The organism is Streptomyces sp. NPDC048506, assembly GCF_040651315.1.
Taxonomy (GTDB): domain Bacteria; phylum Actinomycetota; class Actinomycetes; order Streptomycetales; family Streptomycetaceae; genus Streptomyces.
The window spans coordinates 112,576-169,703 of record NZ_JBEZIX010000009.1 but is presented as its reverse complement, the minus strand read 5'-3'; the positions used below and the strand labels follow the sequence as shown (position 1 = coordinate 169,703).

General features: G+C 67.0%; 55 protein-coding genes and 1 tRNA gene (2 of these 56 only partly in view). 42 read left to right on the top strand and 14 right to left on the bottom strand.

Annotated features, from left to right (window positions below; all coding sequences use genetic code 11):
- On the bottom strand, nucleotides 1–443 hold the 5' portion of the coding sequence (locus AB0C96_RS09925; RefSeq protein WP_362915530.1) for a hypothetical protein. It extends 4 nt beyond the left edge of the window; 443 of the gene's 447 nt are visible here — the first part of the coding sequence; the start codon lies at nucleotides 441–443; the stop codon falls past the left edge of the window.
- Between the two features lie 149 nt (nucleotides 444–592).
- On the opposite strand from AB0C96_RS09925, the gene AB0C96_RS09920 reads away from it, so the two are divergent.
- Nucleotides 593–841, top strand: coding sequence for an SCO4226 family nickel-binding protein (locus AB0C96_RS09920; RefSeq protein WP_362915528.1), 249 nt, complete (start codon nucleotides 593–595; stop codon nucleotides 839–841).
- 503 nt (nucleotides 842–1,344) lie between these two features.
- On the opposite strand, the gene phoU is transcribed toward AB0C96_RS09920, so the two are convergent.
- Nucleotides 1,345–2,022 carry a phosphate signaling complex protein PhoU gene (phoU, locus tag AB0C96_RS09915; RefSeq protein WP_362915526.1) on the bottom strand — a complete coding sequence of 226 codons (678 nt, stop codon included), beginning with the start codon at nucleotides 2,020–2,022 and terminating at the stop codon, nucleotides 1,345–1,347.
- Nucleotides 2,023–2,497: 475 nt separating this feature from the next.
- Between phoU and AB0C96_RS09910 the strand changes: the two genes are divergently transcribed.
- Together AB0C96_RS09910 and AB0C96_RS09905 are read left to right on the top strand one after the other, a co-directional pair.
- The gene (locus AB0C96_RS09910) at nucleotides 2,498–3,766 is read left to right on the top strand and encodes an ATP-binding protein (RefSeq protein ID WP_362915524.1); all 1,269 of its coding nucleotides are present in this window, start codon (nucleotides 2,498–2,500) and stop codon (nucleotides 3,764–3,766) included.
- Entirely contained in the window at nucleotides 3,763–4,443 is a 681-nt protein-coding gene (locus AB0C96_RS09905; protein WP_030063828.1) for a response regulator transcription factor, read from the top strand. Before AB0C96_RS09910 ends, AB0C96_RS09905 begins: the two co-directional genes overlap by 4 nt.
- Before the next feature lie 235 nt (nucleotides 4,444–4,678).
- On the opposite strand, the gene AB0C96_RS09900 is transcribed toward AB0C96_RS09905, so the two are convergent.
- Nucleotides 4,679–5,335, bottom strand: coding sequence for a DUF461 domain-containing protein (locus tag AB0C96_RS09900; RefSeq protein WP_362915522.1), 657 nt, complete (start codon nucleotides 5,333–5,335; stop codon nucleotides 4,679–4,681).
- A gap of 888 nt (nucleotides 5,336–6,223) precedes the next feature.
- Here AB0C96_RS09900 and AB0C96_RS09895 point away from each other — a divergent pair.
- The 7 genes from AB0C96_RS09895 (at nucleotide 6,224) to AB0C96_RS09865 (ending at nucleotide 13,430) form a co-directional block, all read left to right on the top strand.
- Nucleotides 6,224–6,706: a CarD family transcriptional regulator gene (locus tag AB0C96_RS09895; protein ID WP_003953493.1), complete on the top strand. Its 483-nt coding sequence runs from the start codon at nucleotides 6,224–6,226 to the stop codon at nucleotides 6,704–6,706.
- Nucleotides 6,707–7,092: 386 nt separating this feature from the next.
- Complete coding sequence (gene ispD, locus AB0C96_RS09890) at nucleotides 7,093–7,839, top strand: 2-C-methyl-D-erythritol 4-phosphate cytidylyltransferase (RefSeq protein WP_362915520.1); 747 nt, start codon at nucleotides 7,093–7,095, stop codon at nucleotides 7,837–7,839.
- Nucleotides 7,832–8,353: a 2-C-methyl-D-erythritol 2,4-cyclodiphosphate synthase gene (ispF, locus tag AB0C96_RS09885; protein ID WP_362915602.1), complete on the top strand. Its 522-nt coding sequence runs from the start codon at nucleotides 7,832–7,834 to the stop codon at nucleotides 8,351–8,353. The genes ispD and ispF overlap by 8 nt, the downstream gene beginning before the upstream one ends.
- A gap of 180 nt (nucleotides 8,354–8,533) precedes the next feature.
- The gene (locus AB0C96_RS09880; RefSeq protein WP_362915518.1) at nucleotides 8,534–8,938 is read left to right on the top strand and encodes a PPOX class F420-dependent oxidoreductase; all 405 of its coding nucleotides are present in this window, start codon (nucleotides 8,534–8,536) and stop codon (nucleotides 8,936–8,938) included.
- Nucleotides 8,939–9,134: 196 nt separating this feature from the next.
- Nucleotides 9,135–10,526, top strand: a complete 1,392-nt coding sequence (gene cysS / locus AB0C96_RS09875) for a cysteine--tRNA ligase (protein ID WP_362915516.1) — start codon at nucleotides 9,135–9,137, stop codon at nucleotides 10,524–10,526.
- A gap of 140 nt (nucleotides 10,527–10,666) precedes the next feature.
- Nucleotides 10,667–11,620: a 23S rRNA (guanosine(2251)-2'-O)-methyltransferase RlmB gene (gene rlmB, locus AB0C96_RS09870; RefSeq protein WP_362915514.1), complete on the top strand. Its 954-nt coding sequence runs from the start codon at nucleotides 10,667–10,669 to the stop codon at nucleotides 11,618–11,620.
- 187 nt (nucleotides 11,621–11,807) lie between these two features.
- Nucleotides 11,808–13,430, top strand: coding sequence for a DoxX family membrane protein (locus tag AB0C96_RS09865; protein ID WP_362915512.1), 1,623 nt, complete (start codon nucleotides 11,808–11,810; stop codon nucleotides 13,428–13,430).
- Nucleotides 13,431–13,909: 479 nt separating this feature from the next.
- Here the strand turns inward: AB0C96_RS09865 and AB0C96_RS09860 are convergent, their stop codons facing one another.
- From AB0C96_RS09860 to ugpC, 3 genes are all read right to left on the bottom strand, one after another.
- Nucleotides 13,910–14,638, bottom strand: coding sequence for a nucleotidyltransferase family protein (locus tag AB0C96_RS09860; protein ID WP_362915510.1), 729 nt, complete (start codon nucleotides 14,636–14,638; stop codon nucleotides 13,910–13,912).
- Between the two features lie 59 nt (nucleotides 14,639–14,697).
- Nucleotides 14,698–15,120 carry a hypothetical protein gene (locus AB0C96_RS09855; RefSeq protein WP_362915508.1) on the bottom strand — a complete coding sequence of 141 codons (423 nt, stop codon included), beginning with the start codon at nucleotides 15,118–15,120 and terminating at the stop codon, nucleotides 14,698–14,700.
- A gap of 276 nt (nucleotides 15,121–15,396) precedes the next feature.
- Entirely contained in the window at nucleotides 15,397–16,533 is a 1,137-nt protein-coding gene (ugpC, locus tag AB0C96_RS09850) for a sn-glycerol-3-phosphate ABC transporter ATP-binding protein UgpC (protein ID WP_362915507.1), read from the bottom strand.
- 178 nt (nucleotides 16,534–16,711) lie between these two features.
- On the opposite strand from ugpC, the gene AB0C96_RS09845 reads away from it, so the two are divergent.
- Nucleotides 16,712–16,785 (top strand) — tRNA-Thr (locus AB0C96_RS09845).
- A 96-nt stretch (nucleotides 16,786–16,881) separates the two neighbouring features.
- Here the strand turns inward: AB0C96_RS09845 and AB0C96_RS09840 are convergent.
- Entirely contained in the window at nucleotides 16,882–18,537 is a 1,656-nt protein-coding gene (locus AB0C96_RS09840) for a tyrosine-type recombinase/integrase (RefSeq protein ID WP_362915505.1), read from the bottom strand.
- Nucleotides 18,538–18,674: 137 nt separating this feature from the next.
- Here AB0C96_RS09840 and AB0C96_RS09835 point away from each other — a divergent pair, with 137 nt between their 5' ends.
- From AB0C96_RS09835 to AB0C96_RS09825, 3 genes are all read left to right on the top strand, one after another.
- Nucleotides 18,675–18,908 (top strand): DNA-binding protein, encoded by a 234-nt coding sequence (locus AB0C96_RS09835; RefSeq protein WP_362915503.1) that lies wholly within the window; start codon nucleotides 18,675–18,677, stop codon nucleotides 18,906–18,908.
- 307 nt (nucleotides 18,909–19,215) lie between these two features.
- A complete protein-coding gene (locus tag AB0C96_RS09830; protein ID WP_362915501.1) occupies nucleotides 19,216–20,139 on the top strand; it encodes a recombinase zinc beta ribbon domain-containing protein in 924 nt (307 codons plus the stop codon).
- Nucleotides 20,140–20,182: 43 nt separating this feature from the next.
- Entirely contained in the window at nucleotides 20,183–21,910 is a 1,728-nt protein-coding gene (locus tag AB0C96_RS09825) for an immunity 49 family protein (protein ID WP_362915500.1), read from the top strand.
- A 429-nt stretch (nucleotides 21,911–22,339) separates the two neighbouring features.
- Here AB0C96_RS09825 and AB0C96_RS09820 read toward each other — a convergent pair whose 3' ends face one another.
- A complete protein-coding gene (locus AB0C96_RS09820; protein ID WP_362915498.1) occupies nucleotides 22,340–23,152 on the bottom strand; it encodes a helix-turn-helix domain-containing protein in 813 nt (270 codons plus the stop codon).
- A 358-nt stretch (nucleotides 23,153–23,510) separates the two neighbouring features.
- Here AB0C96_RS09820 and fabG point away from each other — a divergent pair, with 358 nt between their 5' ends.
- The 15 genes from fabG to AB0C96_RS09745 all read left to right on the top strand — a co-directional run bounded on the left by fabG (nucleotide 23,511) and on the right by AB0C96_RS09745 (nucleotide 30,901).
- Nucleotides 23,511–24,215 carry a 3-oxoacyl-ACP reductase FabG gene (gene fabG, locus AB0C96_RS09815; protein WP_362915496.1) on the top strand — a complete coding sequence of 235 codons (705 nt, stop codon included), beginning with the start codon at nucleotides 23,511–23,513 and terminating at the stop codon, nucleotides 24,213–24,215.
- A gap of 148 nt (nucleotides 24,216–24,363) precedes the next feature.
- Nucleotides 24,364–24,708, top strand: coding sequence for a hypothetical protein (locus tag AB0C96_RS09810; protein WP_362915494.1), 345 nt, complete (start codon nucleotides 24,364–24,366; stop codon nucleotides 24,706–24,708).
- A gap of 182 nt (nucleotides 24,709–24,890) precedes the next feature.
- The gene (locus tag AB0C96_RS09805; RefSeq protein ID WP_362915492.1) at nucleotides 24,891–25,865 is read left to right on the top strand and encodes a ParB/RepB/Spo0J family partition protein; all 975 of its coding nucleotides are present in this window, start codon (nucleotides 24,891–24,893) and stop codon (nucleotides 25,863–25,865) included.
- A gap of 118 nt (nucleotides 25,866–25,983) precedes the next feature.
- Nucleotides 25,984–26,310, top strand: a complete 327-nt coding sequence (locus AB0C96_RS09800) for a hypothetical protein (RefSeq protein WP_362915490.1) — start codon at nucleotides 25,984–25,986, stop codon at nucleotides 26,308–26,310.
- Nucleotides 26,307–26,531, top strand: a complete 225-nt coding sequence (locus AB0C96_RS09795) for a hypothetical protein (protein ID WP_362915488.1) — start codon at nucleotides 26,307–26,309, stop codon at nucleotides 26,529–26,531. The genes AB0C96_RS09800 and AB0C96_RS09795 overlap by 4 nt, the downstream gene beginning before the upstream one ends.
- A gap of 30 nt (nucleotides 26,532–26,561) precedes the next feature.
- A complete protein-coding gene (locus AB0C96_RS09790; RefSeq protein ID WP_362915486.1) occupies nucleotides 26,562–26,939 on the top strand; it encodes a hypothetical protein in 378 nt (125 codons plus the stop codon).
- Nucleotides 26,940–26,969: 30 nt separating this feature from the next.
- Entirely contained in the window at nucleotides 26,970–27,848 is an 879-nt protein-coding gene (locus tag AB0C96_RS09785) for a hypothetical protein (protein ID WP_362915484.1), read from the top strand.
- Nucleotides 27,849–28,080: 232 nt separating this feature from the next.
- Nucleotides 28,081–28,593, top strand: coding sequence for a hypothetical protein (locus AB0C96_RS09780; RefSeq protein ID WP_362915482.1), 513 nt, complete (start codon nucleotides 28,081–28,083; stop codon nucleotides 28,591–28,593).
- Nucleotides 28,594–28,712: 119 nt separating this feature from the next.
- Nucleotides 28,713–28,955, top strand: coding sequence for a hypothetical protein (locus AB0C96_RS09775; RefSeq protein WP_362915480.1), 243 nt, complete (start codon nucleotides 28,713–28,715; stop codon nucleotides 28,953–28,955).
- A 34-nt stretch (nucleotides 28,956–28,989) separates the two neighbouring features.
- Nucleotides 28,990–29,256 (top strand): hypothetical protein, encoded by a 267-nt coding sequence (locus tag AB0C96_RS09770; protein WP_362915478.1) that lies wholly within the window; start codon nucleotides 28,990–28,992, stop codon nucleotides 29,254–29,256.
- A gap of 19 nt (nucleotides 29,257–29,275) precedes the next feature.
- A complete protein-coding gene (locus tag AB0C96_RS09765; protein WP_362915476.1) occupies nucleotides 29,276–29,464 on the top strand; it encodes a hypothetical protein in 189 nt (62 codons plus the stop codon).
- Nucleotides 29,465–29,678: 214 nt separating this feature from the next.
- Nucleotides 29,679–29,939, top strand: coding sequence for a hypothetical protein (locus AB0C96_RS09760; RefSeq protein WP_362915475.1), 261 nt, complete (start codon nucleotides 29,679–29,681; stop codon nucleotides 29,937–29,939).
- The gene (locus tag AB0C96_RS09755) at nucleotides 29,936–30,256 is read left to right on the top strand and encodes a VRR-NUC domain-containing protein (protein ID WP_362915473.1); all 321 of its coding nucleotides are present in this window, start codon (nucleotides 29,936–29,938) and stop codon (nucleotides 30,254–30,256) included. The genes AB0C96_RS09760 and AB0C96_RS09755 overlap by 4 nt, the downstream gene beginning before the upstream one ends.
- 157 nt (nucleotides 30,257–30,413) lie before the next feature.
- Nucleotides 30,414–30,641 (top strand): hypothetical protein, encoded by a 228-nt coding sequence (locus AB0C96_RS09750; protein ID WP_362915471.1) that lies wholly within the window; start codon nucleotides 30,414–30,416, stop codon nucleotides 30,639–30,641.
- Complete coding sequence (locus AB0C96_RS09745) at nucleotides 30,641–30,901, top strand: hypothetical protein (RefSeq protein WP_362915469.1); 261 nt, start codon at nucleotides 30,641–30,643, stop codon at nucleotides 30,899–30,901. The genes AB0C96_RS09750 and AB0C96_RS09745 overlap by 1 nt, the downstream gene beginning before the upstream one ends.
- Before the next feature lie 97 nt (nucleotides 30,902–30,998).
- Here AB0C96_RS09745 and AB0C96_RS09740 read toward each other — a convergent pair whose 3' ends face one another.
- Nucleotides 30,999–31,631: a ComF family protein gene (locus AB0C96_RS09740; RefSeq protein ID WP_362915467.1), complete on the bottom strand. Its 633-nt coding sequence runs from the start codon at nucleotides 31,629–31,631 to the stop codon at nucleotides 30,999–31,001.
- Between the two features lie 116 nt (nucleotides 31,632–31,747).
- Nucleotides 31,748–32,707 carry a DNA-processing protein DprA gene (locus AB0C96_RS09735; RefSeq protein WP_362915465.1) on the bottom strand — a complete coding sequence of 320 codons (960 nt, stop codon included), beginning with the start codon at nucleotides 32,705–32,707 and terminating at the stop codon, nucleotides 31,748–31,750.
- Between the two features lie 258 nt (nucleotides 32,708–32,965).
- Between AB0C96_RS09735 and AB0C96_RS09730 the strand changes: the two genes are divergently transcribed.
- The 4 genes from AB0C96_RS09730 (at nucleotide 32,966) to AB0C96_RS09715 (ending at nucleotide 36,006) form a co-directional block, all read left to right on the top strand.
- Nucleotides 32,966–33,214, top strand: coding sequence for a hypothetical protein (locus tag AB0C96_RS09730; protein WP_362915463.1), 249 nt, complete (start codon nucleotides 32,966–32,968; stop codon nucleotides 33,212–33,214).
- A 203-nt stretch (nucleotides 33,215–33,417) separates the two neighbouring features.
- A complete protein-coding gene (locus tag AB0C96_RS09725) occupies nucleotides 33,418–34,044 on the top strand; it encodes a ParB/RepB/Spo0J family partition protein (RefSeq protein ID WP_362915461.1) in 627 nt (208 codons plus the stop codon).
- The gene (locus AB0C96_RS09720) at nucleotides 34,041–35,480 is read left to right on the top strand and encodes a ParB N-terminal domain-containing protein (protein ID WP_362915459.1); all 1,440 of its coding nucleotides are present in this window, start codon (nucleotides 34,041–34,043) and stop codon (nucleotides 35,478–35,480) included. Before AB0C96_RS09725 ends, AB0C96_RS09720 begins: the two co-directional genes overlap by 4 nt.
- Nucleotides 35,481–35,484: 4 nt before the next feature.
- Complete coding sequence (locus AB0C96_RS09715) at nucleotides 35,485–36,006, top strand: hypothetical protein (RefSeq protein WP_362915457.1); 522 nt, start codon at nucleotides 35,485–35,487, stop codon at nucleotides 36,004–36,006.
- A gap of 66 nt (nucleotides 36,007–36,072) precedes the next feature.
- Here AB0C96_RS09715 and AB0C96_RS09710 read toward each other — a convergent pair whose 3' ends face one another.
- Nucleotides 36,073–37,719, bottom strand: a complete 1,647-nt coding sequence (locus AB0C96_RS09710) for a recombinase family protein (RefSeq protein ID WP_362915600.1) — start codon at nucleotides 37,717–37,719, stop codon at nucleotides 36,073–36,075.
- A gap of 771 nt (nucleotides 37,720–38,490) precedes the next feature.
- Between AB0C96_RS09710 and AB0C96_RS09705 the strand changes: the two genes are divergently transcribed.
- Nucleotides 38,491–39,033, top strand: coding sequence for a hypothetical protein (locus AB0C96_RS09705; protein ID WP_362915456.1), 543 nt, complete (start codon nucleotides 38,491–38,493; stop codon nucleotides 39,031–39,033).
- Complete coding sequence (locus AB0C96_RS09700; protein WP_362915454.1) at nucleotides 39,020–40,558, top strand: terminase family protein; 1,539 nt, start codon at nucleotides 39,020–39,022, stop codon at nucleotides 40,556–40,558. Before AB0C96_RS09705 ends, AB0C96_RS09700 begins: the two co-directional genes overlap by 14 nt.
- Before the next feature lie 121 nt (nucleotides 40,559–40,679).
- Here the strand turns inward: AB0C96_RS09700 and AB0C96_RS09695 are convergent, their stop codons facing one another.
- Nucleotides 40,680–40,826 carry a hypothetical protein gene (locus AB0C96_RS09695; protein ID WP_362915452.1) on the bottom strand — a complete coding sequence of 49 codons (147 nt, stop codon included), beginning with the start codon at nucleotides 40,824–40,826 and terminating at the stop codon, nucleotides 40,680–40,682.
- Between the two features lie 514 nt (nucleotides 40,827–41,340).
- Between AB0C96_RS09695 and AB0C96_RS09690 the strand changes: the two genes are divergently transcribed.
- Nucleotides 41,341–43,047 carry a hypothetical protein gene (locus AB0C96_RS09690; RefSeq protein WP_362915450.1) on the top strand — a complete coding sequence of 569 codons (1,707 nt, stop codon included), beginning with the start codon at nucleotides 41,341–41,343 and terminating at the stop codon, nucleotides 43,045–43,047.
- Between the two features lie 11 nt (nucleotides 43,048–43,058).
- Here AB0C96_RS09690 and AB0C96_RS09685 read toward each other — a convergent pair whose 3' ends face one another.
- Both AB0C96_RS09685 and AB0C96_RS09680 read right to left on the bottom strand, forming a co-directional pair.
- A complete protein-coding gene (locus AB0C96_RS09685) occupies nucleotides 43,059–43,619 on the bottom strand; it encodes a hypothetical protein (protein ID WP_362915448.1) in 561 nt (186 codons plus the stop codon).
- Between the two features lie 83 nt (nucleotides 43,620–43,702).
- On the bottom strand, nucleotides 43,703–44,311 hold the full coding sequence (locus AB0C96_RS09680; protein ID WP_362915446.1) for a VUT family protein: 609 nt from the start codon (nucleotides 44,309–44,311) through the stop codon (nucleotides 43,703–43,705).
- A gap of 358 nt (nucleotides 44,312–44,669) precedes the next feature.
- On the opposite strand from AB0C96_RS09680, the gene dpdE reads away from it, so the two are divergent.
- The 6 genes in view from dpdE to dpdJ are tightly spaced (each overlapping or abutting the next) and all read left to right on the top strand, a layout consistent with a single transcriptional unit that may run on beyond the window.
- Nucleotides 44,670–47,951, top strand: a complete 3,282-nt coding sequence (dpdE, locus tag AB0C96_RS09675; RefSeq protein ID WP_362915598.1) for a protein DpdE — start codon at nucleotides 44,670–44,672, stop codon at nucleotides 47,949–47,951.
- Nucleotides 47,941–50,541, top strand: coding sequence for a protein DpdF (gene dpdF / locus AB0C96_RS09670; RefSeq protein WP_362915444.1), 2,601 nt, complete (start codon nucleotides 47,941–47,943; stop codon nucleotides 50,539–50,541). Before dpdE ends, dpdF begins: the two co-directional genes overlap by 11 nt.
- Nucleotides 50,541–51,473: a protein DpdG gene (gene dpdG / locus AB0C96_RS09665; protein ID WP_362915442.1), complete on the top strand. Its 933-nt coding sequence runs from the start codon at nucleotides 50,541–50,543 to the stop codon at nucleotides 51,471–51,473. The genes dpdF and dpdG overlap by 1 nt, the downstream gene beginning before the upstream one ends.
- Nucleotides 51,466–54,567: a protein DpdH gene (dpdH, locus tag AB0C96_RS09660; protein ID WP_362915440.1), complete on the top strand. Its 3,102-nt coding sequence runs from the start codon at nucleotides 51,466–51,468 to the stop codon at nucleotides 54,565–54,567. The genes dpdG and dpdH overlap by 8 nt, the downstream gene beginning before the upstream one ends.
- A complete protein-coding gene (locus AB0C96_RS09655) occupies nucleotides 54,564–55,250 on the top strand; it encodes a hypothetical protein (protein WP_362915439.1) in 687 nt (228 codons plus the stop codon). Before dpdH ends, AB0C96_RS09655 begins: the two co-directional genes overlap by 4 nt.
- Nucleotides 55,247–57,128 carry the 5' portion of a protein DpdJ gene (gene dpdJ / locus AB0C96_RS09650; RefSeq protein ID WP_362915437.1) on the top strand. 2,621 nt of this gene lie beyond the right edge of the window, so the window shows 1,882 of its 4,503 coding nt (coding positions 1–1,882); it begins with the start codon at nucleotides 55,247–55,249; its stop codon lies off the right edge, out of view. Before AB0C96_RS09655 ends, dpdJ begins: the two co-directional genes overlap by 4 nt.

The following is a 57,128-nucleotide window of genomic DNA, read 5'->3' as shown; positions in this document are numbered from 1 at the left end:
ACGCGCTCGCCCGGTACGTGGCGGGGGACGGCTACCAGCCCGTAGATGACGAGCAGGGACATGGCCATGACGATGATCGACCAGTACGGGAAGGTCGACAGGAACATCAGCTGGCCGACCAGGCAGACGGAGGCCAGCACGATGCCGGTGATCCGCGCGGCCCGCGCCCCCAGGAAGACGCCCAGGCTCGCCAGGATCTGCGCGATGCCGATGACGATCCATACCCAGCCCCAGAAGGCGAAGTCGAAGACCAGCAGGCGGTTGCCGTGGTTGGCGGTCGTGGAGTAGTACCCGTGGTCGAGCAGGGCGACGAAGCCGTTGATGATGTCGAACAGCCCGCTCAACATCAGCAGGATCCCGGCGAACGCCACCCAGTGGGATCGCTCGGCGGGCGGTACGGGACGGCTCTCCGGTGTGGCCGGTGTGGGCTGACTCGGCTGCATGTGTCCCATCTCGCCGGGTGCTGGGCGGTGCCGCAACCGGTGGCGAGCCGTTGGGGCGAGGACCTGGCCGCGCGGGGGCAGCATGGAAGGGGGAGGGGGAAGCGGTGGGGGGAGGGCGGTGTTCATCCGTAATGGGAAGGATGAGAGAGATGCCCAAGTTCATGGATATCCATCACGGAATGAAGGACCTCACGGCCGAGGAGCTCAACGCGGCGCACCAGGCCGACCTCGCCATCCAGAGCGAGGAGGGCGTGACCTTCGAACACGCCTGGGCCGACACCGAGTCGGGCGATGTGTTCTGTCTGTCGGAGGCGCCCTCGGCGGGGGCCGTCCAGCGCATCCACGAGCGCGCCGGCCACCGGGCCGACGAGATCCATCCGCTGACGATCAGCGTGTGAGGCCGGTCGGGGCGGCAGTCCAGGCCAGGCCCGGCTCGGCGCGACACGGCAGCGGCGCGACACGGCAACGGCCCGACACGGCAGCGGCCCCGGCCGGCAGAACTGCCGGCCGGGGCCGCGGTGGCGCTGTGCCGTAGGTCGCCGGCGTCGCTAGCAGCTCCCACCGCACTGGCACGGCCCGCCCGACTGGCAGCCGCAGCTGCAGCCGGGGCCGCAGCCGCAGGCGCCGAGCAGGGGGAGCCGAGGGCGGTCGACGGCCGTCACGTCGTCCTTGGCCGCGGGGTTGGGAGAGTCCGCTACGGGTGCCATGCACTGCCTCCTAGGGGTCGCCGGGTGCCCAAGGGGTCACTTGCTGCCCATTGCAAGCCAGGGCGCCACGGCGCGTCAACGGCGCGTGGAGGCACACGTCAACGGCGCACGGTCGCGCGAGGTGCGGACTCCCGCCCCTCGCGCGCGTCCGCCGTCACGGGCCCTCGGCCGCCGTCACGGGCCCTCGACCACCGTCACGCGCCCTCGACCGCCGTCGGCGGGGCGATCTCGTCGGCGTGCTCGCCGGTCACCAGGTAGACGACCCGCTTGGCGACGGAGACCGCGTGGTCCGCGAAGCGCTCGTAGTAGCGGCCCAGCAGGGTCACGTCCACCGCCGTCTCGATGCCGTGCTTCCAGCGGTCGTCCATCAGGTGCTGGAAGAGGGTGCGGTGCAGCATGTCCATCGCGTCGTCGTCCTGCTCCAGCTGGAGCGCAAGATCGACGTCCTTGGTGATGATGACCTCGGCGGCCTTGGCCATCAGGCGCTGCGCCAGCTGCCCCATCTCCAGGATGGTGGCGTGCAGGTCGCGCGGCACGGCCGTCGACGGGAAGCGCAGCCGGGCCAGCTTGGCCACGTGCTGGGCCAGGTCGCCCGAGCGCTCCAGGTCGGCGCTCATCCGCAGCGAGGTGACGACGATCCGCAGGTCGGTGGCGACCGGCTGCTGCCGCGCCAGCAGGGCGATGGCCCGGGCCTCCAGGTCGCGCTGGAGGTCGTCGACCTTCTCGTCGGCGGCGATGACGTGCTCGGCCAGCTTGAGGTCCGCGTCGAGGATCGCCGTGGTGGCGCGCCCGATCGCGGAGCCGACGAGCCGGGCCATCTCGACCAGGCCCTCGCCGATCGAATCCAGCTCCTCGTGGTACGCGTCCCGCATCTGTGACCTTCTCTCGCGTGAGTGGGTGTGTGGAGTGGGGTGGTGGGGAGGTGGAGCGGGTGCCAGGAAAACCTGTGCCCACGCTCTCACGGTCCGTGCCCCCGGCGGCGGCCCGGCCGGCAGATCCTCGCTCCGAGGGGCGTCGAGAGGAACCGATCCGTCACCCGCACCCTCACCATGCGGCCGAATCGCGTCCTCCGGTGCCACCCGGGGTGAACCGGTGCCGACACGAAGGTGAACTCTGGGCGACGTGGTCACGGCCCCGGGGTCGTCCGGCCGGTTCACCCGGCCACGCCCCGCACGGGCCGGGCGCCCCCGCCGGTTTCCCAAGGGGCATCTGGCGGGCGGCCGCGCGCCCCCTGCCGGCCTCCGGAGTGAACCCCCACGGACGCCACGGTGAACTCTGGGCGACGGCTGCTCGTGCAGCGGCTCGCGAGGCTGGGGCGGCGTCCGACCCGGCACATACTCTGGAGTCATGAACGTGGACGCGGCCGTCGCCGCAGTGGCAGCGATCGCCGGGTTGTGTACCGGCGTCTTCGCCATGCTGGCGTTCCGCTGGAGCGAGCGCGACCAGGCCAAGCCCACCCGTACGTCGCTGCACACCGACGCCGTGCTGCCGCCCGGTGTGGACACCGTGCTCTCCGTGCTCCGTTCCTCCGCCGTGGTCCTCGACGAGGCCGACGCCGTGGTCAAGGCCAGCTCGGCGGCGTACGCGCTCGGCCTGGTCCGGGGCGGCAAGCTCGCCGTCGAGCCGATGATGCAGATGGCCCGCGACACCCGCAGGGACGGCGAGATACGCCAGGTCGAGCTGGACCTTCCGCGCCGGGGCACCGGCCGCGGCGAGGCGCTGGCGGTCTCCGCCAGAGTCGCCCCGCTCGGCTCCCGGCTGGTCCTGCTGCTGGTCGAGGACCTCACGGAGGCCCGCCGCATAGAAGCCGTCCGCCGCGACTTCGTCGCCAACGTCAGCCATGAGCTCAAGACGCCGGTCGGCGCGCTCTCGCTGCTGTCCGAGGCCGTGATGGACGCCAGCGACGACCCGGAGGCCGTCACCCGCTTCGCCGGCCGGATGCAGAACGAGGCCACCCGGCTGACCAACCTGGTCCAGGAGCTGATCGACCTCTCCCGGGTCCAGAACGACGACCCGCTGGAGGACGCCGAGCCGGTCCCGGTCGACGAGCTGGTCGCCGAGGCGGTGGACCGCTGCCGCCAGCAGGCCGGCGCGAAGCAGATCACCATGGCCGCCGGAGGCACCGCCGACCTGAGTGTCTGGGGCAACCGCGGCCAGCTCGCCGCCGCCCTGGGCAACCTCGTCGAGAACGCCGTCAACTACTCCCCGGCCCGCACCCGGGTAGGGATCGCCGGACGCCGGGTCCCCGCCCCCGGCGGCGACCTGATCGAGATCGCGGTGACGGACCAGGGCATCGGGATATCCGAAAAGGACCGGGACCGCATCTTCGAGCGGTTCTACCGCGTCGACCCGGCGCGTTCGCGCGCCACCGGCGGGACCGGCCTCGGCCTCGCCATCGTCAAGCACGTGGCCGCCTCGCACGGCGGGGAGGTCACGGTGTGGAGCGCTGAGGGACAGGGCTCCACCTTCACCCTGCGTCTCCCGGAAGCCGGAGCCGTCCGCGACCGCGAACGACCGGCCGACCTCTCCGCGGAGGGCCTCGACGATGAGGACCGCCCGTACGAGACCTTCAACGATCCGCTCCCTGCTCACCCAGCCCCGGAGGTCCTTCCGTGACCCGAGTGCTTGTCGTCGAGGACGAGGAATCGTTCAGCGACGCGCTGTCGTACATGCTCCGCAAGGAGGGTTTCGAGGTCGCCATCGCGGCAACGGGCCCTGACGGTCTGGACGAGTTCGAGCGCAACGGCGCCGACCTCGTCCTGCTGGACCTGATGCTGCCGGGCCTGCCCGGTACGGAGGTCTGCCGCCAGTTGCGCGGCCGCTCCAACGTCCCGGTCATCATGGTGACCGCCAAGGACAGCGAGATCGACAAGGTCGTCGGCCTGGAGATAGGAGCCGACGACTACGTCACCAAGCCCTTCTCGTCCCGCGAACTGGTCGCGCGGATCCGCGCGGTGCTGCGCCGCCGCGGCGAGCCGGAGGAGGTCGCGCCGCAGGCCCTGGAGGCGGGCCCGGTGCGGATGGACGTGGACCGCCACGTCGTCACGGTCTCCGGCGGCAAGGTCGATCTGCCCCTGAAGGAGTTCGACCTCCTGGAGATGCTGCTGCGCAACGCCGGCCGGGTGCTGACCCGTATGCAGCTCATCGACCGGGTCTGGGGAGCCGACTACGTGGGAGACACCAAGACCCTGGACGTGCACGTCAAGCGGCTGCGCGCCAAGATCGAGCCCGACCCGGGAGCGCCGCGCTACCTGGTCACGGTCCGCGGCCTGGGCTACAAGTTCGAGCCGTAAGCCGACCGATCCGTCTGATCCGTTCGATCTGACCGATCCGACCGATCCGTTCGATGGAGCCGTAGCAGCCGCTCGCTCGCGCCGGCGGCCGGTCGACCGTGCGGTGGGCCGGTCGGGAGACGGCTCGGCGGCGGTCCGGCAGCTCGGCAGTGTGCCGCCCCTGGTGGGCGGCGGTGGTACGCGTCAGGGGCGCCCGTCCGATCGGACCGGCGCCCCTGACGCGTGTACCGGGTGCTCAGTGCCCGCCGTGCGCCGACTCCGACGCCTTCGTGGACGGGGTGGCCGAGCCGGACGGGGTGCCCGACTCCGACGGCTTGCCCGACTCCGAGGGCTTGGCGGAGCCGGACGGGGTGGCCGAGCCGGACGGCTGCGGGACCTGCGACGGTCCGTAGCCCTCGAAGTAGCTCTTCGCGGGGACGACGAAGGCGCCCAGCGCCACCTTGCCGGTGGAGCTGAAGTCGAAGGTCAGCGGCTGGAGGTTGCCGTCCTGGACGGCCTCCCGGCCGCTCGCCAGGACCGCCGAGGCGTTGCCCTCGCCACCGATCACGACGGAGCCGCCGGCCGGCACGACGATCGGGCGCGAGCCACCGCCGGCGGGCGAGAGCTTCGCCGACTGGCCGGTGCCGTTGACGGAGATCGCGGTCAGCTGCTGGTCCTTGGTGCTGCTGTTGAAGATCGTCGCGGTGACCACCGCGGGGCCCTTGGCGTTCAGGTCGGGCTGGGTGATGACGGACGCGTTCTGGATCTTGATGTCGCCGACGGAGGTCGCGGCGTTGTCCGGCTTGACCTGCAGCGTCTGGGCGTCGCTCCCGGCCCCGCACGCGGACAGCGTGGCGATCGAGAGCGAAAGGACGGTGGCGGCGAGGACGCCGCGTCGAAGGCTGCGGCTCACGGCGGCGGCATCTCCTTGACGAGCTACGGCGGCCGAACGTTCGTGCCCGGTCGCGGATGGACGGCTGGGGCGGCGCCGCGTGCGCGTCACGAGGATGCGCACGTAAAGCCGCCCTAAGGGTGTGTCAGCGCCGCTAGGTTACCGAGCCGTCCCCGCGCCGCCGCACCCGACCCGCCCCCAGGGCGATCACGCGCCCGTCACCGCTGCCCAGGGACGGTTTCCGGGCGACCCGGGCCCCGGCCGCACGGCCCTGACCTCGAGCCGACCCCGGTACGCGGTGCCCCGCCGTCCCACCGCTGCCCCACAGCCCGAGAAGGCGCCGGAAGAGGGCGCAGAAGGAAGGCGCGGAGAGAAGGGCGTGTGGGGAGACGGCACGGGGAGGCGGTGCGGGGAGAAGCGGCGGAGATCGGACCTCAAGAACGCTTCCGGAACACGGTCGGAACGGGCGGCATATTCACGGAGCGACCGTTCGGGTGGCACCCGCCCGTTTCTTCCGCCACGATTCCCCGTCGAAAAGAAGTATTCGCAGGGAATGTGAAGGCCTCGCGGAATTGATCACACTCTTCGGTCGACGGGTGTTGATCAATTCCGGATTCGGCCGTGAGGGGCGTGCGAGCAGCCGAACGGAGTAGCGGAAGTCGCTCATGCGGATCCGTGCAAAACGGGACGTTCAGCCTATCGATCATGGTCTTCCCGATGTGTGACCGTCGTGTTTCCGCTTGCCCGTGAAGCCCCTCCGACCTGCGAATACCCGCGTCCCGGGGGCCCTCGCAGCACGTTCCGGCTGCTGTTGTCAAGCCCCGAGATATGCCCTGACCTGCGAAAACGCCATTCAGAACGGCTCGTTCCCGTGTTAGCATGGATAGCCACGGAAGGGGTACCTGTCACATGACGTTCAAGGTTGGCGACACCGTGGTCTATCCCCATCACGGGGCCGCGCTGATCGAGGCCATCGAAACTCGCCAGATCAAAGGCGTGGACAAGACCTACTTGGTGCTGAAGGTCGCCCAGGGCGACTTGACTGTTCGTGTGCCAGCGGACAATGCGGAGTTCGTCGGCGTACGCGACGTGGTTGGTCAGGACGGGCTGGACCGGGTCTTCGAGGTGCTTCGTGCACCGTATGCCGAAGAGCCGACGAACTGGTCCCGTCGCTACAAGGCAAATCTGGAGAAGCTCGCTTCCGGCGATGTGATCAAGGTCGCCGAAGTAGTGCGCGACCTGTGGCGGCGCGAACGCGAACGCGGACTCTCCGCCGGTGAGAAGAGGATGCTCGCCAAGGCCCGCCAGATTCTGGTGAGCGAACTCGCCCTCGCGGAGAACACCAACGAGGACAAGGCCGAGGCCCTGCTCGACGAGGTCCTCGCGTCCTGACGACGACGCCGCTGCTCGTACCAGCGACGACGTAGTAATGCCGCGGTGCCCGAGTGACGACCGTCTCCGAAGCGGAGGGGTCTGTTGCCGGGCGCTGCGGCATATCTGCTGCGACATACCTACTGGGGTCATCTCCGCTGGTGAGGCGGCGATCTGTCGGGATCGGCGGGACGCCGGCTCATTGTGGATGCCAGCTCACTGTCGCGTGCCGGGCCCGGCCCGGGCAGCTGACTCGACCGATGTCACGGAAGGGTCCGGTCGAGACGTCGTACCCGGCACTCCCCGGCTCACGGAGCAGGGGTACCCCCCAGGCCATACCCACCTCGCCCGAGGAAACAAACCTGTCTGCGCCAATTCCGGGCTCGGCCCGGACTCCGGAGCCATCGATGTCAGAACCCTCCCGCCCGATCCGTACCGCCGCGGTGATCCCCGCCGCCGGCCGCGGTGTCCGGCTCGGTCCCGGCACCCCCAAGGCGCTGCGCGCGCTGGGCGGCACCCCCATGCTGGTGCACGCCGTCCGCGCGATGGCCGCCTCCCGTGCCGTCTCGCTCATCGTCGTCGTCGCCCCGCCGGACGGCGCCGCCGAGGTCGACCGCCTGTTGCACGAGTACCCGCTCGCCGACCGCACCGACCTCGTCGTCGTCCCCGGCGGTCGGACCCGCCAGGAGTCGGTCAGGCTCGGCCTGGCGTCGCTGCCGCCGGGCATCGACGTCGTGCTGGTCCATGACGCGGCCCGCCCGCTGGTCCCGGTGGACACCGTCGACGCGGTGGTCGCGGCGGTCCGCGCCGGTGCCCCCGCGGTCGTCCCGGCGCTGCCGCTCGCCGACACCGTCAAGCAGGTCGAGCCGCAGCCCCAGGGGACCCCCGAGCCGGTGGTCGGCACCCCGGAGCGGGCCCTGCTGCGCGCCGTCCAGACACCGCAGGGCTTCGACCCGGAGATCCTGCGCAAGGCGCACGACACCGCCGTCGAGGGCGAGGGCGCCACCGACGACGCCGGGCTGGTCGAACGGCTCGGCGCGCCGGTCGTGGTCGTCCCCGGCCACGAGGAGGCGTTCAAGGTGACCCGGCCGCTGGACCTGGTCCTGGCCGAGGCCGTACTCGCCCGGAGGAGGGCCACCGATGGCTATGTCTGACCCGACCCCGACCCCGACCCCGACCGCCGCCGTCCCGCTCGTCGGCATCGGCACCGACGTGCACGCCTTCGAGCAGGGCCGCGAGCTGTGGTGCGCGGGCCTGCTGTGGGGCGCCGAGGAGAGCGACGGCTACGGCCTGGCCGGCCACAGCGACGGCGACGTCGCCGCCCACGCCGCCTGCGACGCGCTGTTCTCGGCGGCCGGCGTGGGCGACCTGGGCGCCCACTTCGGTACCGGCCGCCCCGAGTGGTCCGGCGCCTCCGGCGTGACGCTGCTGGCCGAGGCCGCGCGGATCGTACGGGCCGAGGGCTTCACGATCGGCAACGTCGCGGTGCAGGTCATCGGCGTGCGCCCGAAGGTCGGCAAGCGGCGCGACGAGGCGCAGAAGGCGCTCTCGGAGGCCGTCGGGGCGCCGGTCTCGGTCTCCGGCACGACCTCGGACGGGCTCGGCCTGACGGGCCGCGCCGAGGGCCTGGCGGCGGTCGCGACCGCGATCGTCTTCCGCGCGGCCTGAGCGGATTCCGCCTGGCCGGAAACGGCACCCGGAGCTTGACACGCGGCGCCCGGCATTTTCCCGCACGGTGCGGGAATGCCGGGCGCCGCTTGGGCGTTGGGGGAAGAATCGGAGTGCTCGGGTCCAGTGGAACCGCCCCACCGGCCCCGTCCCATCGGAACGGCCACAGGAAGGACCCCAGTGACTGCCACCCTCTCCGACGACCTCAAGACGCTCCTCGACACCCCCGTTTTCATCACGGTGGCGACGATCCAGCCCGACGGAAGCCCCCAGCTCTCCCCGGTCTGGGTGAAGCGGGACGGTGAGGAGATCCTGTTCTCCACGACCGTCGGCCGGCGCAAGGAACGCAACCTCCGCCGCGACCCCCGCGTCTCCATCGTCGTCCAGCCCTTCGACGCCCCGTACAGCTACGCCGAGATCCGCGGTACGGCCACGCTCACCACCGAGGGCGGCCGGCAGCTCATCGACGAGCTGTCCCGGAAGTACACCGGCAAGGACTACGCCGACTTCAACCCGCAGGCGGTCGAGGACGACGAGCGGGTGGTGGTCCGGATCACACCGCGCAAGGTGGTGGGTCGTATCTGACCGACCCCGACAGGGCGCCCGTGTGCCCGCGTGCCCGACGACGACACCGGCCGGACGCCCAGCACCGATATCCGGCACTGACACCCGGCACTGACATCCGGCACTCACACCCGGCAAATCGGACCGATATCACGGATCTGTGCCCCTGTGGCCCATGCGTCACGGGGCACTGCCGGGTTCCGACTACCCTGGTTCCGTGACGATTCGCCTGTACGACACCAGCGCCCGGCAGATTCGCGACTTCACCCCGCTCACGCCGGGCTGCGTCTCGATCTACCTCTGTGGTGCGACCGTGCAGGCCGCTCCCCACATCGGGCACATCAGGTCGGGACTGAACTTCGACATCATGCGCCGCTGGTTCGAGTACCGCGGCTACGACGTGACGTTCGTACGCAACGTCACGGACATCGACGACAAGATCATTGCGAAGTCGGAGGAGCAGGGCCGCCCCTGGTGGGCGATCGGCTACGAGAACGAGGTCGCCTTCAACACGGGGTACGACGCCCTCGGCTGCCTGCGTCCGACCTACGAACCGCGCGCCACCGGCCACATCCCCGAGATGATCGAGATGATGCGCGGCCTGATCGAACGCGGCCACGCCTACGCCGCGGACGGCAACGTCTACTTCGACGTCAAGTCCTTCCCGGAGTATCTCCAGCTGTCCAACCAGGAGTTGGACAATCTCCTGCAACCGTCCGGCGAGGGCGAGACCGGCAAGCGCGACCCGCGCGACTTCGCCATGTGGAAGGCCGCGAAGGAGGGCGAGCCCAGCTGGGACACCCCCTGGGGCCGCGGCCGACCCGGCTGGCACCTGGAGTGCTCGGCGATGGCCCACAAGTACCTGGGCTCCGTCTTCGACATCCACGGCGGCGGCGTCGACCTGGTCTTCCCCCACCACGAGAACGAGATCGCCCAGGCCCAGGCCTTCGGCGACACCTTCGCCCGGTACTGGGCGCACAACGCCTGGGTGACCATGAGCGGCGAGAAGATGTCCAAGTCGCTGGGCAACTCGGTGCTCGTCTCGGAGATGGTCAAGCGCTGGCGCCCGATCGTGCTGCGCTACTACCTCGGCACCCCGCACTACCGCTCGATGATCGAGTACAGCGAGGACGCGCTGCGCGAGGCCGAGTCGGCGTTCGCGCGGATCGAGGGCTTCGTCCAGCGCGTGGTCGAGAAGGCCGGCGTCGTCGAGCCCGCGCCCGAGGTGCCGATGGCCTTCGCCGAGGCGATGGACGACGACCTCGGCGTCCCGCAGGCGCTGGCGATCGTGCACACCACGGTCCGCCAGGGCAACTCCGCGCTGACCGCCGACGACAAGGAAGCGGCGGTGGCCCGGCTGGCCGAGCTGCGCGCCATGCTCGGCGTGCTCGGCCTGGACCCCCTCGACGAGCGCTGGTCGGGCGGTACGGACCGCGGCGAGGACCTGCACGGGGTCGTGGACTCCCTGGTGCGCCTCGTCCTGGACCAGCGCCAGGCCGCCCGCTCCCGCAAGGACTACGCCACGGCCGACGCCATCCGCGACCAGCTCCAGCAGGCGGGGCTGTCGATCGAGGACACCCCGTCGGGCCCGCGCTGGTCGCTGTCCTGACCGCGTCCCCACCCGCTCGCTCTCCGTGAGCGCGGCACCCGGATTCGCCCTTCCGGGTGGCCGCGGGCGACACTCAATCCATACGTACGTACCCACTCCACGTCGCGAGACGTCGAGAGCAGTGAAGAAACAGGTGACCCATGGCCGGCAACAGCCAGCGCAGGAACCGCCGCACGTCCAACAAGAAGGGCGCCCAGGTCGGCAGTGGCGGTAAGCGGCGCCGGTCCCTGGAGGGCAAGGGCCCGACCCCGCCCGCGTCCGCGCGCAAGGGGCACGTCAAGAACCGCATCGCCAACGCCCAGGCGAAGCAGGCCGCGGCGCGCCGCCCGGCCCCGCGGCGCGGCGGCGCCAAGGGCACCGCGGAGCTGGTCGTCGGCCGCAACCCGGTCGTCGAGGCGCTGCGCGAGGGCGTGCCCGCCACCACGCTGTACGTCCAGCAGTTCATCGACAGCGACGAGCGGGTGCGCGAGGCGCTCCAGCTCGCCACCGAGCGCGGGATGAACCTCATGGAGGCGCCGCGCCCCGAGCTGGACCGCATGACCAACGGGCTCAACCACCAGGGCCTGGTCGCGCAGATCCCGCCGTACGACTACGCGCACCCCGAGGACCTGTCCGCGGCGGCCTTCGACGCCGGCGAGGACCCGCTGATCGTCGCGCTGGACGGCGTCACCGACCCGCGCAACCTGGGCGCCGTGGTCCGCTCCGTCTCCGCCTTCGGCGGCCACGGCGTGGTCGTGCCGGAGCGCCGCGCCGCCGGTATGACGGCCGGTGCCTGGAAGACCTCGGCGGGCACCGCGGCCCGTACGCCGGTCGCCCGCGCCACCAACCTGACCCGGGCCCTGGAGTCGTACCAGAAGGCCGGGCTGACGGTGGTCGGCCTGGCCGCGGACGGCGATGTGGAGCTCCAGGACCTCGACGTCCTGGACGGCCCGGTCGTCATCGTCGTCGGCAGCGAGGGCAAGGGTCTGTCGCGGCTCGTCGGCGAGACCTGCGACCTGCGCGTCCGGATCCCGATGCCGGGCGGCGCGGAGTCCCTGAACGCCGGTGTCGCGGCGGGTGTCGTCCTGTGGGAGGCGGCGCGGCGCCGCGGCTGAACCCCGACCCCGTGAGCCCCGGGGTGGCAGGTACGCGCGCGGCGCACGGCGGTGCGCCGACGCATGCCACACCTCGGGGCAAAGCCTGACCCTCCGTACGTCTTCCGGGTATCCTGTGATCTTTTGACGGGTCTCGGACAGATCGGCCCGGTCAAGGCAGTGTCTTATGCGCGAGTCACTCGGTTAGATGAGCGTGGACACCAGAACACCCCGCACGCCTACGGGGGGACGCTCGCCGGGCTTCGATGACGAGCCGGGCCTGAGCTCGGTCAAGGTGCCGTGCGATCCCGCGCAGGTCATCGTCAACCACGCCAGCTTCCGCGTACAGCTCGCCGCGTCGGCGGCCGGCGGGGCCACGGCCGAGACCGCCCGCATCCCCGCCGTCCGGGCCCCGGCCTCCGGCGCCAGACGCCGGGCTCCCGTGGTGTGGAGCGGCCGCACCGCACCGGGCGGCACCGCCGGCGCCACCACCCAACTCCTGCACGCGGTGCGCAACGCGAGCATCGGCCTCGACGACGGCCAGGGCGAGGACATCGGCACGACCCAGGTCCTGCCCCGGATCCGCCTCGACGAGACCGCCCCCGCCCAGACCGTGATCGGCCAGCGCGGCCCCATCGATGCGGACACCACCCTGCTGCGCGGTGCCCGCCCCGTGGGCAGCGCCTACGGCGACGACTACGGCGATCACACCGGTCGCTACGGCGCCCACCGCCAGGACGACGACGGCTACGAGGACGACGGCTTCGAGGCCGACGACCACTACGGGTCCGGGAACAGGCGACGCGGCGCCGACACCGTGCGCCACGCCTACTACCCCGGCCGCCGGATGAACCTCGGCGTGGTCCTCCTCCCGCTGCGCATCTTCCTCGGTCTGATCTCCGTCTACGCCGGCATGGGCAAGCTCTGCGACCCCGTCTACTTCGACGGCGGGGAGCGCGGCTCCATGGTCAAGTGGCTGTTGTCGCTCGACCCCTGGGCGCTGGCCGTGCCGCTGCGCGACTTCGCCGTCGCGCACCCCGTGGGCGCCGGACTGACCGTCGCCTTCCTCCAGGTCGTCGTCGGCGTACTGACCATCTGCGGACTGTGGCAGCGCCTCGCGGCGTCGATCGGCGCGCTGCTCTCCGCGGCCCTGCTGATGACCGTCAGCTGGCGCACGGTCCCCGCCTACGACGCCCCCGACATCATCTACCTCGCCGCCTGGAGCCCGCTGATCATCGCGGGCGCCCCGGTCTACTCCCTCGACGGCCGGCTGGCCGGCGAGGCCTGGCGGCGGCTCGGCCCCCGCGTCGAGGTCGGCGATCTGCGGCGCCGGGTGCTGCGCCGCGGCGCCATGATGACCACGGTGGTGGCCGGGCTGACCCTGCTGATCGGCTCGCTGCTGGGCGGCGCCGTACGGTCCGCGACGGTCGCGACCGTGCCGCGGCCCGGCGAGCCCGCGATCAACAACCTGCCCGGCTCGCCGCTGCCCCGCCCCGGCCAGAGCGCCACCCGGCCCGGCCAGCGGCACACCGGTGCCCCCCGCCCCGGTACGCCCTCCGCGGGCGCCTCCCGCAAGGCCCACAAGCCCCGGACCACGGCGACGCCGGGCACCGGCCGCACGACGGGCAGCACCAGCGGCCTCTCGCAGCAGCCCGGCGCCACCACCAGCGCCCCCCAGCAGAGCCTCCGGACCCGCGCCCCCGCCCCGACCCATGTCCCCTCCGCGGCGGGCGGCACGGGCGGCGGCACGACCGGCACGGGCTCCTCCGGCTCCAGCGGTTCCGGAGACTCCGGAGGCCACGGGAACACCCTGGGCGGCCTCCTGGGCTAGGCGCCGCGAACTCGGCTCCTGCTTCGCTTCCGGCCGCTCTTCGTTCTCTCCCCCTCGCTCCTCGTTTCCCCTCTCCTGTCTTCCCCGCCGCCCACCCCCTTCGGGGGGTGGGCGGGTCCATGTGCGCAAGCGGCTGGGGATCCATGTGCGGGCCCATGCGCGAGCTCATGAGAGCCGAGGGTCGCCACAAGCCTGCACGGGCCCTCACAGGCCGCTCAACGGCCCCCGAGGGGACAGCGGTTGGGGCGGCGGGAGAGACAGCGCTGGGACGGCGCTGGGGCGGCGCGGGGACGGCGCGCAGCGCCTGCGCAGGGACGGTGCGACGCGACACGACGCGATGGCGGTCGGCAGGGTGAAGGGCCCAAGGTCCGGGCCGATAACGGGCGGCCGGCGGGTTCGGATGGACGGACAGCGTCGGGCCACCTCGCCGGTCGACGGCAGGTCGACGGCAGGTCGATGGTCGGGGTCGACGGCGAGCCTCAGTCGGCCTGTGCGCCCAGCTCCTCGGCCGCCGCCGTGAGGTCCTTGGCCGTGTCGATGGCGCGCCAGTAGGCGCCCTGCGGGAGGGGGAAACCTGCCAGGCGGCGTTCGCGGGCAAGGCGGGGGAAGGTGGTGCGCTCATGGTCGCCGCGGGTGGGGAGCAGCTCCCTGAAGGCGGCGGAGAAGACGTAGACGCCGGCGTTGATCAGATACGGCGAGGGCGGCGCTTCGATGAAGTCGAGTACGTGGCCGAAGGCGTCGGTCTCCACGACGCCCCAGGGGATGCGGGGACGGGCCAGCGCGAGGGTCGCCTCGGCGTCGCGTTCGTGGTGGAAGGCGGCCATTTCACGGAGCGGGAAGCGGGTCCAGACGTCGCCGTTGGTGGCGTACCAGGGCTCGTCCGGGCGGGGCAGGAAGCCGGCCGCGTGCTTGAGGCCACCGCCGCGACCCAGCGGCTCGGTCTCGACAACGGTCGTGACGCGCAACGGCAGTTGGGCCTGTGACAGCCAGTCCTGGAGCACGTCGGCCAGGTGGCCGCAGGAGACGACGGCGTCCGTGACGCCCTCCCCGGCCAGCCAGTTCAGCTGGTGGCCGATGATCGGGGTCCCGGTGCCGGGAATCTCGACCATCGGCTTGGGGCGGTCGTCGGTATAGGGGCGGAGACGTGCGCCCTGGCCACCGGCCAGGACCACGGCCTGCGTGGGGTACGGATGCGGGGCGCCTGTCATGGTTCGCACCCTATGCGGTGCGAGCAAGGGTCACGGGGCGGCTGTGGTGCGCGTAACGGTCACTGGGCAGCGGCGGCGACGCCGGAGGCGTAGGACGTGTCGCAGACCGGGCGGGAGTAGGCCTGGGCGCGGTGTGCGGCGCCGCCGTACTTGGCGACCGCGGCCCGGCCGATCTGGCGGGCGAGGAAGGCGCAGTGCCTGGCGAGCGAGGGGCGCTTGGCGATCGCCTCCTGGAGGTGGGTCAAGGCGACGCCGGGGTCCTGCCTCTGCACGTCGATCAGGAGCTGCTTGCGCACGGCGTCCTCGGGGGAGCTCGGGCCGGCCTTCGTGGAGGCCTTTCCGGACGATGCGGTCAGCACCTGCGAGTCGGTGGCCGTCGACGCCCAGGGGACGCGGGTGACCGCGAGTGTCCCGGAGAGCACGAGCACGACGGGGAGTACGAGGGCGAGAGTTCTGCCAATGTGGCGGGCTGCGGAGTTCACGGTCGAGATGGTAGCGACGAGTGATGATTTGGCGACATTTGGTCACCTTATCGGGGGACGTAAGGGCTCGTCGGTGCGGTTGTGATGTTGACGCACCGGTACGAAAAGGTCCGTTACGTCCCGATTTGCTCGCTGCGCGGCGGGCCGGACGCACAAACGGCAACGGGCCGCATGTGCAACCGTGGTGGACCGGATGGGCAACGGCGGCGGCGCAGGGGTTCTACCCCGCACCACCGCCGTTCTCACTCACGGTGCGCCGCTCGCGGCGCCTTCCCGTCAGTCGGAGAGGCGCTCCCCGGACGACGTCGAGAAGACGTGCGTCTCACCCGGGCGCGGTACGACGTGCAGCTGGCTGCCCTTCTCCGGGACCTGGCGGCCGTTGACCCGCACGACGAGGTCCTTGACCTCGCCGCCGACCTCGGCGGTGCCGTAGACGTAGCCGTCGGCGCCGAGTTCCTCGACCACGTTGACCGTCACGGCGAGGCCGGCCGGGGCGTCCGCGGTCTCCTTGGACAGTGACTGCGCGGCGGCGCCGTTCTGCTCGACGATGTCGAAGTGCTCGGGGCGCACGCCCACGGTCACCGTACGGTCGCCCTTGTCGGCGGCCGCGGTGAGCGCCTCGCGGTTGACCGGCACGACGCTGTTGCCGAACTTCACGCCGCCGTCGGTGATCGGCACCTCGACCAGGTTCATGGCGGGCGAGCCGATGAACCCGGCGACGAACAGGTTCGCCGGCCGGTCGTACATGTTCCGCGGCGAGTCGACCTGCTGGAGCAGGCCGTCCTTGAGGACCGCGACCCGGTCGCCCATCGTCATCGCCTCGACCTGGTCGTGCGTGACGTACACCGTCGTGATGCCGAGCCGGCGCTGGAGACCGGCGATCTGTGTGCGGGTCTGCACGCGGAGCTTCGCGTCCAGGTTGGACAGCGGCTCGTCCATCAGGAACACCTGCGGTTCACGGACGATCGCCCGGCCCATCGCGACCCGCTGCCGCTGACCACCGGAGAGCGCCTTGGGCTTGCGTCCCAGGTACTCCGTGAGGTCGAGGATCTTGGCCGCGTCCTCGACCTTCTGCCGGATCTCGGCCTTCGGCACGCCGGCGATCTTGAGCGCGAAGCCCATGTTGTCCGCGACGGTCATGTGCGGGTAGAGCGCGTAGTTCTGGAACACCATGGCGATGTCCCGGTCCTTGGGCGGAAGGTGCGTGACGTCGCGGTCCCCGATGCGGATGGCGCCTGCGTCGACGTCCTCCAGCCCTGCGAGCATCCGCAGCGAGGTGGACTTGCCGCATCCGGAGGGGCCGACCAGGACGAGGAATTCGCCGTCTTCGATGGCGATGTCCAGTTTGTCGACGGCGGGCTTGTCGGAACCCGGGTAGATACGGGTTGCTTGGTCGTACGTGACCGTAGCCATGGTGAGAGTCCCTTCACCGGCAGGAACGTGCCGGACGATCCGAGTAAAAGGAGTGGAGTGGTCCACATCCGTGGACTGCCCGCGACGCTACCTGGGCCCGGCCCCGGTGTCAGTAGCCCCGCACGAATGAAATTCGCGAGCCAGACACCGGGCTCGCCTGGGTACACTCTTCCCGCACGCCTCCTTAGCTCAGCTGGTCAGAGCACCGCTCTTGTAAAGCGAAGGTCGTCGGTTCGAATCCGACAGGGGGCTCTGAGCTTGACCAGGAAAAACGCAGTGGAAAGCCCCCTCGGAGTCATCTCCGAGGGGGCTTTTTCATGGCCCGGGGGACAAGCGGGGGACAGGGCGTCAGGCGGCGTCGGCGCCGTCATCGAGGGGGACAGAGGGCAAAACAACGTAGAGATGGCGGCCGTCTCCGGCGCTCTGGTCAAGCTCTCTGACCTCTGTGGGCGCGGCTGGTTCCTCCTCTGCGGCGACAGGTGGCGTCTCCGGGGCCGTGAGCTGCTCGGCGGTGCTGCGGCGCGGCACGAGGTCGACTGGGGCGTTGGCTGCCGCTTGCTCGAACTGCGGCATCAGTGAGGTGTACGTATCGGCGGTGAGCTGGTAGCTGCTGTGGCCGAGCAGGGCCTGGATGGCCTTCATGGACAGGCCGGCAGCGAGGCTGAGGGACGCGGCGCAGTGCCGCAGGTCGTGAAGCCGGATGGGAGGCAGGCCGAGGCGCTTGATGAACCGCTCGAAGGCCTGGGAGACGTTGTCGGGGTGCCACGGGCTTCCGTCGGCCTGGGTGAAGACCTTGCCGGAGTCGATGTAAGGGCCGTACTTGTCGGGGTTGTCGCGGTGCTTCTCTTCCCACTCGGCGCGTTGGGCTTTCTGCACTTCGCGCCAGGCGGTCAGGAGGGCGAAAGTCGCGGAGTCGAGGGTGAGGGTGCGTTTGCCTGCGCGGCTCTTGGGGGTGTCCTCCCACACCTGGTAGGCAGAGCCGGTGACCAGTTGCTCGACGATCTTGGCGACGCCCCGGGTCATATCGACTTCGGTCCAGGGCAGGCCTGATGCTTCACCGCGGCGGGGCGCGCGGAACACCATGAGGTGCCACATGACGTACATGGGGTGGTCGACTGCGGCGTCGAGGAACTCGCCGGTCTGTTCGGGGGTCCACACCATGACGGGGCTGGGCTTCTCGCCGGTGAGCTTCCAGCGGGCGACGCGTTCGTCTGTCCAGACGAGGGCTTCGGGGCGCTCGTACTTGGGGAGGGTGACGTTCTTCGCCCAGTTCTCGGTGATCAGCTTCTCGGTGACCGCGTCGTCGAGGGCTGCGGCAAGGGTGTTCTTGTACTTCTTCTGTGTGCCGGGGCCGGTGTCCCGGCGGGGCTTGGTGCGAGCTTCCTTGAGGGCAGCTTTGGCTGCGTCCCACCGCTGCCGAAAGTGCTGGGGCCGGGGCTTGGGAGCCTGCTTCCATGCGCGGTAGGCGTCGTCGCATTCGGCTTTGGCCTGCTGAGCGGCAAGGCGGTTGGTTTCCTTGACCTTGTTGAACGCCCAGACCTTCTTGAACATCTCCTGGATGTGGCGCTCTCGGAGTTCGCGCATGGTGAGGTGGCCGAGGGCGGGTATGAAAATGCGGTCGATGTAGTCGCGGTAGTCGTCGCGGGTGCCGCGCTTGAGGTCGACGCGCTTGTCCATCCAGCGGTTGAGGTAGGCGGCGACGGTCTCCTTGGAGTCGATGTCGATGCCGTCGTGCGCCTCGTCCCAGATCTTTTGCGCTTCCTCCTTGGCCTTCTTGGAGGTGCTGTGGCCTCCTTTGCGGGGGCGCCGCCGCTCTCCTCCGGGGCCGTCGGGGAGGTTGAGGTAGTAGTACCAAGAGCCGTGGTCGCGCTTCTTCAACTGCGGGCATGCGGAGCCGAGTTCACGGACCTTGGGTTTGCCTCTCGCGTCGAGGGCGGGTTGGCCTTGGTCGTCGAGCTTCGGCTCGGTGCACTTGCATCGGCGGTAGATGCTGCCGTCGAACACGCTGGGCCCCCTGGTTTGGGCTGGATCACCGTACGTGTCCTGATCTTGCTGTAGCGAAGGAGGCGCTTCCTTGGCCGTCGTATGCTTCCGGTCAGGTGGCGCGGGGAAGAGGGATGTGACCACCTATGACCTCATCTGTGACTGGCTCCGGCGTGTCGGCCCGTGCGCGGGGCGGGATGTCGATTGAGGAGCTGCGGTCGCTGCCTGCTGCGGTGAGCGTGGCGACGGCTGCGCGTGCGTTCGGGATCGGCACCGACAAGGCGTATGCGCTGATCAAGGCGGAGAAGTTCCCGGCGAAGACGATCCCGGTGGGCGAGACGCAGAAGGTTGCGACGTTGAGCCTGTGGGAGGCGTTGGGCGTACCTTCGTGAGGTGATGCGTTGCGCCCTATGGGCTCGGCTCACTGTCCCTCGAGGGCGGCTGGTCGGGCCCTTTCGCGCGGGTCAGGGATATGTGGTGCGCATTGTTGCTTGAGGTTGTTTACATCTCAACGGTTGTAGTGATGCGTGTCACATGTCAACTTCGGGTTGGCCTTGTGACGTGCGCAAACGCCTTTCCTCCTGCTACATGCGCACCCTCAAAGCCGTGCCGGCCATGCAGTCCAGATATCGTGACCTATTACGGAGGTAAGTGGTCGCTAATGGGCAGGCGATCACGCTCCCGATCGGATGGAGACTCATGGCACGGCTGTCGGGCTACCAAAGCCGCGGGGTGCTGCACCCTCAGGAGGCCGGGGCCCTACGGAAGGCCGCGTCGCGCCTGTTCGCTGGGCAGAACAAGGCAGAGACATGCCGCTGGATGAACCGCGAGGGCTATCGCACCACGTTCGGGAATGAGTGGGTTCCCGAGGTGCTGACGCGGGTGCTCAGCCACCCGCGCATGGCCGGTCTGGACAGCGACGGCAACCCGATCGAAGACTTCGGCGCGACCGTTCTGACGCCAGATGAATACCGGCGTGTGTTGGCGCTGTTCGCGGAGCAGCGGAGCCAACAACCCGAAGCGCGCGAGGCGTTCGAGTACCTGCTGACCGATGGTGAGGCCGAGTGCGGCAGTTGCCAGCACGCAATGGTGGGGACGCGGGTGACCGGTGACGCCGATCCGTCCTACCGTTGCCCGCCGCCACGCGCCAGGCAGCCTTCGTGTGGACGAGTCCGGATGAATGCCGACCGCCTCGAAGACTCGGTAACCGAGGAGGTGCTTGCTGAGCTCCTACGGCCGGGCGCTCAGGAGCATCTGGCGCGGCTGCTGGCCGACATCCGGGCCGAAGCGGAGCGCCTCAAGGAGCACATCGCCGGCGCCGAGAAGCGGTTCGAGGAACTGCGCAACATGCGCAACGTGCTGGTGGCGGCTGCGTACGCCGCCGCGGAGAAGGCCACGAAGGACGACCTGCGCCAGTCGCGCAATCGGCTGCGGTTCCTGGAGCAGATGACGGATCTCCCGATCGACGGTGTCACGAACCTGGTGGAGTGGTGGAATTCGGCGCCCCGTTCTTCACAGCGCGCTTTGGTCTGTGTGGAGATCGCCAAGGTGCGGGTGCTGGCAGTCGGCCGTGGCAGGCACCGTGATCCGAGCGAGCGGATTGAGATCGAGTGGCGCACCTGATGCTGCACGTGGGGTAGCGGACCGGGCTTAATAGAGTTGCCGGGTGACCCGACACCACGCGCCCGACGCCCACTTGCCCATGCTCACCGTGCCGCAGGCCGAACGCCTTCGTCATCTGGCGGCCGACTACTTCCTCGCCCGGGACGGAATACGCCCCACGGTCGAGGAAGGCGCCGTCGAGCGTGACGGGCGCCTCAGCCCGCTGACGGCGCTGGCGCAGCGGTGCCGCACGGTGGCGGAGCAGCACTGGCCGGAGCTGGTCGCCGAGCACTTCGCCCGACTGGAGAGTGCATCCCAGGGCGGGGAGGGTGCGGAAGAGCTGCTGCGGCAGTCATACCTGCGGCTCCTGCCCGCCGACACCTTCCCCGCAGACGCCGCCGGCCACTTCCGCTACGCCCGGCCGGTGGCCGAGGACCTCGTCATGGCCCTGGCCCTGGACACACCCACCTCCATACGAATCCTGACTGACACCGACGTGGCTCGCGCCGGTCTCGACAAGCTGTGGGCGGCGGGCCGGATGAACCTGCTGGGCGAGCCGGTGGAGCACGTGGAGGTGCGCGGGCCGTCGGGCGCGCTGCTGCACTCGGTCGGCGGCGACTCGCACTTCGTCGCGAGCAAGGCGCTCGTGCTGCCCGAACTGGCCCGGGCCGTCACAGGCCAGGAGCTGCCGGAGGCCGGGGCGCTCGTCGCCGTTCCCAACCGGCACCTGCTGGCATTCCATCCGATCATCGATGGCACCGTGGTCGACGCGGTCAACGACCTGGCCGCCTATGCCCTCGGCGCCTACGAGGATGGCCCCGGCTCGCTCACACCCAGGCTGTACTGGTGGCACCAGTCACGCCTGGTCTGCCTCACGGTCTTCGACCACGAGAGCCGTTCCCTGTCCGTGCAGCCGCCGCAGGAGCTGCTGGAGTTGATGAAGAAACTGCGCGGGGAGCAGGAGAACCCCGCCGGAAGCCCAACGGCCGGCATTGAGCAACTGGCGTGCGCGGTGGGCGATTTCACCGGACGGCTGGAGCAGGATCCGAGCAGCCTCGGCGACGCCTTCGCGGCGGCCCTGACCGTCGCCCACGCCCGCTGCGCGGACGACCCCGACGCCGCGATGCTGGAGACCTGGGAGGCCTGGGTCACCGCCATGCAGATTGGCTCCGCGATGTTCGCCACCACCCTCGCTCGGGAGGGCACCGTGGAGTGCCGGGTCAGCGACCGCGTGCTGACCCTGCCAGCCACCGGCCCTGCTCCGTACGCTGACGCACGCGCCTGGCTCGACGCCTTCTGGCTCGCCCTCGTCTGCCGCGAAATGGACCGGCTCACGCTTCTGAGCCAGGTCCCGCTGGACGACCTGCGCCGGGCCAGCGCCCAGGACGACTACGTCTTCCACTGGATCGATACGCTGCAGAGCCACTGGCTGCGCCAGCCCATGGATGACATCGTCCCCAAGTTGCTCGCCACCATGGAGACGTCCCACCCGCACGTGGCGACCCGCACCCCGAAGGTCTTCCTGGACCTGGTCGACTACCAGCCCGTCGCCCTCTTCCACCGGCTCATCACCAACGACCACGCCGCTTTCGCCGAAGCCTTCACCGAGGCCCTGGCCCACCACGACCGCTATTGGAACGGCTCGACGAACGATCCGCGCAGTCGCGTGGCCCTGGGGCCCCTCGCGATGGCTTGCCTCGCCCACGACTGGGACTTCCCCGTCGACACCGCGTCGCCGTACCTGCCGAAGTACCTGCTCAACCGGGGATGGTACGGGGAGTTCTCGACCTGAGATCGGGAGCCGCACCACGTCGTAATCACGGAGTTTCTGCTGTGAGCCTGGCCGCTGGCGAGGACTCGCCCCACGTCATGACGTGATGCCGGACGGCGGTTCTTCGAGCCCGGCGGCACGGCGGGTCAGCCGGGGGTGCAGCCGGTCCCACGCCTGCGCGGTTGCCTGACCGAAGAGGGGAGTGTCCGTCTCGGCGAGGCCTACTACGCGGAGCGGCGCGGCTGAGGGTCGGAACAGGCGGCTCAGGATGCCCTTAGCGCCCGGGAGGCCCTCATCAGCGCGCACGGGGACGGCTTCCTGCGGGGCTGACACACAGGACGGGCCGCGGGGTCGGACGAGCAGTGAATGCCGCTCGACCGACCCCGCGGAGGCATCGACGTCTCGCCACCCAGACAGTCACATTCAGTCATCAGCCTGTTAAATACAAGCTCAGCTCGCCAGGGCGTGAGCCTCGGCCGCGGGAACAACGCACATGAATCGCTGGCTGTAGTCGCTGAGTGGGGCAAAGGTGCGGAAGACGACTTCGAACTCCTCGTCGCCGTGGCCGGGCAGGTAGAGCCAGCGCCGGTCGCCGTCGGGGTGGGTGACGGACGTCAGGTCTTCCTCGAGGATTCTGCGCGCTACCTTGTCGCGCTCCTTGATCTGGGCGATGACTTCGGCCAGGCGCCGGTTGTCCGGGTGCGCTTCGGCGCGCAGTCGCAGCTGGGAGGCCATCGGCTTGGCCCAGTCCTCTTCCCAGTTGATGAGCTGCAGGCGGGCTTCGGGGAAGGTCAGGGCCCAGATCATGATGTTGATGCCGTGCTTCATCCACGGCCAGTCGCGTTCGCTCGCCTCGTTGTAGAGGAGCACGTCCCAGGCGAAGTCCGAGATGTATGCCGGCCAGGGCTGGACCCGGATGAGAGCTGCGGTCGAGGGGTCCAGGTTCGAAGCGTCCGGACGGTACAGCAGCGGTGGCTCCTGGCCGGTGGCGTAGACGAACAGCGTGTGGCGCTGGGCGGGGTCGAGGTCAAGTATTCGCACGATGCGCTCCAGCCATTCCACCGACGGGTTCTTAGCCCGGCCGCCCTCCAGCTCACGCACCCAGGTAGTGGAGACCCCGGTGAGCTGGGCCAACTCCACCTGTTTGATCCCTGGCTTGGTCCTGGGGCCGAACCGGGCGGTGAAGCCTGGCACCTGGTTGGGGTCGCGCTGGGCGCGCCACGCCTTCAGGAAACGGCCAATCGGTGGCAGAGCTGCTGACATCCTCTTATTACTCAATCTTTAGTAGGTAAAGGTATAGGAAAGACTTAGGGGACCTTAACGTCTTCGTGATAGATCGCGAACTTCACCCCCGGTTGCCCACCTCACACGAAAGGTGTGCATATATGGACACATGTGGCTAAGTTGAAGGGCGGAGCGCCAGCGGGTGGCGCAAGTCGCGGTTGCGGCCACTTTCGAGCCATGGCGGCGTGGCCGAGATGACTGACCAATCAGTGCAAAGTAAAGGGGTCTTAACGGATCCCTAACGGGATGTTCCAGACGAACCGCCTTTGCGGCTCGGCGCAACCCGCCCTGCCACGGGCGGCCTTGCATCGACGAGTCCCGAGAGGTGACACCCACTATGAGCCGTAGCGTCTTCATCACCGGTGGCAACCGAGGCATCGGTTTCGAGATAGCCAAGGCCATGGCAGAGGCCGGGGACAGGGTTGCGATCACCTACCGCTCGGGGGAGCCTCCGGCCGGGTTCCTCGCGGTTCAGTGCGACATCACAGACCCTGAGCAGGTCGAACTGGCGTACAAGCAGATCGAGGAGGAGCACGGCCCGGTCGAGGTCCTGGTGGCGAACGCGGGCATCACCCGCGACGCCCTGCTGCTGCGCATGTCGGAGGAGGACTTCGCCGACGTCATCAACACCAACCTCACCGCCGCTTATCGGGTCGCCAAGCGCGCCAGCCGCGGCATGCTGCGCGCCCGCTCCGGCCGCCTGATCTTCATCTCCTCCGCCGTCGCCATGCTCGGCGAGGTGGGCCAGTCCAACTACGCGGCCGCCAAGGCTGGACTGATCGGCTTCTCCCGCTCCCTGGCCCGCGAGCTTGGCTCCCGCGGCATCACCTCCAACGTCATCGCACCGGGCCTCACTGCCACCGACATGACCGCGGTCCTCACGGAAGAGCGCACGAAGGCACTCCTGGCGCAGATCCCCCTCGGCACTGCCGCACGACCCGAGGACATCGCGGCCGCCGCCCGCTTCCTCGCCAGTGACGAGGCGTCGTACATCACCGGCGCGGTGCTGCCCGTCGACGGCGGAGTGGGCATGGGGCACTGAGCCCACAGCCCCAGGTGCCCGGAAGTACAGCCGTCCGATGCGGCTGGCGGGGGTCGGACCCTGGGGCCGGCGGCTGCGCCGCATACGGGCAGCCGCCATTGCGCAGGGCCGGACACGGGACCGGTCCTGACGTCACGAAGGGGCGGAAGTGATTGATGCGCAGCGCATCGTGGCGCTCGCGAAACTGCCCAGTCCGAAAGGGACGGGCACCGACCACACAGGCGGCGTGGGAATCATCCGCACGCTCAGCGGTCTTCACCGCGAACCGAACCAGGCGGCGAGGCCGATTCTTTGGAGCAGTGGGCTGTGTGCGATGCAGCCGCTGGAGACAGGGGACGACGGGGCGCTGATCACGGCCGAGGACGCGGTGCGGGTCTGTTCCGTGTGCCCCATCCGGAGCGACTGCGGCACAGCCGTACCGGCGGGCGCGCCCGCCGAAGTCCAGCGGTGGCGCGAGCAGGCGGACGGGGGCGGCCACCCGCTTACGCCGTGAAAAACTCACCGACCTGTGGGCGCTGGGAGCAACCCGGCGCCCACAGGTTTTCCCGCATTTCAGAGCCCTCTATCGGGCGTGGTCGAGGTCACTTCCCGGGGGTTGTTCGGGAGTGGACACCCCCCTGATCGAGAGTAGAATTTAGATACAAGGTGAGGGCAGGGAAACTCACCAACTACCTCTTGGAGCCCACAGTGCAGCGCGTCCTGAAGATATCCCAGGTCCACCGCAACCCGCGCCAGCCGCGCGAGCACTTCGACCAGGACGCGCTGAACGAACTCGCCGCATCCATCGACAAGTACGGCCTCATGCAGGCCATCGAGGTCCGCCCCGACAACAACAAGGGCGGATACGAGATCGTCGCCGGGGAGCGCCGCTGGCGCGCCCACCAGATCCTCGGCCGCACCAAGATCCGCGCCACGATCACCTCGGAGAAGAACGAACTCCAGCGGTTCAAGCGGTCGATGTCGGAGAACGTCACCCGCGAGGACATGACGCCGTTTGAGGAGGCACACGGCTACCAGCGCATCCTCGACGAGGAAGAGGGCGCGACCATCGAGTCCGTGGCCGCCGACTTCTCCAAGACCACCACCTACGTCAAGCTGCGCCTCGCCCTCCTCGATCTGCGCATCGAGGTCCAGGAACTTGTGCAGGACGGGAAGATCGGCACGCAGGCAGCCGTGCAGATAGCCTCGCTCAACCTCGCCAACCAGGGTTCGGTCCTGAGCAAGTTCGTGCGCGGCGAGTTCGCCTCGGACAACGAGATCGTGCACTTCGCCTACGCGATGAAGCAGCAGCAGGACCAGGCCGTGCTGATGATCGTCGAGGAGATGACCGAGGAGCAGCGCACCGAGCGCACCGTCGCGCAGAAGAAGACCCGCACGACGCTCGACAAGATCGAGCAGGTCCGTGGGCTGCTCGACGAGATCGCCCGCACCGAGCCGATGAAGCTCGCCGAGATGCTCGACGGTCAGGTCGGGGCACGCCTGGAGCAGCTCGACCGGGTTGCCGAGTCGCTGACCAAGGCGCGCTTCCAGCTCAAGCAGGCCAAGGCGCACGCCGAGGCCAGGTCGCTGGTGACGGTCAACCCCGAGGCCGAGGCGGACAGCGACGGCCAGCAGGCGGCCGAAGCCGAGCGCGAGCCCGCTGCGGCCTGACGGCCGCAGAGCCCGGGTGCGCGGGCGAGATACCGCGCACCCCGGGCGAACCATGGCCGCGCCCACCGCGTCCGGCCGCGGCTCACCACTACTTCACCTCTCAGGAGACAGCTCCGCCATGCGCTACACCGCACCGCTCAGCCGCGCGCAGGCCGTACAACTCGGCGAGGAGGTCGGCATGATCGTCGCCTTCGCGGCGAACGCCCTGCACCACATGCACGGCGTGAACATAGAGCGCCTCATGCAGTCCTTCACCTCCTCGGCCGCGCTGGACGTCACCGCCGCCCGATACTTGACGGCCCTCGACGAAGGCCACCGGCCAGGAGAAGCCGCAGGCCGGGCCGGGACCGCGCTCATCCACGACTGGGCAGACGCGGTCCTCGAAGCCCGCAGCCGCCAGCAGTCGGCCACGCCGTCCGCGCCGGCCCGGGAGTCGGCCAAGTGAGCGCCGGTACGGGCAAGAACTGGACGGGCATGGGACGCGCCGAGTTCGACGAAGCAGCCCCCAACCAGCTGCCCATATCCACAGGACCCGTCCGAATCCCGGCCAAGCCCGATGCGTACGGCACCGCGGCCCTGTTCGGCGAGCCGACTCCCGGTCCGCAGCCGCGCCGCGAGCGGCCGCCGAGGCCGGGCGACGCCGACGGCCAAGACGAACTCTTTTGACCCACCGAGCACAACTCCGAGGAACTCCCCGTGAGCGAGAACACCGAAGCCCTGCTCAGCGATGTCCGTACCGCCCTGCACCGACAGCGCATCTGGTCGCACGCCCCGGACAAGCAGCGCCCGGGGTGGCACGCCCAGCCCAGCATGATCGAAGGCATCCCCGCCGTGACCCTGACGTGGCGCGGCGTGAAGGTACCCGACTACCACGCCCACATGGCCGAGCTCAGCGCCGGATCCGTGGCCGCAGGATGGCTGGTCGAACTTGAGCGGCGCCTAGAGCGGGACTTCATCATCGGACGACTCTTCGAGACACGCCCAGACATTCAGCCCGGCCGGGCCCTGGTCGGCCTGCTGGTCTTCCACTCCGGCGAGAGCGCCGACAGCCCGCCTGAGCAGACCGGCCGCTGACCCCAATCGCCTGCTTCGTAAGGACTTTCCATGCCGATCTATCTGCCTGAACCACCGCCGTCGCGGCCTGCTGACGGAAAGGGCTTCAACCGCCTCACCTTGAACGCCCACATTTGGGCGGGCGGCGCGCAGTGCGCACTGATGCCCAGGTCGTACCCAACCCTGTTCGAGAGCTACGACACCCGGCGCGCCCGGTGGGGCGGCTTCGGGGACTGCATCCGGCAAGAGGGAGACTGCGGCACCTGCCCGGTCCTCACCGAACTGGAGACCTCCACCGAGCAGGTCACCTTCAACAGCCCGCGGGTACTGGTGCGCATCGAGACCACCATCAGCCAGGGCGCGATGTTCAACGCCACGACAGTCACCACGCTCTGGATGACCGACCGGCCCGATGATCCGGACTACCGCAGCAACGGGCAGAAATGGACCTGGCGGCGGATCCGGTGCCTGAAGGGCTGGGAGCTCGGTCGGCGGTACCGCGACGAGATCGGTGAGGGCTTCTGGCTTCACCGCACCGCGCACGCGGCCCCGCCGCACGTCGAGGTCCGGACCAAGCTCCGCGGGACGTTCACCCGGCATGCGTTCTTCGTAGACCAGACCAGGGCTGCCTTGCTCACCTGTTACAGCCAATGCCTCCACAGCGACGGAAGGTTGCTGAACGTGATCGGGCACCACACCCCCGAGAAGGCGAATGACGGTGTCCTGTCGCTGCGCTCGTGGCAGCTCAGCCTTCCGAGCGACACCGGCCGTGGCCGCCACTTGGTGCTTGGGGCGAACTGGGGTGCCTGCAGCGTCACTTTGATGGCGGGCCGAGAGACCCTCGCACGACTGTCGTTCAGCGGATCAACATGGACACCAGAGCAGATCTACGGTGCGGCCGCCGCTCTCCTCTCGCACACCGAGGGCTGACGTCGTGGCGACCTACACCCCGCCGCGCCCGTTCTTCCTGCCGGACACGCATCTGCCCAACTCGGTTACGACACCCTGGACATGCCGCTCCTGTGCCGGCGCCTGGCCGTGCGAAACGGCCAGCGCGTACCTCACGCCGGGCACCTGCCAGTGCGGTTCCCAGACGTACTGGGAGAGGAACGGTCCGCGCCATTGGCACTGCGGCCCCACCTGCCACAGCCATGCCGACCGGATGGCCGCGCTCGCCGAGGAGCTGCACCAGTACCACCAGGCGCATCCGCACTACCCGCCCCCGCGCCCCGATCCGCCGCGGCGCAGGCGCCGCCAGAGGCCGCCGTACGTGCACACACCGAGCGGGCCCGGAGACATCCGGCCCGGAACGTGGCTGTGGGTCAAACCCGGTGGACTCCATCCCGCATGGGGCGACATCCACCGTCTGGTGATGCTCACCCGCCTCGGCAGCCCGTACTGCGAGGTGTGGCTGGACGACACCACCACGCACCGGCTCAAGCCGCATCTGCTGATCCTGGAACGCACGAGCAGCGTGAGTGCCGCCCGTGCGGCCGGCGTCACCACCTTCGTCGACAGGGCGGGGCTGCGCCCTTGGCCTCTGCTTCCGGAATGGCAGTGGCTGAACTGGAGCATGGCCGAGCACCTCGCACGCATTGAAGCCGAGGGCCCCGCGCACCGGCTTGATCCGGTGCAGGAGAGCTTGTTCGTCTCGGTCCCAACCGACCGCCCCTGACCTGCCTTTACCGTGCCCGAAGGCACATCGGGGAGCTGGACACTCCCCTAGACGAGAGTAGAATTTAGACATGAGGCAGCGGGGCGGGCAGCCCCGACCAACGACCGAGAAGGAACATCATGCTCACCACTCCGACCGTCATCGACGCCTACGAGACGCTCGGCATCATCGCCCCCGAGTGCGACGAGTGCGAAGGGGTGGGCGCGGTGACTTACTTCCACGGACCGCACGAACGGGAGCGGGGGTGCGACCGCTGCCACGGCATCGGCCGCCGCCTCCCTTGCCCGCACTGCACCGACGGCACCCAGCCCGGCACGGGCGAGACCTGCGCAACCTGCGACGGATACGGCTCGCTCTGCTAACCCGATATAGGTCACAACTGATAGGAGATCGATCGTGGATCTTGGAGACTCCCTCGCCCAGCAGGCCCTCACCACGGGCAAGCGCGTCACACCTGCCGCAGCACCGCCCGGCATCACCCGCCTGGCCATCACGCTGCCCGACGGCAGCATCCAGCACTTCGAACGCGCCATGGCCGGCGGCCCGGAGGGCTGGCGCGCCACCGACTTCGAAAGCACGGGCGGAGGCTGCGCCTTCAACGAGCCCATCACTTCCGAATGGGGCCGCGGCCTCGACGCCTTCACCCCCGAAACTGCCCGCTGACCAGCAAGGAGACACTGGCATGAGCCTCGAGAAGCGCACCCTCGTTACCCCCGCCAAGCCCGTCCCCGCGGGCAAGCTCCACCTGTTCGGACAGGTGGTCAACCATGCCACCGACCCGATCACCGGCGCAGAGCTCAACATGGTCCGGTGGGACGGCGCACTGAAGGCCCTCCCGTATCGCGACGACGAGCTGGCCATCGTCGACTGAGCACCTCCACGACCTAAATAGGTCGCGATGCAAAACCGTGCTAGGTTCTTGATCGTTGTCAGGCCCAGGCACGGCCCGACCACCCACCCGACTTCTGGACGGGCAGCGACCCCCCGCGCCCCGCCCGCCCAGAACGGCTCGCCAGATGCGAGCCACCCCTCCGGCCGGGACCCGCACCCCACTGCGGGTCCCGGCCCACCCATGGAGACCCCAGATGCCTGCTGGAAACACCGGATGCGACGACGACCTGTACGAAGCACTCATCGCCGAGCGATACGGACGACCGATGAGCGAACTCCTCCAGGAGCAGACCCGGCACCCCCTGCCGGAACTCCTCAAAGAGCGACACCGGCGCCCGGCACCCACACCCCCGCGGCGAATACGAATGCCGCTGGCACCGGACCCCGAAGGCGCCGCGCACTACGCAGCCCTCGAAGCGGCAATCGCCCCCAGGCCGCGCCGGAGGACCGCGTGACCGAGGAGCAGTTCCGCCGACACGTCCGCCAGCTCGCCGCCCTCCGCGGCTGGACCCTCGCCTACCACACGCACAACTCCCGCCGGTCCGATGCCGGATGGCCAGACGAGGTCTACGGCCACCCCAAGGCCAAACGGGCCCTGTTCATCGAGTTCAAGTCCGACACCGGACGCATACGCCCCGAGCAGCGCGAGTGGCTACGCCACCTCGCCGACTGCGGATATGAAGCAGCCCTATGGCGCCCCAAGGACCTGGCGCTGATCATTAAGATCCTCTCCCCCGACGGGCCCCGTGCCCAACTCCCCGACAACCTCTGACAGGAGACACCCGCCCCGTGCTCGACCGCACCAACCGCCACTCCGACGTACCGCCCGCGCCCGGCTCCATGTGGTGCAACTCCTGCGACAGCTGGTTCAACGTCATCACCAACACCTGCCGCTGCAACAACCGCTGACCTCACCGAAAAAGAGCACCGTGAACCACTCTGATCGCGCGGCCACACCAGCACGCACCGCGCCCACCGAGCCTGCCCGCGACCAGAGCCCACCCACGGACAAGGGCCTGACGACAGCGCAGGCCCTGGACGAGATCACCCGCCTCGCCAACAAGCTCTGCGACCACCTCACAGACGACCAATGGCGCACCGCGGAGCAGATCCGCCACCTCGCCGAAACCGCCCACCCCAGCACCGGAGCCTCCTGATGCACGCCCGCTTCGAAGCCCTGCCCGCCCGGCGCCGCAGCCAGGAGGCGTACGACACCGCGGAAGCCCTGCGCGGGCGGCCCGGCGAGTGGGCGCACGTCGACAGCCACCCCAACCTCAACCGGGCCACCAACCAGGGCCACCGCATCCGCACCGGCAAACACACCGCGTTCCGCCCAGCCGGCGCATACGAAGCCCAGACCCGCAGCACTGGCGACGGCACCGCTGACGTCTACGCCCGCTACGTCGGCAGCAACTAGACATTGCAGGGGATTCATCATGGGGCTGGCGCCGACGCGCTGGCCCCTCTTGCCGTGAGCCGGAGGAGCGGGACGCTCAGCCCATTCGACACGAGACTCACAAGCCGAAGGGGACGCGGGCGAGGACCAGGCCGCGGACCTCGGTCGCCTTCCCCTCGGTCATGAGGCGTTTGCCAACAGTGTGGAACGTGGCGCCTGTTGTGAAGACATCGTCAATCAGCAGAATGCGTTTGCCCTCCACGCTCCTGCGGAACTTCATCGCCTTGGCGTGATCCTGCGCGGCCTGCAGTTTATCTTTCCACTGGACGCCTCCGCTGGCCGACTTCTTCGTCTCGTGCTTCTTGATCAGCACGGGGCTGTCAGGGTCGGCGATCGGCCATCGGCCGAGTGTGTCTTCCGTGTAGGCCGAGGCCATGATCGTTTCGATGTGCTGGAGCGGTACGCGATCGGGGGCTGTGGGGTTGCCGATGATCAGATCGACGTCGGCTATCTCGTCGCTGTTCTCCTCCAGCCATCCGACGATGAGTCGCCCGAAGACCTTGCTCCACCCTTTACGGCCGTCGTACTTGAACCTCTTGATCGGCTGCTCCAGAGGGTCCGTGAAGAGAGCGATGGCATCGACTCGGGTGAAGTAGCGGGCCTGACTGCTCCACCGGCAGATCTTGTTCCGGCAGGCGGCACCCGGTGCATCCAGGCTCTGGCTACACACGAGGCAACGATGCTTCGCCAACGGGCGCATGGTCGCCGCGGCGCACTCCGCGCAGACTGCGGGGGTTCCGTTGATGCGGTAGGCGCATCGGCCGCACTTGGGAAACCCCAGTGGCCGGGGTAGGCCGGACGTACCCGTCACAGGCCCTCCAGCGCAAGTTGGAGCCTCTGCTGGCCGGCTTGCTGGACTCGCGCTGCGCTACCAAGACGGGACAGGACGTCGCCGAGTTCCACGACTTCCACCGCTCTTCCTTCAGCGACCATCGTCGCGGCCCATTGCTCGCTGGTGGCCAGGGAGCGGATGAGGAAGACGTGCTTGCCGTGCTCGGCAGCGAGGCGGGCCTGCATCTTGGCGCCGGAAGTGGAGGACGCCTCGATGACGATGCTGCCGATCGTGCATCCGGACATGACCACGTTGCGGCGGGGGAACGTCCAGGTCGCCGGGCCGGAGGTGGGCCAGAACTGGGACAGGAGCGCGCCGCCGCTGTCGAGGATCCGTGCGGCCAGCTGTTTGTTCTCGGCTGGGTAGATCTTCGCGGCGATGCCGGTGCCCATGACCGCTACCGTCCGGCCGCCGGCTTCCAGGGTGGAGGTGTGTGCGGCCGTGTCGATGCCTTTGGCCAGGCCGCTGAACACCACAACGTCGTTGTCCACCAGGCCGGCTGCCATTCGGGCGGCACGGCGGACTCCGTCTGCGCTGGCGTTACGGGTGCCCACCACGGCGGCCGAGCGCGCATCGCGCTCGTCCAAGTGGCCCAGATAGAACAGGAATGGAGGCAAGTTCGGGATCAGTCGCAGGTTGGCCGGGTACTCAGGGTCGAGCACTGTCACGAGGCGGGCGCCAGCCTGATCGGCTGCTTCGAGTTCAGCGGCGACACGGTCACGGGCATCCTCGAGATGCGGCAGCGCCCTCCGCAGGACACTCGCGCTCTTCCTTGCGATATCGGACTCTTCCGGGATGTCCCCACCGAGGACCACGTGGAGCGCCTCTGGAGACTGGCACGTCCGGGCAAGCAGGTGCCAGTCGACGGACTTGTTGTCCACGCGCAAGGCACAGAGAGTCAGCAGGTCTCTCTGCTGTGGGGTCATCGCGATCATGTCCTCGGGTCCTTCTACTCGCGGTCCAAGGTGTTCGAAGGGTTGTGCGGCTGTGCTGTGGACCGCCTCCATCATGACGTACGCATGCGAAGGCGTATAGCCGCACAAAAGGCCCATCTCGGGCGAGTGTGCTATCGACCTCAATGTTTCCCCAGACGGCGATCCCGGTGGAATCGAGTGCAGGGGACACCGGCAGGACGGCTGTGCGAGGAGCGTCGGCGACAAGAAGCTCGTCTCGGACGTGATCAACGGTTGCGCTTGGTCGAGCAGTCCACCAACCCGCTCGCCATGTCTGACTTCTTCCAAGCCATCCACCCGCCGACTCACGGCGGTCTGGACAGTGATCATCCCGACCGAGAGGCATGGGCTGAAAGGCAGCTCGCGCTGTACGGCGCCTCGATCACCCTGCGCAACAAGGGACTGGTCCGCGTCGTCTCGCCGGCAAACGGGGCCCGTCCGGATCTCGTGGAAGCCACCGCTGGGGGGCGCGCTGCGCTGCCCACCTAAACCACGGGAACTCCGGACAAAGGCTGCCCGTTGACCAGTACGAGGCCCCGCAGCATCCCCCGTCTGCGGGGCCTCACCAAGTGCCAGATCGAGCCTGAGCAACCACGGGCATCGGATGTTCGCTCACCTAGGCTCGGTGGTGGGCGCGGGGCTGGAGCCTCGTGTCCACTGCCACCCCCCGTATACCGGCCTCGCTTGCGAACTTGGCTGTCCCGGTTGCCGAGCTGGCCCCGTACCATCGCAACCCCCGTACCGGTGACCTCGACTCCATTGCCGAGTCGCTGTCCGTCAACGGACAGTACCGGCCGATCGTCGTCAACAGGGGCTCGCTGACCGGACGTCCGAATGAGATCCTCGCCGGCAACCACACCTATAAGGCGGCCAAGCGGCTCGGGTGGACCGACATCGCGGTCACCTTCCTCGACGTGGACGACGATGCGGCAGCAAAGATCGTCATCGTCGACAACCGAACCTCGGACCTGGCCGGGTACGACACGGCGCTCCTCGCGGACATCCTCACCGAACTCCCGGATCTCGACGGCACCGGCTATGACCAGGACCAGCTCGACCAGCTCCTGGACGAGACGGCGCTCCCAGCACCGATCGAGCTTCCGTCCGACGGGGCCGACACCGGCGCCGCGGCGACAGTGGATTACCTGCAGTGGGGCTACATGCAGTGGTCCTCGACCCGCGTTCGGATCACTCAAGCCGAGGTCGAGCTCCTCGACGCGCTCTACAAGCAGTTCGTCGGCGACAACGACTCCGACCTCGGTTTCGGCTGGCACGTCCTCAACGAGGAGCACCGGGCCGAAGAGGGGGCGGTCGCGTGAACTCTCTCGACGTGCGGTTCGACCCCGCCTATCCGCTGGAGAAGCTGCGGCCCGCGGACTACAACCCGCGCCGTCTCTCTCCCGAGTCGTTCGTGCGGCTACAGGCATCCTTGAGCAGGCACGGTGTCGTCAAGCCGGTGATCCTCAACGCGGATGGCACGCTGGTTGCAGGTCACCAGAGAACCAAGGGCCTGCAGGCGCTCGGGCAGACGACGACGCCGGCGATGGTCCTGCCGCAGAAGGTGCGACTCCAGGACGAGATCAAGTTCAACCTCCTGCACAACCGTGTCGAGACCGAATCGTCCGTGGTGTATGCGGAGCCGGGGCCGATCGGTCAGTGGTGCTGGATTCCGTGGCAGACCATCGAGGTGGAGGAGTCGAAGAACCTGCCATTCCAGCAGGCGATCGGCTTCATGACCGCCGCCCACGGCCCGTGGGGCTCCGTCGTCATTGACGACCAGGGCCGCATTGTCCTCAACGCCGAGTACGCGGCCGTTGCTAAGGCCCAACGCTTCGACATGCTCGCCTGGACCGTCGCCTCCTTCGACGCCGGCCAGCTCGTTGAGGACCTCACCGGCGAGTACGGCGTGTACGACTGGACCGGCCTTGAAGAGCAGGCTCCGGTGTGGAATCAGCACATCGTCCAGCCCAACCGGCTGCGCGAGCACTCCTCGAAGGCCAAGGCGGACAAGGTCCGCTACAAGTCCGAGGTGTGGGAGCGCCTCGTCCTGCCGTGGCTGACCACGTCGCACCGGGTGGTGGACTTCGGTGCCGGGCACGGCGACTACGCCCGGCACCTGCGCGCCAAGGGCTACAAGGTCCAGGACTACGAGCCGTACCGGACGCTGAAGGGTAAGTACGCAGTCGACATCCGCACGATCGTGGGCCAGATCCGCGCCATCGAACTGGAGTTGAGGGAGAACGGGCTGTACGAGCTGGTGGTCCTCGACTCGGTCATCAACGCCACCACCTCCCTGGAGTATCAGCACTGGGTGCTGGTCACCGTGAACGCGCTCTGTGCTGCTGACGGGCAGGTGTGCATTGGTACCCGGAACCTGGAGCGGGAGTTGGCATACGAGAACTCTGGGCACTCCATCAGCCGCGACTCCACCCGCCTGTCTTTCCTCGACAGCGAGAACGTAGATATGCGGTTCGTGCGCGGAAAATGGCAGCGCATCCGCTATCACACCCCCGAGTCTCTCCTCGGTCTGCTGTCCCGGTACTTCGAGGACGTCCAGATCAGTGACACCACCCGGGCCACCGTCAAGGCCGTCTGCAAGCGCCCCCGAGTGCTGCCGATCGAGGAATACGAAAGGGCGTTTTCAGAAGAATTCAATATGCCCTACCCCAATGAATTTCGCCACAACAAACATGAGAGACTTTCGTCAATTATGATAGAATTGATCAAGGACAGGAATTCCACTCTGGAGGGGTAGAAGAATGAATTCGGGGGCGGACTCGGAAAAGGTCCGCATGGAAATAGAAGCCCGTGACAGCTACCGCATCATGTGGCTGGCCGGCATCCGCGAACTCGACTTGACACAACACTGCCTGAAGACATTCGGCGAGAGCGACCGGCCGCATATCAACATCCATCAGCGCCGGCAGGCCGTGTATCTGTCGACGGCGAATCCGCCGGTCGCCTGGTACTTGTGTGCACTGCCGATCCCCTGGGACTGGTCCCGCAACGCGCACCTCGCGTTCGAGTACGCGCCGGGCGAGACCTGGGAGGGCGATGCCCTCGTGCGCGGCCTGGGCGTGCATCTGACCAACGCTCGCCCCGTCCTCGGCTGGGGCGAGCACACCGTTCCCACCGATGCACCGAGGCGGAACTCAAGGCTGTACCGGACTTGCCGAAACTGGCAGTTCGCCTGGTGGCTGCGTGCGAACCGCGAGGTCCCCGATGCACCGCCGCCTATCGAAGAAACCTCCAGTGGAGTAGAGCAGCTAACGCTGGGCTGAGCCACTGCGGCTGCCGTCCAAAGCGGGAGGGCAGCCGCAGTGGCAGGCGGCATGGTGCTGCTCGCCTCAGGTGGCCCCTTGCGCGCCATCTGACCTTAGGGCAATGCCAGGTGTGTAGTCAGCGGGAAGAGCGACAGACAGTACAAAGTTGTCACCAGCTTCCGGCAGTTGGGCCGACAACTCTGTGAGCTCGAACAGTTTGAGTAGGAGTTGTTGCGGTGCGGAGGCGAGATTCAGGGCCAAGTGCGGCAAGGACTCCAGGAGGTCGGTGATGCCAGCGCCTGCAGCCGTGGTTCGGTTTGCAGTTTCCGCGTTCAAGTCGTTGAGAATGCTGATGGTGCTCTGCCGTTGCTCCTCAAGGTCGTTGTACGCCTTGCGCAGGCATTGGCCGAATGGATCATCTAGCGCACACTCTTGAGCTCGCTGAAGAGTGATCTCTTGCCTGCGGATAATGTCGGCGAGGACGCGTTCGTGTCCCGCTCGCTCCTCCTCATGTTGCCGCAGCCCACCGCTAACGATGGCGGCTAGGTCGGCAGCGAGAAGGTATCTCATGTGTGAAGCGAGGACGCGGTCGGCGTAGAGGGCAACCACAGCTCTCAGGAGGGTGGCTTCGCTTACATAGCGGCCCTTGGGGTGTTGGGCATAGGTGTCAGGACGTCCGCGATTGTTGGCCCGGGGCCAACATGTGTAGTAGGTGATGCCCTTGCGGCGATTGCCGTGTAGTCGCCGTCCGCAAGCACACAGAACCCGTCCACGGAATGTGTAAGTGTGATGAGTTGATGGGGGTCTCCCTTGGGCGCTGATTCCTTGGAGTCCTAGTCGAGTTCGCCGACGAGCGTCAAGTTCGTCAAACATCCACTTCGGAATCAGCGGCTCGTGAACGGGGTATGGAGACCAGATCCACAGTTCCGGATTATTCACCTTACCGCTTCTTGAGCGTGAAGCCCGACGATTAAACACCTGATATCCAGTGTACTTTGGGTTGCGAAGGATTTCCCCGACGGTGGATTTCCCCCAAGCGCCCCGAGCTCGTACGCCGCCAGGTGGGTCGGGAGGTGGATATCGATCTCGATCGGAATTAAGGCGTTCTGCGATGATGCCGTATCCGAGCCGCTCGTAGTAGCTCCAAATGGCGATCTGGGTAACGGTCTCTGCCCTCACTCCATCTGGTTCAAGGCGGCTCTTCATGAACCCCTTGTCAGCCTTTATTGGATTGGGGTTTCGGTACCGTTTCGCGCGGTACCCGTAAGGAGGTTTGCCGATATTCCATCCTTCCCGGATGTGAGTGCACAAGCCTCCCCAGGAAGTTTCGAGGGCGTTGTATACCTCATATTCGGCAACTGATTGATTAATCCGCCGCTGCAAGATCTGCTGCGAGCGCCCTCCGTCGAGCTTGATCGGCTCATTCCATGCGAACAGCGGGACCCCAGCTTTTTCGAGCGTTCGCTCAATGGAAAGATTCTCGAACATTCCTCGGGCAACCCTGGATGTGCTTTCGCAGATCACTACATCGAAGCGTCGGCCAGGTTGGCCTGCTTCGGCCAGGAGATCAGAGATGCCACCATCTCGAGCGATGGGGATATCGAACCGCTCGTAGTCGACTTTTCGGCCGCGCGCCTCCAATCCCAGGCGCCCCGACTCGACATCGTAGAAGTGGCATGTAACTACCCATGTCTCTGGAAGCGCAGACTTGCAACGCTCTAGTTGCCGCATCATCGACAGTCGAGGGTCCTGCTTCTCTTCAGTCGAGGTTCGACCAATCCAAGCCACGCGCACCGCCCCGCGTAGCGACAGAGTGGGTGTCGCGAAGGGAGAGACGGCCAGGTCTGACCGCCCGGAGAATTCAAGAGTCACCGTCACTCCAATTCCTGACGCCCGTCTGGGCGAGTTGCTGCACCTGATGCCCGATTCGCGTCCGCTGCGGGAGAATGGGTATTCAGGCCACTCTCGTTCCCTTGCCAAGTTGTGCATGGAATGGATGCATGCCCCGAAATTTGCTGATGAGATTGAGCCCACAGAAGCAATTCATGAATCGTGGTGGCCAACTCATGACGCAACTGTGCGCCTTTTATTCCTCCAATGCGTTTAACGTAATGCGGCCATTTTTGATCTGGCAGTCCTGGGTCAGGTGTTTTTGAGTCTGCGGACATTCAGCCGTACTTCCCCTATATCCGTAACCTCGATGCCGAATGGCGACGTCATGGTGCAGCTTTCCCTGTTACGTGGAGAGTGAAGCAGATCAGCCTGTGACTCTTTAGGGTGAGGAACGCCAAATGGGGTGCTCGTGAGGTGAATCTACGGCAAGTCGTACCACCTGATAGATGTTTCGGAAAGGGGTGGCCATCGTCGTCGTCAGTCGAGGACTATTAACAGAAGCCTTCTGACATTCGGCTTCGCCTGCGCACGTGCTCGCGAAGCAGGAGACCAGGCCAACGCTCCGATCAGGGATCATGGATGAAGGCGCGGGGTCCGGGAGTTGTGTTCATGGGCCGCCCCAACCGCGCTACTCGGGCTGCCATCACCCAGCGCCGCGCCGACGCCATTGACCTCAAACTGGCCGGCGTCGCTTGGCTGACGATCGGTCGCAAGCTCGCCGCCGACCCAGCGATCAATTCTGATGGTGTCGCGTACCCGCAGGGGTACGGCATCGACAAGTACAAGCGTGGTCTGGAGCCACCGTCCGACAAGCGCCTGATCGAGCTGGCTTGCAAGGACGTCTCCAAGGCCCTGGCCGAGCGCACCACCGCCCTCGATGAGAACGCCGACGAACTGCGGCAGCTCATGGTGGAGCGACTGGAGCGACTCTTCTTCGGCGTCTACCGTGCCGCGATCCGCAAGGGCGACTACCAGGCTGTCGACCGGGCGGTGCGGATCATCGAGCGCAGCAGTCGCCTGTTGGGCCTCGACCGGCCTGTCCGTACGGAGGTGTCCGGCCCGAATGGTGGCGCTGTACAGGTCGAGACCGCCGGCCTGGAGGAACTGGAGCGACTGATCAACCTCGCTGGGGGCGAGGGTGGCGAGGGCTGACGAGGCGGCGGTCCTCGAGGTCTATCGGACGCTTCCCGCACAGCGCCGCCGTGAGATAGCCGCAGCCTCCACCCCCGAACTCCGCGCGCGACTCGTACACATCGAGCGCAAGCTGGCAATGGACCGCTCGCCCGGCGCGATGGCGTCCGTCCTCACGGGCGGGCGTGAGATGCAGGCCCCGCACCTGGCAAAGATCGACGCGGCATTCGAGCAGGTCGCCGCCGGGAAGCCAACGAAGCTGCTGCTGACCATGCCGCCCCGGCACGGCAAGAGCCGGAGGGCAGCCCGGTGGGCGCCTCTCTGGTACCTCCGGCGTCGCCCGGAGCACCGGGTAATGATCGCCTCCTACTCCTCCGACCTCGCCGACGACCACGGCCGGTGGATCAGGGACGCGATCCTCACCTACGGCCCCCAGATCGGCATCAGCCTGCGCGCCGGCTCGTCCGCCGCGAACCGCTTCGATCTGGCCGGCACCGAGGGTGGCGCCGTCATGGCCGGTGTCGGCGGCGGCCTCACCGGCAAGGGCGCGCACCTGGCCGTGGTGGACGACCCGATCAAGGACGCCGCCGAAGCTTCCTCCCCGACGATGCGCAAACGGCTGTGGGAATGGTGGCAGGCCGTCCTTCTAACCCGCATCGAGCCCGGCGGCTCCGTCATCCTCATCCAAACCCGCTGGGATGAAGACGACCTCGCCGGCCGTGTCCTCGCGGACGAAGGCGACCGGTGGACGGTCATCGACCTACCCGCCCTTGCCCTATCCGAGGACGACGCGCTCGGCCGATCGGTCGGCACCCCCTTGTGGCCAGAGCGGTACGACACCGACGCGCTCGCAGAGATCCGCCGCTCGGTGGGCGAACGCGTCTGGTGGTCCCTCTACATGCAGCAGCCTCGCCCGCAGGACGGCGGCGTATGGCAGTGGCCCTGGATCACCAACAACCGAGTCACAGCAGCCCAGTTCCGCGGCATCGAGCTGACGCGGATCGTCGTAGCTGTAGACCCCGCCGGCGGCGAGTCCGCCGTTGGCGACGAGACCGGCATCGTCGCCGCGGCCCGCGACCGCGACGGACACCTCTACGTCCTCGACGACCGCTCCGGCAACCGCGGTGCCGACGCATGGGGCCGCGAGACTTGCCTGCTCGCCATGGAACTGCGCGCCGACGCCATCGTCATCGAGTCCAACTACGGCGGGGACATGAGCCGCCAGATCCTCAACCAGGCCTGGCAGGAACTCGAGCGTGAGAAGCGCACCGAGAAGATGCTCATGCCTGCCGTCCTGTCCGTCACTGCCAAGCACGGCAAGCGGCTGCGCGCTGAACCGATCGCCCAGCTCTACGAGCAGGGCCGCGTCCACCATGTCGGCGAGTGGCCGAAGCTGGAACAGCAGATGGTGACCTGGGTCGCCGGGATGGACTCCCCAGACCGCATGGACGCCGCAGTCCACGCACTGACGCAACTCGCCGACCCGGCCGAAAGCGGGGTGATCACGTCGGCCTACCAAGATGGGCGCCTGTCTGGACGTCGATGAGCCGTGAACTGTGGGGCGGCGCCGCGCCCTCAGTGCCACGACACCGCCAGGCACACAGGCAGCGCCCTGACGCCAGGACCGCCCGACACGGTGTGGCTGGGGGCCGTGCTGTATTGCCCGGTCACCGCATCAAGTTGTGCAGCAGGCCGACCGCGGCCAGGCCCACCAACAGCGCGACCCCGACGGCCGGGTGGAGGAAGGCTACGTACGCGCTGCCACTGCCCGCCAGGAGCAACAGGGCGGTGCGGGTGTCTAGTTGACCGTTCACATCGAACTCCGAGATACGAGGGCAAGAGCGCGGTCGTCCGCGTTCGGTTCGGAAGCCTGCAGCACAGACGGCCTAGTCCCGCAACTCTCGCGAAAATCTCTTCTTCTTCGGCCCGTTTCCGCAGGTCAACAGCCCAATGCTCTGGACAGCGCAACTACTTCATGCGCATTTGTCCCCAGGGCCGCCTCTCGGTAATCGCACCGTGCGTCCCAGCCGACGGATCAGAGACCTCGCACAGGCGCTGACTGCCGTTAGCCCTTGATGCCGGGCTCCACGACGTTCGTGACGACCCTGGGGACGAAGCAGAAACTCCGCCTTCCCCATGAGCACCACGGCGCGGGCACCGCAATCCATACGCCCATCCCGTGATCTATGACCGGGACCGCACGACGGCCTGGGCCACGTCTGACTCACTTACGCTAAAGGTGGCGCGGGGCCGACGTTACGGACCTGTCCCGTGGGCCTACGCAGCTTCCTCACCGACGCTTGGTCGTGGCTGAACTACAAACCCGTCATGGCCGGCACGCACGACGGGCGCCCCCATCGTGCTCTCGCCCCTGAGCTCCAAGCCAGCTGGCTTCCCGATGACGCGGTACGCCGCCTGGCCGCGTACAAGCTCCTGGCAGCCTACGACTCGAATCAGGCCGGTGAACTCGCCGCCCTGGCCGGCAACGAATCAGCGGCTGAGCGCCGCGAGTTCGGCGAGCCCTCGGTCTTTGTCGACACCGCGCTGGCTCACACGCTCGGCAAGAACCAGCAGATCATCGTGCCCGGCGCCGAGCACGCCAGCGACGACGAACCTTCACCTGAAGCAATCGCGGCGGCAGAGGTCCAGCAACGTCTACGCGACTGGGCGGAAGCAGAGCTGCTTCCACTGCGGATGCAGGCCGCAGAACGCAAGGCGGTACTGCTCGGTGACGGCATCTACCTGCTGGCATGGGACCCCTCCAAGAACCGAGTGCGCCTGAAGACGTACGATCCCGGCTTCTACTTTCCCGTTCTTGAGGATGACGCCGATCCCGGTGACTTCCCGAGCAGAGTGCACCTTGCCTGGGAGACGCCCGAGGATCCGAAGCGAGGCATCAAGGCCAAGCTGCGCAGGATCACATACGAGTTGGGTCCGATCGCCCCGCCCACTCGCAGCGTCACCACCCGAGAAGGACACGCCTGGCGGGAACCTGTCGAGGACGGCGCGGGAGACCTGCTACTCGCCCGGGGCGACACCTACATACCGGAGACCGGTGCCATCGAGCGCATCTACCCGTGGGCCCCGGACAGGCCGTCGGCCATCACCTGCTACCTGACGGATGCCGAGTGGCTGCTGGAGGATCTGCGACACGGGCAAGCTCTGGATGACCTGCCGCTGGACACGGCCACGTTCCGTACGCGAGCCGACGGAGAGGTCCTCCACAAGCTGGACCTTCAGATCGACTTCTTGCCGGTGGTCCACATCAGCAACAGCATCGCCGACGGTGAGCACTTCGGCCAGTCCTCACTGGCCAAGGTCATGCAGGTCCTGGACGAGCTCGCGGAGACGGACACGGACTCTGCGAAGGCTTCCGCAACAACCGGGGCGCCGATCATCGGCCTGGCCGGCGCTCGGGCGGAAGTCGACCGTGTCACCGGGCGGCCAACGCCTCTGGCCATCCAGCCTGGCACTGTCTTCCAGCTCAGTGACGGTGGCCGCATGGACGTGCTTGACACGTCGGGGCAGCTCGCTGAACTGCGGGCCCGGACTGAGGAAGTTCGGGACCGTGCGGCGATCAACGCTCGCCTGCCCGCTGTGAGTCTCGGCACCGTGGATCCGTCCGACGTCCCAAGCGGCTACGCCCTGCAACTCTCCCTGGGGCCTTTGGACTCCCTCGTCGACTCGATGCGCTTGGCACGTGCCCACAAGTACGTGCTGCTCCTCAAACTGGTCCAGCGCCTTCATCAAGCAGGGCGCGCTGAGGGCTGGCCAGTGGGCGAACCCATGGCTGCGCGGTTGATCTTCGGCCCGCACACGCCGACCGACAGGACGGCGATCTTGGACGAAGTCGTCAAGGGCGTGGCAGCCGCCGTCCTCTCGCTGGAGACCGGGGTGCGGATGCTTCAGGACGCTGGGTATCCGATCGAGGACGCGCGTGAAGAGGTCCGTCGCATCCAGGCTCGTACGGCACCGCCCAAGGTGACGCCTCGGGCAGCGCCACAAGAGGCAGGTGACGGTGAGCAGGACATATGACCTGACGGCGGTCAGTGCTGCCCGGACACGGCGTAATGCTTCTCCGCCTTCACCGACTGGATCTCCACGGTAAAGTCCTTGCCGGTGGGGCTGTCGATGTACGTCTCCTGCTCGGCGCCGGACTGGCCAGTCTCGGAGTCGTAGACGTCCGGGTCCCACTTCTTCTGCGTGATCTCGTACTGGGCCAGGGCCTTGCTGTCCGGCTGCACGCCAGTGACGGTCACGGATGCGGAGTGCGGTTTCACGTCCTCGCCACCGCGCAGCACCTTGAACGTGATCGTGTAGTCCTTGGCGTCGTCGGAGTCGTTGTACGCCGTCACTGAGACGTGGGGCGTGTAGGTGCGGTCGCCATAGTTCGGGATGTTCGACGATGCTTCGTCGACGGATTGGTAGGCGACCTCGATGCGGCCGCCGTCGACAGCGATCGTCGTCTGCTCGGCGTAGGAGAGAGAGTGGTCCCAGGTGCTGGCGGAGCCTTTCTCGGACACCATCCACCAGCCACCCGAGGCCAGTGCGGCGACGCACACGGCGCCGACGCTGACGACCAACTTCTTGCTCTGCAACTTGCTCACGGTCCCCCCAGAATTTTCTGGTCAAAGGGTAACGAACCGTGCGCAGTTTTCGATCTTGCTTCCCTATGACGCCGGGCAGGGCTTCATGCGGTGGCGCGCTGTCGGCGGCGCAGGAGGGCAAGGACCGCGACTGCGGCGAGAGTCATCCAGGCTTTTCCGAGGACCTGCCCAGGCAGGTAGTCGAGGGAGCCGAAGGCGAGCTTGAGGAACAGCAAGCTGTCGGCGAGGAGGCCCACCGCGTTCGAGACGAGCATGGCGACCAGGAGACCGCGCGTCCGTAGCGGCTCGTAAACGGCGAAGTCCATGGTCTCGGCGACGGCGAACGCTGCAGCCGAGGCGAAAGCCAGGGCGGGGTCGGCGAGGAAGTAGGAGACGACGGTGCCGACGGCTATCGCGGCGAGGATCGCCTTGCGGCCAGCGGCCTCCCGGGCGAGGTCACGAAGCACGAGGGCCAGGCCGACCATGTAGACGCCGGCAGGTGCGGCGTAGCCGAAGCCGACGGGAACGGCCCCGAAGTGGGTGACCGCCACGTTGGCGGCCGGGATGGTGGCGATGTAGGCGAGGAGCGTGGCGATACCGGCTGGAGCGGGGAGCTTCACGATCTGCTTTCTGTCTCGATGCGGCAGGAACATGCCCGCCTTGCCTCCTGCGGGGAGCAGGTGGCGGGCGAGCGCCCAGACAGTACAGCTCACGGCACTGACAACAGCGCCGCGTCCGGCCGCTAAGGCCGATCCGGGCTCTGCTCCTCGGCGCCCATGACGCAGTGCAGACAGGACGTCGCACTGGTCCCGATAGTCGAGGTCGGCTGCGAGTTCTGCGGCTAGTTTCGGCCATCGTCGCGTGCCAGCACCATCTCAGCCCCAGCTCTCGGTGATCGCTTTAGGCGAAATCCGGGGGTATGTCGCCCGGCAGGACGGGGCTAGATGAGGACTTCCAGGCCGTCATCGAATGTGCATGCGAATTCACGTGAAGCATCTTTGACTCTGTTGTCAGTGCCCCCCGTTAGGCTCGTCAGCGTTGGTGTACGAGCAGGTGGGGGCGAGAAGAAGGATGTCTTCAGGCTTCGCAGTCGGGTACCTCGTCGAGTTCCAGGGGGGCCCTGGGATCGGACGGGTGGGCGCGATCGCCGATGGCTCGCTGCGCGTGGACTTCTTCGAGTCCATGGCCGAGCCCAAGATCGATTCCCAGACCGTTCCCGCTGCCGCCTGTGAGCGCGTGCGGCTGAAACCTCCAACGCGCGTATTCCGCCACAATCCGAGCACCGGCGAGTGGATGGCTGGCCACGTACAAGGCCCGGCCCCTGGGGGCTACTTCGTTCGGTTCCCCAACGCTGACTACGACCTGCCGGTACCCGAATCTGACCTCCGCGTGCGCTGGAACAAGCCGGTACGTGACCCTCTCCAGGTCCTGGTGTCCGGAGGCAACGAATCCGGACACCTTTACAACGCACGCATCCCGATGCTGCACAACCTGGTCGCTCAGCGCGCAGCCAGTGCCAGCACCCCGGCCCTCCTGGCAGCCGCCACCGAAATCTACCCGCACCAGGTCCGCGCCGCGCTGACCGTGCTCTCGGACCCGGTCCAGCGGTATCTCCTCGCCGATGAAGTCGGACTCGGTAAGACGATCGAGGCCGCGCTCGTGGCGCTGCAGACCCTGATCGATAACCCGCCGGCACGCGTGACATTTCTCGTGCCTGAGTCTCTGCGCCGACAGTGGGTAGCCGAGCTGCGCACGAAATTCTTCACCGATGACTTCCCGAGGCGCGTAAAGGTCATTTCCCACGACTCTCCCGACCTGTGGGAGCGGCACCACGGCAGTGATCTTGTCGTGGTCGACGAAGCCCACCAACTGGTCCAAGATCGCGATGACACGGACCCCACCTATCGCGCACTGCGCGATCTCGCGCACTCTGCGTCGAAGCTCCTGTTGCTGTCCGCCACACCAGTCACTTCCAGCCACACCACGCACCTGGGACTTCTGCACCTGCTTGATCCCGATGTGTACAAGTGGAGCGAGCGGGAGGCGTTCGAACAGCGGTACAACCACCGGGCGGAGTTGGCGAACCACGTCCTCAGCCTCGACGCGGAATACCACCCACTGCTGCCGTCCACGATCGACATGGTCAAGGCACTGCTGCCCCCGGAGGACTCCCGCTTCGAGTGTCTGGCAGCCCAGGTGCTCGACCTCCTCGACGCGGAGGGAAGCCTCCGCGATGAGACGGGGATGCCAGAGCTCAAGGCGCGCGTCACTGCGCTTCGGGCGCACATCAGCGAGACGTACCGACTGCACCGCCGTGTGATCAGGAACCGCAGGGCGAACGTACTGCGCCAAAACGACGACTCGGCAGCCGTCCCCTACGAGGTGCGCGGCCGCGCCAAGCCAGCAAAGCTGCCGGCCGAGTCGTACACCCCGGCCGCGGACAACCTTCTGGAGTGGCAGACCCAGATGTGGGGGCACCTCCTCGACGAGGGCCTTGAGGGTAAACGCACCAACTACGCGCTTGCCCTGGCCGTGCTCGCGTCCCGTCTCGGTGGCGCGTCTGCTGACTATCTCGACGCACTTCGATGGCGGGTCCGCCGTGACGAAGGCGCCGCTCAGCGTGCCGGCCTCAGTGCCCGCGAGCGGAACCACCTCTCCAACGTGCCCGTGACGCCCCACGAGGCCAAGAGCCTGGAGAGTCTCGAATCAGAGATCACGGACGACGGTCGCGCTTCTGAAATCGACGACCTCATCAACACCCTCCTCCCTGCCCTGCGCAAGGGGGGACACATCATCGTCTTCTGTGGCCCAGGCTCACTCGCTTCAACACTCACCACACGCATGCGCGCACGCTTCGCCGAGGTCGGCTTCTTCGAGCACACCCGCAGCGCAGGCCCCGACGCATCCGAAGTTGCCACCACAGCATGGCGGAAGCCCAGCACAAAGGCCGCCGTTCTCATCACGGACGACACTGCGGAAGACGGGCTGAATCTCCAGGCCGCCCAGACCGTAATCCACGTGCGGTTGCCGTGGTCACCCAACCAACTTGAGCAGCGCCTCGGCCGCACAGACCGCTACGTCGAGTCCCACCGGCAGCGCCAAGCGCCACGCCAGTTCGTGCTCACGGACCCCGAAGCCCACACCGATGCGTGGCTGTCGCTGCTCACCGATGGCTACCGCATCTTCGACGGGTCGGCCTCCACGCTCCAGGATGCCATCGCGGAAGGCCTCGCTGCTGTCTGGGCGGAGGCACTCGAGCATGGGCCGGAAGGCTTGCCCGGTTTCACCCAGACTGTTCAGGAGCAACTCACCAAAGCCCGCCGCGAGATCGACAGCATGGACACCCTTGAGTCGATCTTTGACACATCCCCCCACGACATCGACTTCGCAGAGCGACTCGCAACGTTCGAGGCCGGCTGGGACGCCACCCGCGAAGCCATGCTCGGATACACCGGACGAGACAGCTCGGAGGGAATCAAACTCCGCCACACCGAGCGCAAGATCAATGACGTGATGTGCGAGGTCTTCGACCTCAAGTCGCGCACCCTCATCTCCCCTCATCTCTATGACCTCAAGAACCTCACAGAGGAGATGGCCAAGGGCACATTCAGCCGGTCGGAGGCACTCAAAGCCCCCGGCACACGCCTGTTCCGTACCGGGAGCCCACTCGTCGACACACTCGCGGACGTCGTTTGGTGCGACGACCGCGGCCAGGCCACGGCCTTCTGGCGCGCTGATGTCAATCACTGGGGGGAGCCGGAGCCCTACTTCGGCTTCGACTACCTCGTCGAAGCCGACATCTCCTCGGCGCTCGCGCTGGCGCTACCGCTCGTGCAAGAGCCCCGCGACGCGGAAGCAGCTCTGAGGCGGCAAGTTGAGCAACTCCTCCCCCCGTTCGCGCTGAAGGTCTGGGTGCCGGCTGGAGCTGCCGAGGCCCTGGCCAACGGAGACACCCAGAAGTGGCTGGGTGCCCGCTACAGGGCCACAGATCACAACTACAACTCTGGAAACATCCATGAGTTGATGGATCTGTTTGACGGGCAGCCCGGGTACGAAGCAGCTGCACGTGGTGCTGAAGCAGTCGCCCGAGCGGAACTGAAGCGAGTGACCAACCTGGCCGACCTGTGCAACCTGGCCCAGCAACAGGGACGGGAGCGCCTCACCGTCGCGAAAGCACAGGCGGATGCCCGCCAAGCAGCCGGTCGTCGACTCCTGGGAGACGGAGAGAGCTACCTGCTGGATGTCGCCATCACCGACGCGCTGGTGCAGGGACTGAACGAACCGAAAGTTCGGCTCGTGTCTGCGACATGCTTGGTGAAACAGGGGCTCAGGAGGATCCCTCGTGGCGACTGACAATTGGACCGGCGCCAAGACGCTCTTCAACCACCTGTCCAATCACCGAGACCTCCAGCAACTCCCGGAACTTCCCGAGGCGAAGGGCACGCTGCGCAGGCTCCGTGATGCTCTGGCCACTGAGTCCAGCGGGTGGAGGGACATTGCCTCGCTTACGCGGCAGATCCTGCTCGAAGCTCAAGCACGAGAGAACACAACCGGGTTCACGGTTCCCCTTCTCCCACGGCTGCCCACTCGCGAGCAGTGGGAGGAAATGCACTGCCAGACTGCGCTGCGCGATGGCGGCGCCAACTTGTGGGTAAGTGCGCTGCCGTGGCATCCGCCCGTGCCAGACGACGGTTCCCGCAAGGCGGCTCAGGAGGATCTTCGACAGGTCCATCTTGGTGAGGACTCGCCACACCATCGGAAGCTGGAGTCGTATCCGGCCGACCCGTTCTTCACGACCGCCCTCGGTGACGATCACAGCCACTATGTGTCGGCCGGCCAGCGACAAGCCGCCAGGGCTATCGCGCTTGCTGAACCGGGCAGCACCACGATCATTTGTCTCCCAACGGGGCATGGAAAGACCGCAGTTGCGATGGCCCCCGCGCTCCTAGCGAGCATGAGCAGCGGCGTATCGGTGGTTGTTGTGCCTACGAGTGTTCTCGCAGCAGACCTGGAACGGCGTGCCTTCAAGATCCTTGAACGGTACGGGCATCACAGCCCCACGCACCGGTACGCCTACACCAGCGGGCTTTCTGACGAAGACCGGCAACAGATGCAAGACGACATCGCGGCGGGCCGCCAACGCCTCGTGTTCACATCACCTGAGGCTCTAGTGCAGAGCTTGAAGAAGCCTTTGGAGGACGCGGCTGAGGCCGGGTTGTTCAACTACTTCGTGATCGACGAAGCACATCTGGTCGAGCAGTGGGGCAACAGCTTCCGCACCGCGTTCCAGACGATGTCGAGTCACCGCCGTATCTGGCTCAGCAAGGCACCAAAGGGCAGGCAGCCAGTCACCGTTGCGATGAGCGCAACACTCACTGGGCAACAGGTGGAGACGCTCGACACGCTGTTCGCCTCACCACAACGGGCGACGGTCATCTGGGCTTCCCAACTCCGTCACGAGCCGAGCTACTACATCGACGTCTTTCGGAGCGAGACCGACCGTGAGGCCGCAGTCCTTGACGCCGTCTCGTACTTGCCGAAGCCGATGATCCTCTACACGACCAAGGTCGTCCATGCGCAGGAGTGGGCGGATCGTCTTCGCGGCCATGGGTTGCGCCGCGTAGCTAGCGTCACCGGGGACTCCACCGATCCCGAACGTCGCGACGCCTTGGAAGGATGGAGTGGCAAGACCGCTGAGGGCGACGTGGAGTCGCGGTACGACATCGTGGTGGGCACTTCCGCCTTCGGCCTGGGCGTGGATCTCGATGACGTCAAGACGATTGTGCACGCCTGTCTGCCGGAAACGGTGGACCGTTACTACCAAGAAGTCGGCCGAGCAGGGCGCAACGGAAGCCCTTCAATCTCGTACCTGGCCACCACGCGTAAAGACGAAAGTATCGCCAGCAAGATGAGCGACGAGGTCGTCATCGGAGCCCCGCGCGCATGGCAGCGGTGGGAGGCAATGTTCCACAGCCGGGAAACCATCCAAGACCGCCACCGAGTGAGTCTGGATTCCTACCCCCCTGACATGAACGAGGGATTTCAACGGAACCGGCAATGGAACATCCGGATCCTGAACCTCATGATGCGGTCGGGGATCGTGGCCGTCCATCCACCACAGGCCCCCACCAAGAATGAGGGCGAGTCAGATATCTTTTGGAAGGCACGACTTGGCCTGTTCTATTCCACGGCTGATGGGTACGCAGATGTAGAACTCCTCGACTCCGACGCGAGGAACGGTGAGAACTTTCGTGACCGCTTTGAGGCTGAGCGTCAAAAGCTGCTGCATGGTCGTACTTCGGCACTGCGTGAGCTGAAAGCCGCTCTGCGGGGTGACCAGTGCATCGGTGACGTGCTGGGGGCGTACTACCGAATCCCACACGGTGAGGGCTTCCGTCGTAGCGGCATAACCTGCCGTGGGTGCCCTCGGTGCAGGGCTACTGCGAAGCGCCTTCCTGCAGGCTTCTACCGACTCGCTGGGGAACCGCACCCTCTGCTGCCGGCGCCCGAGACTCATGGGCGTCTGCCGTTGATGCCGTATTTCGGGGACCGTCAATGCCTGAGTCTGTGGTGGCAAGACGCTGATGACCGGGCTCTGGCAGCACGGCTGGTGGAAAGCCTTGTCCGTCGCAGGATCTGCGTGGTCGGAGGGCCAGGCCTGGACAGCCGCCTCAGAAGCCAACTGCAGACAACAGCGCGCACCCGCACCGTGATCCTCGATGATGACGGTGCTCTCCTGTCGGACTGGTCTGGCCCTGTGATCTGGATGGCTGACCCGAGCACAGCGTCTCCGGGGCCTCAGATCGCTAGTCGCTTCACCTGGGATGTACCTACCTACCTGGTCCATCCCCGCGCCATGCATCACCCAGAACGCCGAGGTACACCACTCGTCGATGTCCACCCGGCGAACTTGTCGATCCGCCGTGCCTTGGAGGAACTCTGATGACTCTCCTGAACGTAGACGCAGCCATCCCCTCCCAGACGTGGGCGGTCGTGCGCCTTCTCACCTACTTGGGGAAGAGCATCGCCTTGGACGAGGCGCGGGCGCTGGTCAGTCCTCCGTCCTTGCGTTCAGAGGACACATCGACCAAGCCGCCTTTCGACTGTGCTATCAGTTCCCTCCAGGTCCTGGAGTTGGCGCAGGTCGATGCTGGCCAGCAAGAGCTCTCGCTGGTGGGCCCAACCAAAGATCTCGCCAGCAGCGACGATCTGGAGACGTACACCCGCGTCCTTCGTCGCGCAGTCCTCAAGGCGGACTACAACGAAGACCTGGGGGCTGACAACGAACCGACAGGGCCCCGAGACCTGACCCGTGCGCTTGCCTGGTTCCTCTCGCACGACCCCATGGAACGACCCATTGATTGGGTCGCCGCACAGCGACTCCTGGATGAGGAAGACGGCAAGGACCGCAAGCTGCTGCGAGCCGAGGTGCTTCCGCTCTTCGCCAACGACACCCGATGGCCCCGTTTCGGGTATTGGGCAACTGCTCTTGGCTTCGCCGCTGCCCCTGTCTTCCGCGCCGAAGGCCGCGGCCCACTGGTCCCGGACTGCACCCTGGCCGTTAAGCAATCAGTGTTCGACCTATGGCAGCCGACCCAGCGCATCAATGCCGTTGAGGCACTGCAAGTTCTGCGAGAGCACCTACCGGTGCTGCCTGGCGGCGCACACTCGCTCGCCGTGGGGATCCCCAGCCCGGGCGACAGTACGGCCGGTACCGCCCTCTCGTTTGCTCTCCTGCGTGGCCACGACGAGAAGTGGCTGCGCCTGGAGCACGACGACGATGCTCGGAAGATTCTTCTCCTGCACGACCCTGAACGGCCCGCGAGCCCACGTCCCGTTAGCGACATCACGATCCTGGAGCCCACCGATGGCTGACTTCCGCGGGATGCTCTGCTGGGAACCAGCAGTGGCAGCCTCCACCATCAACACTGAGGCGGTCAGCCCTTCGCGGTCGGTCTTCCTGGCTACGCATGCGCCGTTGCGGATCAAGCGCGCCAGGATCATGGACGGGAAGGAACTCGCCATCGAAGGCGACCCGATCGGCGAGAAGGCAGTCCTCAAAGAATTCATGGCGCTCCGCGCGGACAGCGGAGCCCTGCTCGTGCCGGTCGTCGGTGAGTCTGGCTCAGGTAAGTCGCATCTGGTCCGTTGGGTACGCGAGCAACTGGCGGTGATGGAGGAGGGCGCAGACGAGAGAGAGGTTATCTACCTCGAGAAGTCTAAGACCAGCCTCAAGGCCGTTGTCAGCACGCTCATCGCGAAGGCGGAGAGCAACGATCTGGCTCAGCTCAAAGAGGACATCAACCGGTTTACCGAGGACATCGACGAGGAGTCGCTTGCGAGGCGTATCCTCAATGAACTGAGCGAGGCGCTCGAAGCTACTTCCCCGAACTCAGAGTCACGCCCTTTGGCCCGAATGCTCGTGGGTCCCGGCAAGCTGGCTGCGGTACTTCTCGATCCCCATGTTCGTGCGGAGTTGCTCGCGCCCGGGATGTTTGTCCCTGAGCTCGCTCATCAACTGATTCACAATCGCCGGGACGGGCAGGCTGACCGCCCCGAAGGGTTCAGCGTCAGCGACCTTCCGCTCGACATCCGAGACATCCAATCCGCGTCGGGCATGGCGCAGAAACTGCTCGGCACCGTCAGTACACGCGGTGACCTTCAGGGCATTGCAGTAGACCTACTCAACAGACACCTCGAAGCCGCCATCAAGAGTGCCGCCAACCTCGGGGCAGGTCGGCTACTCGATGCGATGAAGCAGGTACGAGAGGAGTACCACCGGCAGGGCAAGGAGATCGTCCTGCTCATCGAGGACTTCGCTCTTATCCAAGGTGTCCAGCGAGACCTCCTGGATGCCGTGGTCGAAGCAGCAAACCGTGAGGGTAAGACCACTCTCGCCCCTATCCGCACACTCATGGCGGTAACGACGGGCTACTTCCAGTCCTTGGATGAGACAGCCCTGACCCGCATCCAGGCCGGCACAGGCTACGTCTACCACCTGGACGTTCCTTTCAGCCCGGAGGAGACCGGACGAACGGAGATCGCCTCGTTCGTCGGCCGCTACCTGAATGCTGGGCGCTTGGGCCGCGATGAACTTGAGCGTGAGACCACCGGCGAGGTCACCAACAAATGCCTGACCTGTTCGTTCCGCACGGAGTGCCACGAGGCGTTTGGAGCAACCGCTGACGGCTACGGGCTGTACCCGTTCAACGAGTCGTCTCTTGTAAGGGCCGTCCACTCAACGGCAGATCAGAACAAGCCTTGGTCTTTCAACCCCCGTGTCGTGCTCGGAAGTATCGTGCGACCTGTCTTGGTTGAACACGCCACTGCCATGCGGCAGGGCGAGTTCCCGGACCCGATGTTCAAGCAACGGTTCCGGCCCACCAAACTCGACAAGCGCGTCAGCCGCGACGTGCTCGGCTTCGTGGCAGAGAACGATCACGACCCTGCCTCGGCGGAGCGGCGGAACCTCGTGCTCGAATTCTGGGGAGACGCCCCAGAGCACGCCAACAGCGTCCACCCAACCATCCTGGAGGCCTTCTCCCTGGAGCCGCTCGGTGGCGAAGAGGGGCAAAGGCGTACGCCTGCTTCTACCGCCATCCGGGAGCAGACGGGTGCCAGGGAGCCAAAGCCCGAGACAGGGGCGAGTGGCAAACGCGGCGAGATTTCCGGGGAACTCCAGCGAATGCTAGAGACGGTGGACGAGTGGCTCACCCGCGAAGGCGGCCTGGATACTTCCACCGCAAACCGGATCCGAGTCGTTGTCTCCACTGCGGTCTTGCAGAGGTACCAGTGGAACTCACCTCTGATGCGGGAGGTGGGTAGCACCGAGTTGCGGAGGGCGACCTGGCCGACCAAGGCCACTGTCGTCTCCATCGAGGGAGCGAAGGAAAACCTGGCCGGCGTCGAGAATGCCCCCATCACCTTCTCTCGTCGCCCCAAAGACAGCTGGTTCTTCGACAGCCTGCTGAAAGCCGAGCGGGAACTCCCTGCGCGAGCTGAGGACATCCGACGGCTGGCGTTCCTGGCAGAGAAGCACGGCCGAGATCTCACTGCGCGACTGCAGCGGCACATGGAAGTTACCGACGATCACCTCGTTGCGGGGCTCCGCGCATCGCTGCTTGGTGCGGCACTGGCTGGCAAGGCATGGCCGGGGATGTCTCCTTCGCAGCTCATTGCCGCCGCGTTCGATGACGGGCAGGAGTGGCGTCGTGAGGACGGTGGCATCCGTACAGAGAAGTGGATGGACATGCTCCAGGGGCATATCAAAGCGCGCCCCGAACTCGTGAAGCAACTCCGCTATGCCGTCGGCATCACCCAAGGCATTGGCGCAGTGAACATGGTTGATGCCGCGCGCGTCCTCCCGCTTCTCGATAGAGCGGTTTCCTCGTGGAATTGGGATGTCGAGGCTCTGGCCATTCCGAAGTGGGTGAGGTCGGCCGTTACTGGGTTCGCGTCTTGGACGACCATCGTTGAGGATCAACTAACCCGCCACGCAGATCTGCTCAACTCAATCCGAAGCCGTCAGCCTCGGGGCACCACTGGTGTCCAGACCACGGCTGCAATCCGCGACGCTCTCAGTGCTGCACGAGAAGTTGGGCTACCCCTAACAGTCGAGCAAACACATCAGTTCAACGCCCTCCTTCATGACGCCCAGAACGCGGACTGGAAGGCCATCTCTGCACTCGAAGACGACCTGGCCAAGGCAGGCGACGACAGCCGCAATTCCTCAACCCATCACCACGCCCGCGTGGTTGCGGCTGTTAAGGACCGCGGTGACTCGCTCAAGTTGATTCAACAACTACTCATTGCCAGCAACGACTGGCTGGACGCTGCTCTTGCCAGCGCCGAGTCACGGTCTAGTGGCTCCGCAGGTGACAGTGCTGCGGAAGACGTGGGGCAAATCTGTGTGGAGTGGCAGGCGCTCACCGCTGTCCCGTCCGCCGAAGACGACGGGGAGGACTGGTGACCAACTTGTCTGTGTACGACAAGGCCGTACAGCTGCAAAACCGTGCCCGCCAGATCGCTGCAGGCGCTGTCGGGGAGAAGGAGGCAGCTCGGGTTCTGAGCCGCACGAAGGAACTCCGTGCGGGGCTGACCGAACTCAGAACCCAAGTGGAGTTGAGTCATACGCTTGCGGCATTGGGGGCGGCGCACAAGCCTGATCTGTCAGGTATCGACACCGCGCGCACCGCGTTCGAGCGGAGGGCCCTCAACGGGTTGCCCAGTGACACGGTCTTCAACACGGCCAGGAAGAAAGTCCAGGAGTTCGCGGGCAAGCTTAAGGGTGATAGCAGCGCGGCATGGGTCAGCTGGGCGACAGCACAAGTCGCTGGCCTTCCCCTGGCCCGGATCCCCATGCTCTCGCGCGACGAACGCGAGGCCGCACGCAACCGGGAAAAGGAACTCCGGCAGGCGGTGACAACCAAGAACCTGTCCAAGGCGGACGTCACCCTCTTCACCAGCACATACGCCCTCCTTGCGGAGTCCCTGCACGACAAGAGTGATCCACCGAGCGAGCTATTGGAGCTCCTGGAGTTGCTAGAGAAGCGCCCCAGCCCCACTCTCCGCGACATCACAGACGGCGACATTGCGCTGCTGCGTCAGTTCGAGATGGACATCCACATCACCCTGCAGAGGACGGGAGCGTGACAGAGCACCTCGACGTTCGCTTCGCGAACGAACTCCTGAATCGCCTGGAAGACCGCGAACTGCCGTTGCTGTCCTGGGGCGTCACAGAGACTGCCCTCTCCAAGGCCGAAGTGATAGAGACCATCGACGGTCTCTTGCACAGTCACGAGGCAGCCCCCGCCAGCATGTCCGCTGACGCTGTGCTGGAGGAGTTCCTCCTCCGCGCCTTGCTGTTCGAGGTGCCGGTGCCCGTGACCTCGCCACCGCGGTATCGCACCCGCTTGGCGGAGTCACTCAGGCTCACGACTGGCCTTCGGCAGCTCTTTGCCCGAGGTGGCTGGGCACAGGAGGAGCGGCCCGGCTGGTGGCAGCATCAGCGCCGTCTCGTCGCTGACTATCGACTGCACGTAGCACCGCGGCGCTACCCACGTAGAGACATCCCAGCATCCGACGCTCTCCGCGATCTCGGGCGACTTTCCCACTGGGGTGAGGTGCAGGAACGCGTGGCAGCAGCTCAGTTGCAGGGACGCAAGCTAGCGCGGTTCCAGTTGGACGCGACTTGTTCCGTATTCGCTTCGCTCAGCGCCGAAAGGTCCAAGGGGATCATCGTTGGCGCTGGCACGGGTAGCGGCAAGACACTCTCGTTCTACTTGCCAGCCTTCGCGGCGATGGCAGAAGACGCGCACCGTGGCGCGGCGAAGCGTGTGCACACACTGGCGCTCTACCCACGCAAGGAACTTCTGCGCGACCAGCTGCGGGAGTCGATCCGAACTGTTGACACCGTCGAGCCGGCACTGCATGCGAGTAGGCGACGACCGATCCGAGTCGGTGCGCTCTACGGCGACACCCCGTGGAACGCTCGGGACCGGAGGCTGGAACCAGACTCACGACTCGCCACTTCCTGGAAGCGCACTCCCCAGGGCGTAGTGTGCCCCTATCTGCCCTGCCCCACCCCAGACTGCGGCACCGGGGAACTCCAGTGGACGGACGAGGACCGAAGGCAAGGCCGTGAGCGGCTGACCTGCATGAGGTGCGGCTACACGCTGAAGGATGGGCGCCTCGCGCTCACTCGCGAATCCCTCAAGAAGAACCCGCCAGATTTGCTGTTCACCACCACGGAGATGCTGAACCGCTGCAGCGGCGACAGCTATCTGGAATGGCTGCTTGGGTGGCGCGGTGGCGGCTCGGCTCCTTCCCTCGTGCTACTCGATGAGGTCCACACCTATAGCGGCCTTCACGGCGCGCAGGTAGCACTGCTGTTGCGCCGCTGGCGTGAGGCAGCACGTCGCCCCATGACGTTCGTAGGTCTCTCTGCGACCCTTCGTGACGCGGACAGGTTCTTCGCTCAACTGGTCGGCCTTCGCCCAGGCGACGTCGCATCGATTGAGCCGGCTGACGAGGCCATGGATTCCGAAGGGCGTGAGTACGCACTGGCGCTGCGCGGCGACCCGGTTTCCGGAACGAGCCTGCTGTCTACGTCGATCCAAACGGCCATGCTCCATGGCCGCATGCTCGACTTGGACAAGAGGCAGTACCTGTACGGCTCCACTGGCTTCCTCTTCACCGACGACCTGGACGTCACCAACCGCTTCTACAACGACCTGCGTGATGCGGAAGGTGGGCAGGACCGGGCAGGCCGCCGTAACGGTCGCAAGTTTGTACTCGCTGGCCTGCGTTCCTCAGAACGCAACGAACACGCTGCGCGCTACCTGGACGGTCAGTCGTGGGACATCGTCGAGAAGATCGGACATGACCTCGACCCGACCCTTCAGCTCCACCACCTGCATGTCGGTCGCACGTCCTCTCAGGACGTCGGGGTCGACCACAACGCGAACCTGACCGTAGCCACGGCTTCCCTGGAAGTCGGTTTCAACGATCCTCGTGTGGGCCTCGTGCTTC

Coding starts and splice junctions, on each gene's coding strand:
- AB0C96_RS09800 (WP_362915490.1), top strand. CDS start 25,984: ATGCGCTACACCGCACCGCTCAGCCGCGCGCAGGCCGTACAACTCGGC.
- fabG (WP_362915496.1), top strand. CDS start 23,511: ATGAGCCGTAGCGTCTTCATCACCGGTGGCAACCGAGGCATCGGTTTC.
- AB0C96_RS09760 (WP_362915475.1), top strand. CDS start 29,679: ATGCCTGCTGGAAACACCGGATGCGACGACGACCTGTACGAAGCACTC.
- ispF (WP_362915602.1), top strand. CDS start 7,832: ATGTCTGACCCGACCCCGACCCCGACCCCGACCGCCGCCGTCCCGCTC.
- AB0C96_RS09705 (WP_362915456.1), top strand. CDS start 38,491: ATGGGCCGCCCCAACCGCGCTACTCGGGCTGCCATCACCCAGCGCCGC.
- AB0C96_RS09710 (WP_362915600.1), bottom strand. CDS start 37,719: ATGCGGCAACTAGAGCGTTGCAAGTCTGCGCTTCCAGAGACATGGGTA.
- AB0C96_RS09860 (WP_362915510.1), bottom strand. CDS start 14,638: ATGACAGGCGCCCCGCATCCGTACCCCACGCAGGCCGTGGTCCTGGCC.
- ugpC (WP_362915507.1), bottom strand. CDS start 16,533: ATGGCTACGGTCACGTACGACCAAGCAACCCGTATCTACCCGGGTTCC.
- AB0C96_RS09895 (WP_003953493.1), top strand. CDS start 6,224: ATGACGTTCAAGGTTGGCGACACCGTGGTCTATCCCCATCACGGGGCC.
- AB0C96_RS09780 (WP_362915482.1), top strand. CDS start 28,081: ATGGCCGCGCTCGCCGAGGAGCTGCACCAGTACCACCAGGCGCATCCG.
- AB0C96_RS09735 (WP_362915465.1), bottom strand. CDS start 32,707: ATGATCGCGATGACCCCACAGCAGAGAGACCTGCTGACTCTCTGTGCC.
- dpdH (WP_362915440.1), top strand. CDS start 51,466: ATGGCTGACTTCCGCGGGATGCTCTGCTGGGAACCAGCAGTGGCAGCC.
- AB0C96_RS09745 (WP_362915469.1), top strand. CDS start 30,641: ATGCACGCCCGCTTCGAAGCCCTGCCCGCCCGGCGCCGCAGCCAGGAG.
- AB0C96_RS09715 (WP_362915457.1), top strand. CDS start 35,485: ATGAATTCGGGGGCGGACTCGGAAAAGGTCCGCATGGAAATAGAAGCC.
- AB0C96_RS09820 (WP_362915498.1), bottom strand. CDS start 23,152: ATGTCAGCAGCTCTGCCACCGATTGGCCGTTTCCTGAAGGCGTGGCGC.
- AB0C96_RS09765 (WP_362915476.1), top strand. CDS start 29,276: ATGAGCCTCGAGAAGCGCACCCTCGTTACCCCCGCCAAGCCCGTCCCC.
- ispD (WP_362915520.1), top strand. CDS start 7,093: ATGTCAGAACCCTCCCGCCCGATCCGTACCGCCGCGGTGATCCCCGCC.
- AB0C96_RS09830 (WP_362915501.1), top strand. CDS start 19,216: ATGGCACGGCTGTCGGGCTACCAAAGCCGCGGGGTGCTGCACCCTCAG.
- dpdG (WP_362915442.1), top strand. CDS start 50,541: ATGACTCTCCTGAACGTAGACGCAGCCATCCCCTCCCAGACGTGGGCG.
- AB0C96_RS09690 (WP_362915450.1), top strand. CDS start 41,341: ATGGCCGGCACGCACGACGGGCGCCCCCATCGTGCTCTCGCCCCTGAG.
- phoU (WP_362915526.1), bottom strand. CDS start 2,022: ATGCGGGACGCGTACCACGAGGAGCTGGATTCGATCGGCGAGGGCCTG.
- dpdE (WP_362915598.1), top strand. CDS start 44,670: ATGTCTTCAGGCTTCGCAGTCGGGTACCTCGTCGAGTTCCAGGGGGGC.
- AB0C96_RS09865 (WP_362915512.1), top strand. CDS start 11,808: ATGAGCGTGGACACCAGAACACCCCGCACGCCTACGGGGGGACGCTCG.
- AB0C96_RS09775 (WP_362915480.1), top strand. CDS start 28,713: ATGCTCACCACTCCGACCGTCATCGACGCCTACGAGACGCTCGGCATC.
- AB0C96_RS09910 (WP_362915524.1), top strand. CDS start 2,498: ATGAACGTGGACGCGGCCGTCGCCGCAGTGGCAGCGATCGCCGGGTTG.
- AB0C96_RS09785 (WP_362915484.1), top strand. CDS start 26,970: ATGCCGATCTATCTGCCTGAACCACCGCCGTCGCGGCCTGCTGACGGA.
- rlmB (WP_362915514.1), top strand. CDS start 10,667: ATGGCCGGCAACAGCCAGCGCAGGAACCGCCGCACGTCCAACAAGAAG.
- AB0C96_RS09920 (WP_362915528.1), top strand. CDS start 593: ATGCCCAAGTTCATGGATATCCATCACGGAATGAAGGACCTCACGGCC.